Consider the following 57328-nt stretch of genomic DNA (forward strand, 5'->3'; position numbering starts at 1 on the left):
ACACCCATTTGTTGACTTGATTTTCGGTACCCACAACATTCACCGCCTGCCAGAGCTATTATCTGAATGCTACCTTTCAAAAGAAATGGTCATTGAGGTTTGGTCTAAAGAAGGCGATGTGATTGAAAATCTTCCGAGAGCCCGCCAAGGAAAAATTAAGGGCTGGGTGAATATTATGTACGGCTGTGATAAATTCTGTACATACTGTATCGTCCCGTACACGCGCGGTAAGGAAAGAAGCCGCCGTCCGGATGAAATTATTCAAGAGGTCAGACGCTTAGCAGCAGAAGGATATAAAGAAATTACCCTTCTTGGTCAAAACGTGAATGCGTATGGAAAAGATTTTGAAGACATGGAATATGGTCTTGGTCATCTAATGGATGAGCTGCGTAAAATCGATATTCCACGTATCCGTTTTACAACAAGCCACCCGCGTGACTTTGATGATCACTTAATTGAAGTGCTTGCCAAAGGCGGAAACCTTCTCGACCATATTCATTTGCCGGTTCAATCAGGAAGTTCTTCTGTGCTGAAACTCATGGCAAGAAAATACGATCGTGAACGTTACCTTGACCTAGTGCGCAAAATCAAAGAGGCAATGCCAAATGCTTCATTAACAACGGACATTATCGTTGGGTTCCCAAATGAAACAGATGAGCAGTTTGAAGAGACGCTTTCCCTCTATCGTGAGGTTGAGTTTGATGCGGCTTATACGTTCATTTACTCTCCAAGAGAAGGAACACCAGCAGCCAATATGAAAGACAACGTGCCAATGCGTGTAAAAAAAGAACGTCTGCAGCGCCTGAATGCACTCGTAAATGAAATTTCTGCGAAAAAAATGAAGGAATATGAAGGGCAGACTGTCGAAGTATTAGTAGAGGGTGAAAGTAAAAACAACCCTGAGATCCTAGCCGGATATACAAGTAAAAGCAAGCTTGTGAATTTTAAAGCACCAAAAGAAGCGATTGGCAACATCGTCAAAGTGAAAATCACACAAGCCAAAACTTGGTCTCTTGACGGAGAAATGGTTGGAGAAGCTATCGAGGTGAATTAAAATGACGCTTTATTCAAAGAAAGAGATTGTCGAGCGCGCAAGAGAGCTCGCGAAAATGATTTCTGAAACAGAAGAAGTTGATTTCTTCAAAAAAGCAGAAGCGCAAATCAATGAAAATACAAAAATTGCAGCGATCATTAATCAAATTAAGGCGCTTCAAAAGCAAGCTGTGAATTTAAAGCATTATGGCAAACATGAAGCCTTAAAACAAGTGGAAGAAAAAATTGATGCCCTGCAAGAAGAACTGGATGAGATCCCAGTGATTCAAGAATTCAAAGAATCACAAACAGAGGTTAATTCCCTGCTTCAGCTTGTAGCGCACACAATTTCTAATCAAGTAACGGATGAAATCATTCTTTCAACCGGTGGTGACCTCTTATTAGGAGAAACCGGTTCAAAAGTGAAAAACTCATCCCCAAGTTGCTCCATTAAATGAGAAAACCCCGCAGATGCGGGGTTTTTATATTATATAGAATATATGTAATTTGTATTTTGCTACTGCACCAACAACAAAATGTTGATGCAGTAGCCCCTGTATACCATAAAAATGTCTTAAACTAAAAATGAATTGATTTTACAGATTAGAAGATTTAAATTGAAACTCAATGCTTAATCCAAAAATATTTATTATAATATGAAACTCTTTCACAAAAATCCCTCCCTATATAAAGAAGGGCTACTAACTTTATTACATCAAATTACACCATTTCAGTCAACCCCAATCTCTCACTCTCCAACTTTTCCAATTTTCAAGGCAAGTTTATGGGCGACCATGCATACACTGAAACAGAAATGAATTTAATTGAACATGAGACTCAAAATCGTGACACACTAGACGAATGCCCAGCATAAGATAAAACGATCAAGAACAAGGAGGCATGCCGGAATGTCTGAATACAGAGAAATTATTACAAAAGCGGTGGTTGCAAAAGGGAGGAAATTTACCCAAAGCACACACACCATTTCTCCATCGCAAAAACCAACCAGCATCCTAGGCGGTTGGATCATTAATCATAAGTATGATGCTGAAAAGGTCGGTAAAACAGTTGAGATTGAAGGTACATTTGATATTAACGTGTGGTATTCTTACGCAGACAACACGAAAACCGAAGTGGTCACAGAACGTGTAAAATATGTAGATATCATCAAACTGAGATATAAAGATAAAAACTTTCTTGATGATGAGCACGAAGTGATTGCGAAAGTCTTACAGCAGCCCAATTGCTTAGAAGTCACCATTTCTCCAAATGGCAATAAAATTGTCGTTCAAGCAGAGCGTGAATTCATTGCTGAAGTAGTAGGGGAAACCAAAATTGTTGTAGAAGTCAATTCAAGCTGGAAAGAAAAAGATGATCACGAATGGGAAGAAGAAGTGGATGAGGAATTAGAAGATATTCATCCAGAATTCCTCGCGGGTGATCCAGAAGAGTAATTGATGACTAGGGCGCATATCCCCCTAGTTTTTTTGTGCCTTGATCTAGGGAAAAAAGGTGAATTTTTATGCTATAATGAAAGATGGTATGAATTCGAAAGTAATATAGTGAGGGATTAGAAATATGGCAAGTTATACGCCCATGATACAGCAATATTTAAAGATCAAGGCAGATTACCAAGATGCCTTTTTATTTTTTCGCTTAGGCGATTTTTATGAAATGTTTTTTGATGATGCAAAAGAAGCAGCACAAGAATTAGAAATTACGTTAACAAGCAGGGATGGCGGCACGATTCCAATGTGTGGTGTTCCATATCATTCTGCGTCTGCATACATAGAACAACTGATAGAAAAAGGCTATAAAGTCGCCATTTGTGAGCAGGTGGAAGACCCTAAAACGGCAAAAGGTGTGGTCAAAAGAGAGGTCGTTCAACTGATTACACCAGGTACGGTCATGGATGGCAAAGGACTGAATGAAAACGAAAATAACTTTATCGCGTCTGTTTCCAGCTTTCAAAATGGCTACGGTCTTGCGCTTTCCGATTTATCAACAGGTGAAAACATGGCGGCTTTCATTGAACGGTTAGATGAAGTTGTGTCTGAAATTTATTCTGTCGGTGCAAAAGAGATTGTGGTATCAAAGCAGCTCGATGAAGAAACAGTGAAAACCCTGAAGGAACGCTGCCAAGCGACCATCTCATACGAAGATAGCGATGAATTAATAGATGAAGCTGAACGACTCGTTTCTCATCTTGACGAGCATCTGAAAATAGCATTTTTAACACTCTATGCATACTTAAGAAGAACGCAAAAAAGGAGTCTTGATCATCTTCAGCAAGTTCAAGTATTTGAGCTTGAACAAACAATGAAAATTGATCTTTACTCAAAAAGAAATCTTGAATTAACAGAAACCATCCGTTCAAAAAGCAAGAAGGGTTCTTTATTATGGCTCTTAGATGAAACAAAAACGGCAATGGGCGGAAGATTGCTGAAGCAATGGATCGATCGTCCGCTCATCCGCCTTTCACAAATCAAAGAACGCCAGGAAATGGTGCAAATTCTGATGGAACATTTCTTTGAGCGAGAGGATCTGCGAGAACGTTTAAAGCAAGTGTATGATCTTGAACGTCTAGCAGGCCGTGTGGCATTTGGAAATGTGAATGCCCGAGATCTTATTCAATTGAAAGAATCTCTCAAACAAGTGCCGGCTATTAAAGAGCTTGTCCATTCTCTCCCGGAGGATATGGCGAAATCTAGAGCAAATGACATTGACCCATGCGGTGATTTACTTGATTTATTAGAAGATGCTCTTTATGAGAATCCGCCGATGACGTTAAAAGAAGGCAATTTGATTAAAGACGGCTACAATGCAAAATTAGATGAATATCGTGATGCGAGCCGAAACGGGAAAGATTGGATCGCTCGTCTTGAACAGCAAGAAAGAGAATATACAGGCATTCGATCGTTGAAAGTCGGCTTTAATAAAGTGTTTGGCTACTATATCGAAGTGACCCGTGCAAATACGCATTTATTAGAAGAAGGCCGTTACGAAAGAAAACAAACCCTTGCCAATGCAGAGCGGTATATTACACCTGAATTGAAAGAAAAAGAAGCCCTTATTCTTGAGGCGGAATCAAATATTAGTGAATTGGAATATGAACTATTTTCTGCGCTTCGGGAACAAGTAAAAGCCTATATTCCTAGATTACAGTTGCTCGCAAAACAAATGAGTGAGCTTGATGCGCTGCAATGCTTTGCGACTGTGAGTGAAAAGCGGCGTTATGTCCGCCCTGAATTTTCATCAGATGAAGTGGAAGTCATTGATGGTCGTCATCCTGTTGTTGAAAAAGTGATGGATCATCAAGAGTATGTGCCGAATGACTGCCAAATGGGCAAAGGGAGACAAACCTTGCTCATTACTGGTCCGAATATGTCAGGGAAAAGCACATATATGAGACAAATGGCATTGATCTCGATTCTTGCGCAAATTGGCTGTTTTGTGCCAGCATCAAAGGCAACCCTTCCGATTTTTGATCAAATCTTTACACGTATTGGGGCGGCAGATGATTTGATTTCTGGTCAAAGTACTTTTATGGTAGAGATGCTCGAAGCAAAAAATGCGATGGTACATGCGACAAAGAATAGCTTGATTTTATTTGATGAAATTGGACGCGGGACAAGCACTTATGATGGAATGGCTCTTGCACAGGCTATCATTGAATTTGTGCATGATCATATTGGAGCCAAAACGCTTTTCTCTACCCATTATCATGAACTGACGGTACTGGAATCCCAATTAAGCGAACTGAAAAATGTCCACGTACGAGCAGAAGAACATGAAGGGACAGTTGTTTTCTTACATCAAATCAAAGAAGGAGCAGCGGATAAAAGCTACGGCATCCATGTAGCGCAGCTTGCTGAACTGCCTGATGCGATCATTGATCGAGCCCAGACCATCTTAACAGAGCTTGAGAGCGGATCACATGAAGTGATTCCGCGCGTCTCTAAAGCCCCGAAAAAAGAAATGGCTGAGGAAAAACAGCAGCTTTCTTTCTTTGAAGTGGAAGAAAAACCGCAAACAAAACCTGTGCTGAAAAACAAAGATCAAGCAGTGATCGAAGAATTGAAGTCATTTAATTTAATGGATATGACACCGCTTGAAGCGATGACAAAGCTATATGAATTGCAAAAGAAATTATAATGTAAGGTGAGGTGAGCAAGAAATGGCAAAGATTATTCAGTTATCCGATGACCTATCAAATAAAATTGCAGCTGGTGAAGTGGTCGAACGCCCGGCTTCGGTCGTGAAGGAGCTCGTGGAAAATGCGATCGATGCTAGTAGTACTGTCATTGAAATCGATGTAGAAGAAGCAGGACTTTCTTCTATTAGAATTATTGATAATGGGGTGGGAATCGATGCTGAAGATTGTAAGCTCGCCTTTCAGCGTCATGCGACGAGTAAAATCAAAGATGAAAATGATCTGTTTCGTGTCAGGACGCTCGGTTTCAGGGGGGAGGCGCTGCCAAGTATTGCCTCCGTCTCTCACTTAGAAATGAAGACAAGTACCGGTGAAGGTGCTGGAACACACATAGCTCTCCAAGGCGGGAAGATCATTTCGGAGAAAAAAACCTCTGGCCGTCGCGGCACCGAAATTGTGGTCACCAATTTATTTTATAATACGCCAGCTCGTCTAAAATACATGAAAACTGTTCATACGGAGCTTGGCAACATTTCTGATGTTGTGAACCGAATTGCACTTGCTCATCCAGAAGTGTCGATTCGTTTGCGACATCAAGGAAAAGTGCTGCTTCAAACAAATGGAAACGGAGATGTGCGGCATGTGCTTGCGGCCATTTATGGAACGGCAGTGGCCAAAAAAATGCTGCCACTACATGTACAATCACTTGATTTTGAAGTGAAAGGCTATATTTCCTTACCAGAAGTGACAAGGGCATCACGTAATTATATGTCTTCTGTTGTCAACGGTAGATATGTCAAGCATTTCCCGCTGGTGAAAGCCATTCATGAAGGATACCATACACTGCTCCCGATTGGACGCCATCCGATTACATTTATTGAGATGAAGATGGACCCAATTTTAGTCGATGTGAACGTACATCCTTCTAAACTTGAAGTCAGACTAAGTAAAGAGCAGGAACTTCATGAGTTGATCAAACAAGGGATTAAAGACGTCTTTCAAAAGCAGCAGCTTATTCCAAGTGCTTCAGTGCCAAAAAAAGCACCAATGCCAGCAGCAGTGAAAAATGAGCAGCAGTCTTTATCTTTTGATTCTAAACAAACAATGAATAGCCGAATGGAAACACCTGTTTCCTATGAGCCGGACTCGCTCGCATCGGCTGTATACGAGACCAGTCAGAACGACACATACGGGGTGTGTGAACCGGAAAGTACGGAAGCGACTTTACCAGCGTCTGAAGAAACATTTGACCATGTATATGTAGAGGAATCTGCAGCTTCGCATGAACAACATGACGAAGTGATACTGGAAGACAGTGCAGCCCAGCATCAGGCTGAAAGTGAACGTGTCCCTGTGATGTATCCGATTGGACAAATGCACGGAACGTATATTTTGGCTCAAAATGAACGCGGTCTTTATATCATCGATCAGCACGCTGCCCAAGAGCGAATCAAGTATGAGTACTTTCGTGAAAAGGTAGGAGACATTGAACAGGAAGTGCAAGAAATGCTTGTTCCATTAACCTTTCACTACTCAAAAAACGATATGTTGATTATTGAAGAGCATATCGATATTTTAGCAAAAGTAGGGGTCTTCTTAGAGCCATTCGGATCAGGCAGCTATATCGTTCGATCGCATCCGCAGTGGTTTCCTAAAGGAGAAGAGGCTGAACTCATCGAAGAAATCATTCAGCAAGTACTTGATGAAAAGCGTGTGGATATCAAGAAACTGAGAGAAGAAGCGGCGATCATGATGAGCTGTAAAGGCTCGATTAAAGCAAATCGTCATTTGCGTCACGATGAAATCAAAGCCTTATTAGATGAACTCCGGCAAACACAAGACCCATTTACATGTCCGCATGGCCGGCCGATTATGATTCATCATTCCACATATGAAATGGAAAAAATGTTTAAACGGGTGATGTAGAAGGATTTTAGCTGGTGGGTGAATCGGTTTGCCCACCAATTAATTTTTCAATCCGATAGTCTGTTTCGTGTTTTTGTGATGTGAAGATAAACATCCGCTGTCATGTTGTAAGGATAACCCCTTTCCTCAAATGAATAGGGGTTTTTGTTATTTGGTTATACGATTAGGTGAAGCGTGATATGATTGTAAAAAGGAGGGAATATGATGACATTCAAAAAAGCGTTCAATATAGGTTACTTTGTTTTGCTTTTATCTTTTTTTGTCGTATATTTTTTGCTTCCAGTCGATCAACTATTTACCGCAATTATGATCCTAACCTTACTATTTGGCGTATATCAATTTGTGATTTTTAAAAAACTAAAAGAGCAAAAATAACAATAAAAAACGCCATATATGGATTTGCCAACTAAATGATGACAGACCATCATGAGATATGGTGTAACAATTATATAAAATGCAGTAAGCACAGCGGCAAGACATGTGATAAATGAGAAAAAGCGCTCTAAGAGCGCTTTTTTGTTTAGCATCCGCAAGGATTTGGCGGTGTGACGACAACTGGCCGTTTATTAATATCAATCGTATCCTCTGCATAAAATGTGGAACCGATGCTGATCGCACGATTTTCTGCGCGGAACGTATATGTACCTGCAGCAGGAAGTACTTTATGAGAAAGTTGTAATGTATATTGGGAACTTCCGAATAAATCGAAACGAGCTGGAATGCGAACAGTTTTTCCATTGTTCAAAATGTAACTGTCTTTTAAAGCTTTTCCATTGATAATATCCTTTGTTGTGGCTTGAAAACCTGCTGGTAAAGTAAATTCAACTGCACCAATACTTAGAACAGAATTTGGACGGTAAGTCAGGTCAATGTCAGAAAAAGACCATTCTTGTTTACTTGCTCCTGTGATTTTTGCATAAAGGGCAGCTGGCCTTGCATTCGTTGAAGCTTTGCTTTCCTCTGTTTTAGCCCCTTCAGCTGATGCGGCTAGCGGTACTGAGAGTGCCATGACCAATGTAAGCATCCCCATCATAATCATTGTCCATGTTTTCTTCATTTCTTCCTTCCCCCTTGTTGATTATAGGTAAATAATAGATGATTACATCCATTATTTACCTATAAGGTTACCATATTCCTATATGTCATTAAATGGTATTTTATACCCTTATTTTGCTTGTTTTTTAGTAATAACGAGGTAGGAATGCATTTGGTTGGTTCATTCCGTAAGCATTTCCTGTCATATGATGATTTGCAGGCATCATCATCTGCATATCATGATAGCCGTGTGGATGGTAGGGAGCCATACCATAACCGCCGTAGTGACCGAAGTGATGGTGATCGTTCATTTGTACGTTTGAATAGGATTCATACTGCTTCGTAAAAGGGGAATAGGCTGAATGATGATGCGGATGGTGTCCGCTATAAGCATCTTTTTTACCGGTATGATAATGATTTGGCATATTCATAGGGTCATGCATGTTTGGTGCGATCATATGCTCATGATTGGCTGTATACACATTTTCAAACGTGTGATAGGGATTTCCTTGATGGTAATGGTTGGTTTGGTTATTCATATTATTCATTTTGTATCTCATCCTTTTTTTCAGGTTGCCATATCTTATGAGCTGCACCTGTTTCATGAGCCTATCCATATGAAAGAAAAGAACGACATGTAACAAAAAAACCGGCTTTTCAGCCGGGAAAACAAAAAGCAGGTGCAGCGTCAAACGCTAAAATGAGAAGCTATGTCTTTTTCTGCGACGCTTCTTACATCTGCTGCAGACACTTTTAGGAAAATAATGGGGATCATAACTTCTTGACGTATCCCAAAAATCGCTCTCAAACCAATCATCTTTTTTATGATAAAACTTCTTTTTTTCACACGGATCAATATGATGATGATCGTCATGCTTTTTATAGCATTTTGAGTGGGAATGTTTGCTCTTGCATTTGCACATTGTCATCCCTCCTAAATGTGACTCAATGCTAGTATATGCAAGCAAGGTGTACGAGGACTGGATGGTGGCGCTCCTTTTGTAAAAAAAGGCTAATTCTTTAAAAACTCAAATAAAAAGAATTGACTAGTGCTAAATTAACATGATAAAATATAAATTTTTATCCTCTGCTGAAATGTGTTATAATGATATTGTGAATACTTTCGGAGGTGGCGGATTTGTTTCAAATAGGTGATAAAATTGTTTATCCAATGCATGGAGCCGGTGTGATTGAAGGAATGGAAGAAAAAGAGATTTTAGGTAAGACGCAGGAATATTTTCTGATTCAAATGCCGAATATGCAGATGATGGTCCCAAAAGGCAGAATCAATCAACTAGGTATACGTCCAGTAGCTGATCAAGCTACGCTGAAAGTTGTGATGAACAATTTTGCAGAAGAAACAAACGACGACACGCTTACTTGGAAGCAAAGATATGATGAAAATCTGAAAAAGTTAAAAACAGGTTCGATTGAAGATGGTGCAGACGTTGTCAAAGATCTGATGAGACGTAATCAGAAAAAAGCCTTAAATTCTAGTGAAAAGAAGATGCTTGAAGATGCACGGGGCATGTTAGTGAGCGAAATTTCACTTGCACAAGGCATGTCGCAAGATGAAGTGCTGACAGCATTAGAGAATGAATTAAGAGTTTAATGCTGGATATACAGAGACTGGCTGTAAACAGAAGGAGATATTCCTTTTGTTTACAGCTTTTTTATTTGAAAAAAGATGAAAATTCCCAATTTTGTAGGCGTTTTTGACTAAAACTAAAATGAGGTCATAGGATTTAGTTTTTACTTGCACATGAACCGTTTTAAAGAAGCCGAAAATACCTAGGGCAACATAAAAAAACAGGTAAGTTCTCCTGATTCATGAAAAGGAGCCGGACATTCTTTGAATTCTTTTAGCGATTGATAGTAAAATAATGCGATAAGATGACATCGAAGAGAATGAAAAGGAGCGGTGAAATGAAAAGACTACTCATATGTGGATTCATCTTTCTCATCCTGTGTGCTCTTTTAATGGTGAAATGCAGCCATTCTATCCAAGAAAATAAAGAGCAAAAACAACATCATGAAGAAGTAGAAAAGTATAAGAAAGAGCGAAAAAAAGGGGATCAATATGAAAGTTTTAAACAGCTTATACGGCATGAAAGAGACGGCTATGAGATAGAGTTTCATGAAAAAGGGGGAAGTGACTTACTTGTCTTTTCTCCTCATGGCGGCGAAATTGAACCAGGAACAAGTGAAATTGTAGAAGCATTTGAAAAGAAGTACTCTACGTATTTATTTGAAGGGACAAAACAAGACAACAATCGTGACTTGCATATCACTAGTACAAAATTCGATGAACCGATTTTGGTTCAAATGATTAAAACATATCCCTTTTCTATATCCATTCACGGCTATAAAAGTGATAGAAGACATACACTTGTGGGCGGGACAAACGAAAAAATGCAAGAAGCGGTTGTGCGAGAACTAAAAGACCGGGGCTTCTCCGCAGAGCTCGTGCAAAAAGGTGAGCGCCTCTCTGGAACGGATCCAAACAACATTAATAATCAAAATGCAAGTGGAGAAAGTGTCCAGTTAGAAATTAGTACGGCGCAGAGAAAAGCCTTTTTTGACAACTTTGATACGAGAAAAGGAAAGAAAAAAGCATTTAGTCGCTATGTCAGTGGTTTAAAAGAAGTGCTTAGAGAATTCGACCCTTCTTCGTAGAAAAAAGGTTTTGATGGGAAAAAGTACTCTCTTTAAACTTGGTAAAAAAGATAGAAATGTGCAAAACCAACGTAAAATATGAAATAAATAGCAATTTGCCTTAAAATCATAAATTATGTAAAATAATAGTTATCAGTTTGATATGATAGAATGGGGCTGAAGTGGATGGCACACAAAATACCATCTTCCGAAGTAGGTGTAAAAATCAATCAATGGTACACACATATTTGCAAATTTGAAGTTGATCAGGCAAACGATATGAAGCGCCTTGTTGAAGAAGACATTCATGAGATGGAAGAAGATCAAGATTTATTACTCTATTATTCTCTCATGGATTTTCGCCATCAAATGATGCTTCAGCACTTAACGCCAGTCCATGCAGGGAATGAATCGCTTCAAGCGGTTTCTTTTCCAAAAGAAATTGAAGAGGCAGAAGATGAGATGACGGGTTTATTGGGCTATTACTTTCATTTTTTCCATGGAATGTATGCATTTACCCAGCACCGGTATATCGAAGCCATTTCTTATTATAAGCATGCGGAACATCAGCTGATCTTAGTGACAGATGAGATCGAAAAAGCGGAATTTTATTATAAAATTGCTGAAGTATACTATCATATGAAACAAACCTATTTTTCTATGCATTATGCGAAAAAAGCGAGAGACATCTATAAGAAACATCAGCTTTATGGAAAAAGAAGCATTCAATGCGATTTTGTGATGGCAGGTAATTGGATTGATGTAAATCAGCATCAAAAAGCGCTCCCGTATTTAGAAAAAGCTTTAAAAGTGTGTGAAGCAATGGAAAGAAAAGAATGCACATCTTATTTTAAGGCGATGGCCCTCAATAACTTAGGAACTTGTCATTATAGTATGGGAACCTATCATACAGCGACTGTCTTCTTTGAACAAGCCATTTCACTTTATCAAAAAGATCAAGCTGCAACGATGATCAAATCATTGTTTTCACTGGCTCTTACTTGTTTTAAACTCGAAGATATGGAGCGAGCGAGTGAGACTATAAAGGAAGGCATGAATCAGGCCTCTATATTGGGAGATGAAATTTATCAATTGAAATTCCAATTTTTACAGGCACTCTATATAGAAACAGACAGCTCTAAACAATTGAGATCAGCCCTTTTGGGACTACGAAACAAAAAAATGTTTGCTGATTTAGAGGAATTGGCACTTGATGCGGCTAATTATTATAAGGAACGCGACATGTACAAGGAATCTTCCACTTTTTTTGAAATTGTGATCGAAGCGCGTACGCACATTCAAAAAGGAGATGAGATGTATGAGAACGAAGCATAACATGTCAGCTGCTCAAGTAGAAGAAAGACTTCACACATAAAAACAGACAAAACAACACCCTTTACGAAAAACGTAAAGGGCTTTTTTATTTATTCTTGGATTGCTTTTTCTGCGTCGATGGCACCTGCTCCGTAAATCATTGGGTCCTCTCCAGACCACTTGCTTGTATTTTCTTTTAATAAAGTTTTGACTGCATCAGGTGTTAAATCTGGTGAATGCTCTAATAATAGTGCGCAGATACCGGCACAAATGGGTGTCGCCATCGAAGTGCCAGATAACGTCGTATAATCATCATCGACTCTACTTGATTTATCTAGTTTATCTAGGAATGATCTTGGTGATCTAAGAGAGACGATATTGACTCCTGGTGCGAGGAGGTCGGGCTTTGTTTCACCGTAGACCGTTGGACCTCTGCTCGAAAATGGTGCCACGACATCGTCACTTGATTCTGGCGTATTTCGATCATCATAGGCTCCGACTGTAATGACTTTTTGACTCACGGCAGGGCTTGCGATCGTTTGACTGTTAGGACCGGAGTTCCCAGCAGCAACGCATACGACAATCCCTTGATCCCATGCTGCATTAACAGCGCGCACCATCGGATCGTCTTGTTCGTCATCATAACGCTGTGCATCGCCGCCTAGTGACATACTGATGATGTGAATTGGGTCATCAGGATGGTCTTCGTTGAACTGTATGCACCACTCAACACCTTCTATAATAGTAGAAAGTGATCCAGCGCCTTGTTTATTTAACACTTTTACCCCAATGATATTGGCTTTTGGAGCGGGTCCTTTGTATAAGCCGTCTGAGGCAGCTCCATCTCCAGCCACATCCCCAGCGCAATGCGTACCATGACCATTATCATCATAAGGTTTCGTTTTTTGTTTGACTAAATCTACAAAGTCGCGAATTCTTCCATCTAAGTCCTCATGTGGGTATACGCCTGTGTCAACGACCGCAACCGTAATGCCTTCACCGGTTAAGGTCGTGCCATTTCGGACGACTTCATCCGCATGACTTGATTGTGTTGCCACATCCAGCAGTGCATGTACCTGTCTGTCTAAATATATTTTGCGAATATGCTCCCCATTTGCTAAGAGTTCCTCTAAAGCAGCAGGGGTAAGATCAGCAGCGCAGCAGTTAATATGTGAAAAATGTTTTTTGATGTTTGTTTTTCTGCTTTTTTTCATTAGCTGCTTTGTGCTTTGAATACCTGCTTCAACTGCATCTTCTTTAAATTCAATGATGACCCGAAGCTTCTTGCTCTTCTTTAACCTTCCTTCAAAAAAACGATGAAGAAAACAAGGCGTCCACTTAAAAGGCTTATAGAGGTGAAGGACGGTTTCTCTTAAAGGCTGATCCAATTTACTAGCATGTGTTCTGACCATTTGTACCATGGAAAATCCAAACATGTGATGCCCTCCATTCTAGCTATCCATTCTCGTACACTCTTACGTTATGAACATGACAGCATCTTTGTTCGGATTCTTGTCCCTTCTTTTGTTCATATTGGCGGCTGACTCATTCCCTTTAAAAAGAAAAGCGCTTACATTTTGTAAAATAATAGAAAAAGGTGGAAATCATATCAAAACTGCCGATGATAGGTGGGAGAGTTCTTCTTAGAGAACCAGTAAAACAGAGGATTCTGCAGAAAAAAGGGGGTTCTAGACAGGGTCAATGCTCATACAAATGTGATTCATTCCAGATGAAAAAAATCAAATTCGCATAAAAAAAAGACGAATTAAAGAAAACAGACTGGGTAGGACTAGGTCATTTTAAACATAACTTCATTTGTTTGTCATACTATTCTATCTCTGTTTTCAATCAGGAGAGGCGTTTCTGTGTATATAAATGCAATTATCTTATTTTTGAGGAATCTCATGATCTAGAGTGTTATGATCAAATTTGAAGAGAAAATGTGGAAAAAATGAAAAGAAATGATGATTCAATATTAATCATAGAAACGGCTTAGAAATCTGTTAAAGGAGAACGGGAATGAAGAAGTTTTTTGCTTTGCTTCTCCTGCTTGTCATCGGATGGGGCGTCTATTATACCATGCAAGCACAGGAACATGATGAGCCAGTGTCATCAGGTGGAGAAGACGAAAGCGGTTCAAATGATATGTATCGCAATTTTAAAGAACTGGAAGAGAATGAATCAACAGATCATTATCAAATTACATCCAATCCAGTGCCCGGCAGCCGTCTTCTAGTGATGTCGCCTCATGGCGGGAGAATCGAAGGCGGCGTTAGTGAGATTGTCCATTTTTTTGATAACGATTTTTCTACGTACTTATTTGAAGGTTTTAGAGAAAATGCATCAGAACTTCATATTACAAGTACAAACTTCGATGAACCAATCGGAGTCGCACAGGCAAAAGCACATGATTATGTCTTAGCTGTTCATGGTTATAAAGGGGAGCCGGGAATTGATCACACCCTTGTTGGCGGAACAGACTATAACCGTGCTGAGAAAATTGTGAACTCATTAGAGCGCAACGGTTTTTCTGCTGAACTTGCAGTTGCACACGCAACCCTAAGCGGAACGAGCAATCATAATATTAATAATCTTACAAAAACAGGGCAAAGTGTACAGCTTGAGATTAGTAGAAGTCAACGGGAAGCGTTATTTGACAGTTTCGATTTTCGGCAGCGGTCGAGTACAAAAAACGAGACGTTCTACCGGTATGTCAGGGCGATTCGAACGGTGCTGGATGAAGAATATACGTAAGGATGGTGCACATCTTAAGACAGCAAGATGAATTCTTGTTACACTATAAAAAGTGATAACAAAAGGAGAGACAGATATGGTGCGTCATCATTTTCATCTTCAGGCAAGCTGGCCTGGTCTGCGTAACGATGTGGGGACAATCGAATGTGAACAGTTAAAGACGGAGATTTCCATTCCAAAAGAAATGGATGGACCGGGTATTGGAACAAATCCAGATGAGATGCTCCTAGGTGCAGCGGCCACATGTTATATCATTACACTTGCAGCCATGATGGAGCGGAGTCAATTAGAGAAAGAGGATTTATCGATGAGCTCTGAGGCAGTTGTCGATGTGACAAACGGTGTGTTTACATATGAGAAAATCATTCACCGTCCTGTCATCATTCTCAAAGAGTCGGCTACAGCACAGGACATAGAACGAGCTCGTAAGCTTGCACATAAAGCTGAAAGCTCATGTATGATCTCTAGAGCTGTGCAAGGGAATGTCCATATTTCCTTAGAAGAAACCATCAAAGCTGGTTATTAAGTAAAAAAGTCATTTTCTCTTGATTAATGGAGAAAATGACTTTTTTTATGACGTCCATTCGGTTTGATCGAATGGTTCTTTCTTTTCTTCCTTTTGTTTTTTGGATTGATTTAAGACAATGACGCCGCATATGACAAGTGCAAGACCAATGAATCCTTTCATATGAATGGTTTCGTTAAATAGCACGAGGCCCACAAGAGCAGTAAGTGCTGTACCGACCCCAGACCAAGTGGCATATGCAGATGACAGATCAATTGTTTTGAGTGCCAAACTGAGAAAGGTAAAGGCGCATCCAAATCCGATCATCACCCCCATACTCGGCAGCACCTGTGTAAAACCTTGCGAAAGCTTCAGCATCGTACTGCCAAAAACCTCTGTCAAAATGGCTCCTGTTAAATAAAGCATTCCTTTCATATCACTTCACATCCTTTAAGACATATTTAATAGTACGACCCCTGAAACAAGCATCGCCATTCCAATAAGTGCTTGACGGTTCAAGGTTTCTTTGAAAAAGAGCACGCCAAAAAAAGCCGTGAGGACGGTACCGACCCCAGACCAAGTGGCGTAAGACATGCTAAGTGGAATGATATTAAGGGTCAATGACAACATGTAAAAAGCAAGTGTGTAGCCAGCGACAACGACAGCGCTAGGTTTAAAGCGTGTGAAACCATTTGATAGTTTCAGCATCGCTGCCCCGATTGCTTCTGAAAAAATGGCGATAGCCAAAAAAAGATATCCGAGGATCATCATCATCCCTCCTCTAAAATGTGTAAAATCCGATGAAGTAAAAGGGTTTTTTCCTCTCGGTTCAATGGTTCAAGCTGAAACATTTCTGAAAACCATATGCCATCACAGGCAAGACGGATCAGCTGGCTAAGTGCAGGGTCATTGATTTCCTCGGTTGCTTTTTCTTTAAATTCCGCATAAAAATGACGCCAAGGATTTAATAATGCTTCATCAAATGACATAGTAGCCAGCATGCTTGTACATAGCTGTGTGGTGTTTTGTCTATCAAGGTCATTTAATGTGGCCAATATATAGGCACGTACATAAGGTGCCTTTTCGTTTTTGTATGTTTCCTGATACGTGTCAAGCTGCTGACGAAAAGAGGAAACCGCATGCTCATTCATTTGCTGGATCAGGTCTTCCTTGCTCGAAAAATGATACAGTAGCCCGGCTTTGGTCATATTTGCATGTTCTGCCACCTGCTGAAGGGTGAGCTGACTCAATCCTTCTTTTAGAATGGTGTGAGCTGCTGCCTCAAAAATTTGTTCTTTTTTCGTTTTAGACATAAAAAAAACACCTACTTTACTGAACGGTCGGTAAAGTAAATGTTAACCTATGAAAAACAAATGTGTCAATCGATTCATTTTATAAGAGGATGTTTTCACTAAATCGTCATATTTAATAATAAGGGTATGGTCCATATGGCGGGTATGGCGGTGGATAAGGATAACCATAGCCATATCCTGGAGCAAGAAGCGACCCAGCTAAAAGCCCTCCAGCAAAACCACCTAAAAATGGCGGTCCAAAAAATCCAGGTCTCCCATAGCCAAAACCAGGGCGCCCAAACCCAAACCCAGGTCTTCCAAAACCAAAACCAGGGCGTCCAAATCCAAAAGGTCTTCTCATCTCATCTTGAACAAACGGTGCGTCAAAATAATTCATAAAAAAAGACTCCTTTCACATAAAATCACTGTAACTGACATCAGTGTATTCGAGTGGCCCACTTGTGTTTGGGTGAATGCCTAAAATAAGGAGGAATGTAAAAAATGGGCCTGTATCCGTCTGATTGGGCTAAATGTCCACCTCATGCACATGCTTATAAAGCGCGAACGGATGTAACAGAAGAACATTATCATTTAATAGAGGGTATTTCTCAGCCTGTGAATGGAAGCAGTACCGACAGACATACTCATTATTACCGGGGGATCACGTCATTTGAAAGAGGGCATTTCCATAGATATTATGGCGTCACTGGACCTGCTATCCCAAGAGTGGACGGGACGCACTACCATGAAATTGAGGAAGTCACGTTTTCTGCCTATACCGACTCTGTCCCGATTCCATACGGGGGAGTCGTTTACAGTCCAGATGAAGAAAGGCCAACGCATAAGCACCGTTTAAAAGGAAAGACATATGAAGTGGTCGGGAATGAACCACTTGGCTGGTGACGGGAGGATATAGGAGAGAAAGAGAAGTTATGCTATACTGTAGGCAGTTTGTAAAAGAGAGTGATGTTATGAAAAAACAACCAGTGATTGTATTAGTAGGTCCGACGGCTGTCGGAAAAACAAAGCTGAGCATTGATATAGCGAAAGCATTTAATGGAGAAATTATCAGCGGGGATTCCATGCAGATCTATAAAGGGATGGATATTGGAACAGCGAAAATCACCCCTGAAGAAATGAATGGCGTACCGCACCATTTAATCGATATTAAACAACCGGATGAATCGTTTTCTACAGCTGAATTTCAGCAGCTTGTCCGCTTAAAAATCAAAGAGATTGCTGCGAGAGGGAAAACGCCCATGATTGTTGGTGGAACTGGGCTATATATTCAGTCTGTTTTATATGATTACACGTTTACTGATGAGAAAAGTGATCCTGCTTTTAGAGAAGAGATGACGCTGTTTAAGCAGCAGCATGGACCGATCAAGCTGTATGAAAAGCTAAAAGAGGCCGATCCTGACGCTGCAAAAGCGATTCATCCGAATAACGTCCGCCGCGTGATCAGGGCGCTTGAAATCATCCATACAACAGGTCAGAAAATGTCTGATATGCAAAACGGGCATCAAGAAGTTCCTCTTTATGACACTGCCTTCATTGGGCTGAAAATGGACCGAGAGCTTTTGTACGAGCGCATTCATCAAAGAATTGATATGATGTTAGATGAAGGCTTAATTGAAGAGGTGAGCGCACTTTATCAATCTGGTTTGAAAGATTGTCAGTCTGTTCAAGCGATTGGTTATAAAGAGCTGTATGCCTATTTTCAAGGCGATTGCTCACTTGATGAAGCCATCCAGCAATTAAAACAAAATTCCCGCAGATATGCGAAGCGTCAGTTTACGTGGTTCCGTAATAAAATGGATGTCACCTGGTTTGATATGACACCACCTTGCCACTTTTCGGACAAAAAAGAGGAAATTTTCGCATATATAGCAGGAAAGCTTGGACTTAAAGCGAAACTGTAGTTATCAGAATCAAGGAGGACGAAACATGAAACCGATTAATATTCAGGACCAATTTTTGAATCAGATCCGCAAAGACAATACATTTGTCACAGTATTTTTACTGAATGGCTTTCAGCTTCGCGGTCAAGTAAAGGGATTTGACAATTTCACGGTGCTGCTTGAGACAGAAGGGAAGCAGCAGCTTATTTATAAACATGCGATTTCAACATTTGCTCCTCAAAAAAATGTAAATCTTGAATTAGAATAAACACCCGTTTTCACCAATAGCCCCATGCAGCTGCGAATAAACCGGCCGAAACCCGCTACGTTTTTTGTCAGTGCAGAGGGGCTATTTTGTATGCCATGAAACTTTTCTGTCCAAGTTGCGTATAAATCCTTATTGGACATTTAAAAGGTGAGGGGATTTATATGGAAAATGCAGAGCTTGAATTGAGAAGGATTAGAGTGATCCTTCTTTTGATTGGAATCGTTGTCTTATTTGGATCATGCACCATCTCGAACATCGAAACGAGACAAGAAAGTTGGCATAACCATTCTGGTGAGCATGATGGGAGCCATGTTGATGGTCTTTTACCATCATCTGTTGCGCTAAAAAATAATCACATTGCTGTTGTGAAAGATGATGAAGTACATGTATACCGGTTTGATGAAAAAGAAGGAGAGCTGACGCTCATTACGACAAAGTACATAGATGAATGGGATGAAGATGATGGTGATAGTGAAGACTTTGATGAAGAGTAAGCACGTAAATTTACAAATGAATGTGAAGTCGCTACACTATAAACATGCATTAGACATCTAGACAGAAAAGGATGAGTTCATGACACACAAAATTAAAATTAATCATTGGGAACAAACTTGTGAAGATGACTCCTGTTTCGAATATGGAACAAGCGTTTCTGTAAACGGGAAAGAGTTAGTAAGAGAAGCCTCGATCGTTTCTGCGCTTGAAGCGGTGCTCAAAGAATTAGGTGTTGAAGTGGAAATAACAGAAGTGTCAGAAGATTTACAGTGCGATGCCTACAAAAAATAAAACAAAAAGTCTAGTCTACTAAGCGATTTTTTTTCGTGTTATGATAGATTTCGGTTTCAGTTGAATAGGGAGTAGGGCAGTCTATTTTTAGAACCTGCTCTGCTCTATTTATTTGAACGTACGAGTTCGGCTATGAATGTTCGGCCGGGTTGGTTGATTTTTTTCGTTTCGAGTATCTATATGTTGTGTTTTGAAAAAACATAGTATACTATATATAGTGAATAACGAAATGATCAACAATACTAAAAACTAGGTCGTGATGGAATTGATTCAAATCGTATTTGATTCAAAAACAGGAAATGTTCAACGCTTTTTGGACAAGACCCCTTTTACAGACAAACGAAAATTGACTGGAGAAGAGTTTTTGGATACGCCGTTTATTCTCGTCACCTTTACGACAGGATTTGGACAAGTCCCTGGTACCACTCAGTCATTTTTAGAAAAAAATGCGCACCTTTTACTAGGTGTAGCGGTGAGTGGGAACAAAGTGTGGGGAGATAACTTTGCCAAAAGCGCCGATACGATTTCTAAACAATATCAAGTTCCTATTTTGCACACCTTTGAACTAAGCGGAACAAAAAGGGATGTTGAATTGTTTACACAGGAGGTAGAAAGAATTGTCACAAAATCAGGTTCCAAAGTGGATACAATTAAATAACGAGATTATGATTCAAAAAGAAGGAAAGTTTCAGTTCGACAAGGACAAAGAAGCTGTACATAGTTATTTCGTAGATTATATTAATCAAAACACGGTCTTCTTTCATAATCTAGAAGAGAAGATTGATTACTTAATAGAAAACGACTACTATGAGGAAGAATTTTTAAGACAATATAGCATGTCAGATATTAAAGAAGTATTTGAAGCTGCATATGCCAAGAAATTTAGATTCCCATCATTTATGAGTGCGTTTAAGTTTTACAATGACTATGCACTGAAAACAAATGACAAAAAGAAAATCCTTGAACGCTATGAAGACCGCATTTCAGTTGTGGCTCTTTTCTTTGCGGGCGGAGACAAAAAGAAAGCACTTGAGTTTGTGGAACTGATGATCAACCAAGAGTATCAGCCAAGTACACCAACATTCTTAAACGCAGGCCGTAAAAGACGTGGTGAGCTGGTGAGCTGCTTCTTGCTTGAAGTGAATGACTCATTAAACGATATCTCAAGAGCCATTGATATTTCCATGCAGCTGTCTAAATTAGGCGGCGGCGTCAGCTTGAACCTTTCAAAGCTTCGTGCGAAAGGTGAAGCGATCAAAGATGTTGAAAATGCGACCAAAGGTGTCGTAGGCGTCATGAAACTTCTTGATAATGCATTCCGATATGCAGATCAAATGGGACAAAGACAAGGTTCCGGCAGTGCCTACCTGAATATTTTCCACAGAGATATTAATGATTTCTTAGATACGAAAAAAATCTCTGCGGATGAAGATGTTCGTGTGAAAACACTTTCGATCGGTGTCGTCATCCCAGATAAATTTATCGAGCTTGCTAGAGAAGATAAAACAGCTTACACATTCTATCCTCATACAGTTTATAAAGCTTATGGACAGCATCTTGATGAGATGGATATGGAAGAAATGTATGACGAGCTTGTAGAAAACCCGAAAGTCAAAAAAGAAAAAGTCAATCCGAGAAAACTTCTTGAAAAATTAGCTGTTCTGCGCTCAGAATCAGGCTATCCATATATCATGTTCCAAGATAATGTGAATAGAGAGCACGCTCTGAACCATATTTCACGTGTGAAATTCTCAAACCTTTGCTCAGAAGTACTTCAAGCTTCAGAAGTCTCTTCTTACACGGACTATGATCAAGATGATGAGATCGGACTTGATATTTCTTGTAACCTTGGTTCTTTAAATATCATGAACGTGATGAAAAACAAATCCATTGAAAAAACAGTCAAGCTTGCAACGGACTCACTTACACTTGTGTCTGAAACGACAGATATCCGCAATGCACCAGCTGTTAGAAAAGCGAACAAAGCGATGAAGTCAATTGGACTTGGTGCGATGAACCTTCACGGGTATTTAGCTCAAAACCAAATCGCTTATGAAAGTGAAGAAGCAAGAGATTTCGCTAATACGTTCTTTATGATGGTGAACTATTACTCCATTAAGCGTTCAAGTGAGCTTGCAAAAGAAAAAGGGGAAACATTCCACCGTTATGAGGGCTCTGGTTATGCAACAGGTGAGTACTTCAATAAATACGTAGAAAATGATTTCACTCCAAAAACAGAAAAAGCAGCTGCGCTATTTGAAGGCATGCACATTCCAACAAAAGAAGATTGGGCAGCACTCAAAGATTTTGTAGCGGAAAATGGCATGTACCATAGCTATCGATTATGTATTGCGCCAACAGGTTCTATTTCGTATGTTCAATCGGCAACAGCGTCTGTGATGCCAATTATGGAACGTATCGAAGAAAGAACATACGGAAACAGCAAAACGTATTATCCAATGCCAGGACTTTCAGCACAAAACTGGTTCTTCTATAAAGAAGCATACGATATGGACATGTTTAAAGTGGTCGATATGATCGCAACCATTCAGCAGCACGTCGATCAAGGAATCAGCTTTACATTATTCCTAAAAGATACGATGACAACGCGTGACTTAAATCGCATCGATCTTTATGCACACCATAAAGGCATTAAGACACTTTATTATGCAAGAACGAAGGATACAGGGCAGGAAGGCTGTCTTTCTTGTGTTGTTTGATTAAAGGAGAGTTTAACGTGACAAAAATTTATGATGCAGCCAACTGGTCAAAACACGAAGACGATTTTACACAAATGTTTTACAACCAAAACGTCAAGCAATTCTGGCTTCCAGAGGAGATTTCCTTAAACGGGGATCTCTTAACATGGAAATATTTAGGTGAAAAAGAGCAGGATACGTACATGAAGGTACTGGCTGGGCTGACGTTACTTGATACAGAACAAGGAAATACAGGAATGCCGATAGTGGCTGAACATGTGGACGGTCATCAGCGTAAAGCCGTGTTAAACTTTATGGCCATGATGGAAAATGCCGTGCATGCAAAATCATACTCAAATATCTTCATGACACTTGCACCGACTGAAACGATTAGTGAAGTATTTGAATGGGTCAAGAAAAATAAATTCTTGCAAAAAAAAGCAGATATGATTGTAGGTCTGTACCGTTCCATTCAAAAGGATGACCCGATTTCATTATTTAAAGCAATGGTTGCTTCAGTGTATTTAGAAAGCTTCCTATTCTATAGCGGCTTTTACTACCCGCTATATTTCTATGGTCAAGGAAAGCTCATGCAAAGTGGTGAAATCATTAACTTGATTTTGCGCGATGAAGCGATTCACGGTGTGTATGTTGGATTATTAGCACAAGAAATTTACAACAAACAAACACCAGACGTGCAAAAAGAGCTTTATGATTTCTCTATCGATCTGCTTAATGAGCTTTATGAAAATGAACTTCATTACACTGAGGATATTTATGACCAAGTCAATTTATCGCATGATGTGAAAAAGTTCATTCGTTACAATGCCAATAAAGCGTTAATGAACCTTGGATTTGCCCCTTACTTTGAAGAAGAAGAGATCAACCCAATTGTATTGAACGGACTCAATACAAAAACAAAGTCACATGACTTCTTCTCAATGAAAGGGAACGGCTACAAAAAGGCAACAGTTGAGCCGTTAAAAGATGACGATTTCTTCTTTGGAGATGAATCATAAGAAAGCGTAAAAGTCAAAACGCATCACTCGTTTTGGCTTTTTGCCATTTCTAACAATGTGTTACATACTGGAGGTTACCGAACATGGGAAAAATGGACGAAATGATTTTAGTTGCACCGCGCGCACGCGTGTTCCAAAACGAAACACTTGCGTTTAATGGTGTGAATAGTGAAGAGAAAACAATCAGCACCATTATGAAAGAAATCGAAGAGCACTTCGAGCAGATGCGAAGAGGCGATGCAGAAGAAAATCCTGACTTCAAACAGCCGATACCTTATGTCGTGATTAAGCGTGAGGACGAAGTGTATGTATATGAAAGACTTCAAGGCGGGGGAGAGACGCGCTTACATCATAAGTTATCTCTTGGCTTTGGGGGTCATATGAATTTCATTGAAGGAAAAAAATTTGCTGAGATTCTAAAAGAAAATACCGATCGTGAACTGGACGAGGAACTTTCGATTCAAGAGGAAGACAAACTTGAGATGAAAACCCTTGGACTCATTAATGATGATGACAACAGTGTCGGCCGTGTGCACATCGGACTGTTATCAGCCCTTGAATTATCGCCAGGTGCTCATGTAGAAGTAAAAGAAACAGATCAAATCTCAGGCAAATGGATGAAAGTAACAGATTTGAAAAAGCCTGAGTACTTCGATCGTCTTGAAACATGGTCTCAATTTGTCGTGAACATTTTAGCATAATTGGATAGACAACAAACCGGCTCTAAAGATGACTTGAGCCGGTTTGTTTTTTAGATTATTGAAAAACGAATGCGTCGTGACCGGCCTGCTTTAATCGAGCGACGAGGTCATCTGCATTTTGCTTTGAACGGAAAGCGCCAGCTTGGACTCGGTACATGCCGCTATCCAGTACGACCAGCGCTTCAAATCCTTTGGATCTGAGTGTAGCTGCTAGTTCATCCGCATTGGCTTTGACCTTGAAAGCCCCTGCTTGCACTTTATATAGGTTACTTGCTTTTTTTTTCAATTGAAGGGCTTTTTCTAATCCAGTGGCATGAGCACGAGCGATCCCTTGAAGGAAAGTAGCGTTACGGAGCTTATTTGCATCAGCTACCGTATCAATGAAACCGTTTTCAGTTAAAATGGCAGACATAGAAGTTTCCCGCAGAACGTGGAAGTTCGCCGTTTTCTTGCCGCGGTCGGCAAAATCAACGGAGCGGACAATCTCATCATGAAGGGCATTGCGATACGTGGTGGTTGGTGCTGAAACGCCAGGGTACACATAACTTTCAAAACCTGTGCCTCCGCCAGCATTAATATGAATAGACACGAAATAGTCAGCTCCCCAGCTGTTTGCCGCATTCGTACGCTGGGATAACGTGACGGATTGGTCAATTGAACGACTTAAGCGGACGGAAACCCCATCATATTCACTAATCAACATATCTCTCAGAAAAAGCGCAATTTGCAGTGTGATATTTTTCTCCAAAAGTCCATTAGCAGCAGCTCCAGAATCTGTTCCTCCGTGGCCAGGATCAATAAAAATTTTCACCATCTATTCATCACCTCGTCTTTATTTTATGAGGAAATAGAAAAATTGCCTGTACAAAATGCGGAAATCATTGAGACTCTTTTCTGCACAATTTGTGATGAAAAAGCGCCATTTTTCTAAGAAAAAACAAATTGTTGGTTTGTCCGCCCGAAATGGATGAATACAATGGAAATAGCACATCATTTCCTGGGAAACCGCACAATCCCCTACAATAACCGGTATCTCGGGTCATTTTGACAGTAAACAGATGCTAGTGCGGGCGATTGTCACGATTACAGCTCCACCCGAATAGATTAAAGAGAGAAGAGCGAGAGGTGAATACGTTGGAGCGAGCTGTCACATATAAAAATAACGGCCAAATCAACATTATACTTAATGGACAGAAGCAAGTATTGGTTGATGCAGATTCAGAGGCAGAATACTTAGAGACCTTGCAAAAAAATGAGGCCAAACACAGCATCTTACGAGAAATAGAACGAGAAATGAACAGCCTTGTCGGGATGGAAGAAATGAAACGAAACATAAAAGAAATTTATGCTTGGATTTTTGTCAATCAAAAAAGACAAGAACAAGGATTAAAGGTAGGAAAACAAGCGCTTCATATGATGTTTAAAGGAAATCCTGGCACAGGGAAAACAACGGTTGCACGGCTTGTCGGGAAGCTTTTCTTTGAAATGAATGTTCTTTCAAAGGGGCACTTAATTGAAGCAGAACGAGGAGATCTGGTTGGAGAATACATTGGACATACAGCTCAAAAAACAAGAGATTTGATTAAAAAATCACTAGGCGGCATTTTGTTCATCGATGAAGCCTATTCTCTTGCCCGCGGAGGAGAGAAGGATTTCGGGAAAGAAGCCATTGATACCCTTGTAAAACATATGGAGGATAAGCAGCATGAATTCATCCTCATCTTAGCTGGATACTCCAAGGAAATGGATCATTTTCTTTCTCTAAATCCTGGTCTGCAATCGAGATTTCCGATCAATATCAACTTCCCTGATTATACGGTCGATCAGCTGATGGATATTGCAAAACGAATGATGGCCGATCGGGAATATGTCTTTACCCAAGAGGCAGAATGGAAACTGCGAGACTATTTAATGCACATCAAGAGCACAACGAGTCCTGCCAAATTCAGCAACGGCCGTTTTGTGCGAAACACCATTGAAAAAGCGATTCGAACTCAGGCGATGAGGCTGCTTCTTGTGGATCATTATGATAAAAAAGACTTACTTACGATTAAAAGCCATGATCTGCAAATGAAAGAGGATACGCCTTCTTGAAATGGCGTATCCTTTTTGTAAAGAGACAAGAAATTAAACCTTCCGAATGGTGGTATACGTGTGGTGTGTTTGGTATGATGGTACTACTGAAACTTAAGTACAGAAAGGAAACAACTGACGTTGAATGAACATGAAATGATCGAAAAAGCGATCCTTGTCGGCTGTCAACTGCCGCATATAACGGATGAACGCTTTCAATATTCTATGGAAGAATTAGCTTCCTTAACCAAAACAGCTGGCGGTGAAGCTGTCAGCATCATGACGCAAAAAAGAAATAGACAAGACAGCGCGACTTACATCGGGAAAGGGAAAGTGGAAGAGCTTGAAGTGCTTTGCGACGAGTTAGACTGTGACGTTATTATTTTTAACGACGAGCTTTCGCCTAGCCAGTTAAAAGCTTTGGCGACTGCCTTAGATGTGAAAATTATTGACCGTACGCAATTGATTCTAGACATCTTTGCCAAAAGAGCCCGTACAAGAGAGGGGAAGCTGCAAATAGAGCTTGCCCAGCTTCAGTATGCCTTGCCGAGACTGAGCGGACAAGGGATCAGCCTTTCAAGACAAGGCGGCGGAATTGGCGCAAGAGGTCCAGGTGAAACAAAACTTGAAACAGACAGACGTCATATTCGAAACCGCATACACGAAATTCACGGACAACTGTCTGCAGTCAAAGAACATCGCACGAGATACCGGGAACGACGGAAGAAAAATGGCGTATTCCAAATCGCTATTGTCGGGTACACAAATGCCGGGAAATCAACATTGTTTAACCAGTTAACAGAAGCGGATAGCCATGAAGAAGATTTGCTGTTTGCCACACTTGACCCAATGACGCGTAAAATGACACTTGAATCTGGCTACAGTGTACTGATTTCCGATACAGTTGGTTTTATTCAAGACCTTCCAACCACACTGATTGCAGCATTTCGTTCCACTCTTGAAGAAGTAAAAGAAGCAGACTATTTGCTTCATGTGATCGATTCTTCAAATGAGGATTATGAAGGGCATGAACGAACGGTTCATAAGCTTTTAGAAGAATTAGAAGCTGACCGTATTCCGATGCTGACTGTCTATAACAAAAAAGACCAAATCCGGCCGGATTTTATCCCTTCCTCAAAGCAGCGCCACATTTTAATCAGTGCTAGGCGCGAGGAAGATGTGAAGCGGTTAAAAGCGGATATCATGGCTGAACTGAAAAAAGATTTTTTAAAGCCATATCATGTAAGAATTCCGGCATATGAAGGGAAACTCATATCTGCCTTGAAGTCAGAAACCTTGGTGGAATCACTGGAATTTCAAAAGGAAGCAGAGCTTTATGACATCACTGGATTTAGTGGTGAGGAGCAAACCATATTAGGACAAATCAAGAAGTATATGTTGTAGGAAAGGAATTAAATCACGATGTTTCACACTTTAAAACATGGCACCATTTTAGAAAAAATAGCAGCAGAAGCAGAACAAGACATTTCACAAATACATCAGCAAATTGATCGAAAGAGCGAACAAAATGAGTGGCGGGTTCTTGAAAGCTACCGGAAACATAAAGTCAGTGACTCTCATTTTAACCCGACAACTGGTTATGGCTACGATGATATGGGAAGAGACACGTTAGAAAAGATCTATGCGGATGTATTTGGAGGGGAAAGCGCTCTTGTACGCCCGCAGATCATTTCTGGAACACATGCCATTTCCATCGCCTTATTTGGTGTGCTAAGACCTGGTGATGAATTAATCTACATGACGGGGAAACCTTACGATACCCTAGAAGAGATTGTTGGGATTCGCGGCAAAGAAGGGACAGGCTCATTAAAAGATTTTCAGATCGATTACAAAGCCATTGATTTGCGTCAAGATGGATCTGTCGATTTCGACAAAGTCAAAGAATCTATTTCCCAAAAAACAAAAGTCATCGGGATTCAGCGTTCTAAAGGCTATGCGTCAAGACCATCCTTTACAATAGAAGAAATTGAACAAATGATTTCATTTGTGAAAGACATCAATGAGGACATCATTGTATTTGTTGACAACTGTTATGGTGAATTTACTGAATTACAAGAGCCGTGTCATGTGGGTGCAGACCTTATGGCAGGTTCGCTCATTAAAAACCCAGGCGGCGGCCTTGCCAAAACGGGCGGCTACATTATTGGAAAAGAAAAATGGGTAGAAGCTTGTTCTTATCGAATGACATCTCCAGGCATCGGCAGTGAAGCGGGTGCATCGCTGTATGCGCTCCAGGAAATGTATCAAGGATTTTTCTTAGCACCGCATGTTGTTGCACAAAGTTTAAAAGGTGCCGTGTTTACAGCGCGTTTTCTTGAAAAACTCGGGTTCCAAACAAACCCGTCGTGGAATGCGAAAAGAACCGACTTGATTCAATCTGTAGAATTTGGAGACCCTAAAAAAATGATTGCATTTTGTCAGGCCATTCAATATGCATCACCGATTAACAGTCATGTCACACCTCATGCGAGCTATATGCCTGGATACGAGGACGATGTTATTATGGCAGCGGGCACATTTGTCCAAGGAGCCAGCATTGAATTATCAGCTGATGGTCCAATTAGACCGCCTTACACAGCCTATGTTCAGGGTGGTCTCACGTACGCCCATGTGAAAAATGCCATTTGCAGTGCTGTAGATGCCTTACTAGAGCAAGGTTTTATTGAAGTGCCTGCTCGATAAAAAAATCCATGTTAATATTCCTAACATTTCGTTGACACATAATATAACATGACATATAATAAATTTAAGCAAAGAGGAGGAGACAGTTGAGATGAGTGATAACATTCGCCGCTCAATGCCTTTATTCCCAATTGGGATTGTCATGCAGCTAACAGAATTATCTGCAAGACAAATTCGCTATTATGAGGAAAATGGTTTAGTATTTCCAGCTAGAAGTGATGGGAATCGCCGATTATTTTCTTTCCATGATGTTGATAAATTACTAGAAATCAAAAACCTCATCGAACAAGGTGTAAACATGGCAGGAATCAAAAAACTTTTTGCCAAAGCTGAGGCAGAAAATCCATCGTCTGAAACAAAGACAGAGGAGAAAACCACAGCGAAGCACAACTTGACAGATGATGAACTCAGGAAGCTACTGAAGAAGGAACTCATTCAGGCTGGACGTTTCCAACAAGGAACGACCTTTAGGCAGGGGGATATGTCAAGGTTCTTCCGTTAACCAATTAGCAAAAGCATTGCTATACACATTTTACCTTTTGTAGGGGAGGAGTTTTACGAAATGGCAAAGTACACAAGAGAAGATATCGTAAAATTAGTAAATGAGGAAAACGTAAAGTACATCCGTCTGCAATTTACAGACATTCTCGGAACAATTAAAAATGTTGAGATTCCTGTGAGCCAGTTAGAAAAAGCTCTCGATAACAAATGTATGTTTGATGGTTCATCTATTGAAGGGTTTGTACGTATTGAAGAATCAGATATGTACCTATATCCAGATCTAAACACGTTTGTTATTTTCCCTTGGACAGCAGAAAAAGGTAAAGTTGCACGCTTTATTTGTGACATTTATAAGCCAGACGGAACACCATTTGATGGAGACCCTCGTAACAACTTAAAGCGTATCTTAAAGGAAATGGAAGAACTAGGATTTAGTGATTTCAACCTTGGACCTGAGCCAGAATTCTTCTTATTTAAATTAGACGAAAAAGGCGAGCCAACGCTCGAACTAAACGATAAAGGTGGATACTTTGACCTTGCACCAACAGATTTAGGTGAAAACTGCCGCCGTGACATCGTGCTTGAGCTTGAAGAAATGGGCTTTGAAATTGAAGCTTCTCACCATGAAGTAGCACCTGGTCAGCATGAAATTGATTTCAAATATGCAGGCGCCATCCGTTCTTGTGATGACATTCAAACGTTCAAGCTTGTTGTGAAAACAATCGCTAGAAAGCACGGACTTCATGCGACATTCATGCCAAAACCATTGTTCGGTGTAAACGGATCTGGTATGCACTGTAACCTATCATTATTTAAAAATGGTAAAAACGCATTCTTTGATGAGAAAGCAGACTTACAATTAAGCGAGACGGCTAGACACTTTATCGCAGGTATTGTGAAGCACGCAACAAGCTTCACAGCGGTCACAAACCCGACGGTGAACTCTTACAAACGTCTTGTTCCTGGCTATGAAGCACCTTGCTACGTAGCATGGAGTGCACAAAACCGCAGCCCATTGATTCGTATTCCAGCATCACGCGGCATTAGCACACGTGTAGAAGTACGCAGTGTAGACCCATCTGCAAACCCATACCTTGCACTAAGCGTATTACTTGCAGCAGGTCTAGACGGAATCAAAAACAAACTAGACGCACCAGCGCCAATCGACAGAAACATCTATGTCATGGACAAAGAAGAGCGCCTTGAAAACGGCATCGCTGACTTACCTGCAACACTTGCAGAAGCACTTGAGCTGCTCAAGTCAAACGAAGTCATGATCAACGCACTAGGCGATCACTTATTCGAGCACTTCATCGAATCAAAAGAAATCGAATGGGATATGTTTAGAACCCAAGTACACCCATGGGAACGCGATCAGTATATGTCTCAGTATTAATAAAGAAAACCCCTTGGAGCCATTGGCTTCAGGGGGTTTTTATTTAATTAGTTGGTCTTGTGATATTTTCATGCATATTTCACTTTTAATAATCGAAAGAGCCACTTCTTATGCAGAAGTGGCTCTATGTTATTTATGACTAAAATAACTCAAGGTACTATTAATAATTAAGGTGATCACAGATGCAATCAGTAAAGATATACTGATTGCACCCAGTCCTAAACCTTCCCACTTTCCTACGAAAAAACTTATTAATAATAAGATAATACTGATGAGAATGAGAATCGATGGTATTCCATACTGTAAAGGTGCATTCTTTCTTTTAAAGATCAAAGAAACACCCAATATAACAATCGTAAGGATAACTGTTAGCAGCCAAAATGATGACATTTATTGACCTTCCTTCTTTTAAAAATATATGAAATTATTTTATTTCCTCATCCATTACTTTCTTATACTTTTCAAATTCAGAATCTTTCATTTCACCGTTCATTTGTAATAAAAAGTTTCCTTTTGAATAGGTGTGAGAGAAGAACATAGATCCAGCATTGCCTAACTCATCATAATAAGATTTCGCCTGCTGTAAATCAGTTTCATTTCCGAATTTAAAAATCCTTCCACCAGCATTTTCACCTAAGGAAGGAATAAGAATTCTTTTTCCTTCTTCTCTTATATTTCCAAACTCTTTTTGTTTAAGATCAGATGGTTTTTCTGCTTCAAGCCCAGCACTTTTAAAAGCTTCAATAATATTGGCTGTCGTGAGCTGTTTTTCATTTGATGCTGCGCTACTGCAAGCTGTTAGCATCATTAAACAAATAAAAATGAATATAGATAATTTCTTCATATTGGATCCTCCTGATTTTTAGGTGCAAAGGAAATTTTACATGAAGTACCTTCTTTTTACTATCGTTTCGACAAAAATAGACATTGCGAATGACTAAGTAACAAATATTCTTCTTTTATTTTGACTAAATTGTCAAATATACTCATCAAGATGGTATACTTATGTGCATATTTTACTAGGAGGCATCACCTTGAAATTATTTTGGGAAATAGACGAGGAAGGTTACTATACGTTAAAAAAGATCAACGAAGCAGAAATAGCTAAAGCTGAAAAGAAACTTGGAATCACTTTGCCAGATACATATAAAAAGCTCATATTAGAACAGAATGGTGGTTATACCATTCATAATGCTTTTCCAACCACTCACTCTAATTCATGGGCTGAGGATCATATTCAATTTAATCACCTGCTGGGAATTGCTGAAGATGAAGGAATTATGGATAGTGCCTATTTGATAAAAGAGTGGGAGCTGCCAGAAGGGCTTGTTTTGATCAACGGGGATGGCCATACTTGGGTAGCGATGGATTATCGAAAAACGAAAGAGAATCCTGCAATTCATTATTTTGATGTTGAGATGGAAGAAGACTTTAAGTTAGCAGATTCCTTTGATGAATTCATTGAGGGGCTTTATACAGCTAAGTACAGTGTTGATGAGGAAGCAGCAGAGGGTGAATATGAGCTTCCTGAAGAGCATTTAAGTAAAGAAGAACTTAAAGCCATATTTGAATTGGACGTCCTTGATGAAGATAATCTGTATAAAATTCAATATTATCCGATGGTTGATTTAAACGAAATTGAATGGTTTTTTAAAAAGATGCAATATCACATTGAAAAAACAAAAGATGAAGATGATCTTTATGAAGTAGCTGATACGATTATTAACATTCTCTTATTGAATCCAAATATGCCAATCAATAATAATATTAAAGAACTGATGCAACAAATATCTAATTTCTTACAAAGTAATGAAGATCCACTTGTAGTAAATGTAGGCGAACTTATTCTTATTGAGGTTGAGAGTATTATTTAAGGTGAATTTTTTAAAAAAGAGGTTAAGCAATGAGAGCACCGTATCAAGTATTGATATTTCCTTATATAGAAACTGAAAATTCCATTCAATATGCTATTTTTCATCGAAGAGATTATGGTTATTGGCAAGGAATTGCTGGTGGTGGAGAAGATAGTGAGACTCCTATTGAAGCAGCAAAACGGGAAGCGTTTGAAGAGGCTGGTATTATAAGAGAATGTCCATATATAAAACTCGATTCTGTGTCTTCACTACCCGTAGAGGATGTAGTTGGTGAATTTCTTTGGGGAAAAGATGTTTATGTGATAAAAGAATTTTCTTTTGGCGTTAAAGTTTCTACAAAAAATATTAAATTATCTAAAGAACACGTTGATTATAAATGGGTGTGTTTTGAGGAAGCGGTAACTCTTTTAAAATGGGATAGTAACAAAACAGCTTTGTGGGAACTAAACAAAAGGCTATCAAAGTGTGAGCTGAAAAGCCAATAATTGAGCGGAAATTAATCGAAAAGCTTTGGACATTACCTCTATAGCAAAGCTTTTTCCTTAAACAATATCTCAAAGCGCAAAATTAAAACAGACCCTACATGGTCTGTTCTTTATGGGGACGGATTGGGGACGAACTCTTTCAGTTTTTTCTTCAGAAATTCACCTTTTTTATCAGAAAGGCTCATCATAGAACCTTATTAAATGAGTCTTTTCCAAAGTAATTTTGTTCTCTTCGGTAGATGTCATTCACCTTGACAGAGTAGAGGTTGCTGACTCGTGCTTAAAGCATAGCTTTGAGAGTATGTTCATTTCATGCTCCTTTAATACCCACAAAACACCTATGAATCACCCGTAATTTCATTTTATGATTTGTATTATTTTTTTAAGAGGAAAATCTCTATAAATCAAGGTTTATAATAGAATAGGTTATAATCCGCACCCATACACCCATGGGAACGCGATCAGTATATGTCTCAGTATTAATAAAAAAAGCCCTTGAAGCCATTTGCTTCAGTGTTTTAAAAAAGAGAATAAGTGTTCCTATAGAAAATGTTTTATAGTTGTTTCTACACCACTAAATTCAATATCACTTCTAAGCAATCATGTTTTGTAGAGGAAACGCTTCTTCTATGTAATAAATCTACCTTAGAAAACACTTGTTACTTCTTGTGTTACAGTATACCTATACTGCCATGTCATTCCTATTTTAATGCGTTCTACACAAAACATACCTTTTATAAATACACACTATTGTATTTTGCGGGATACCGAAAACTTTTATAATAAACATCTTGTCTTTACATATGTTGTAAATATCATGTTAAAATTATACAAAGGAAATGATAGCAAGGGGGTAATGGAATGTCGAATTTGATTTCTTCTGTCGATGTAGCAAACACTCTCAACAAATGGTATTTACATATTAAAAAGAGGGAAGTTTCACAAGCAGTAGAGTTGAGGGATGAGATTCAAGATATGTTAGGCGAAATGGAAGAAAATCAAGATGTTTTACTCTATTTCAATATTCTTGATTACAGGTTTAAGGTGCTTATGGAAGATTTAGTTGGGCAACCAACCATAACAGAAAGTGAAAGAGTCAAAACAGATGACATGCTAAGGTTTTACTTTTATCTTTTTAAAGGTATGTATGAGAGTGCAAAGAATAACTATTCAGAAGCTCTAGTCCTATTCAGAGTAGCTGAGAGACAACTGGACAAGGTACATGATGAAATTGAAAAGGCTGAGTTCCATTATAAAATTGGTACACTCTACTATTTCAATAAGGTCACGCTCCTTTCTCACCATCATCTACAAACAGCAAAGGACATCTACAAGGGTCATGAAGGCTACAGCATACAGACCATAAACTGTAATATGTTGTTGGCACTGAATTTGATTGATGATGGTAGACTAGACAAAGCTGAAAAAATGCTTTTGGATTGTGTTGAGAGACTGATTGAAAAGAACGATAAGAGATTGTTAGCGTTAGCTTATTATGATCTAGGCTTTCTAAAAATTCAGGATGACCACCATATAGAAGCAATTGAATATTTCAACAAAGCAATTTCCGCAGATGATCTAAAACAGTCAGCTCCCGTTTCATACTTACAATGTGCGTATGAATTTGCAAGATCAAGCTATAAATCAAATCAGTTGGATCAGGCAATAAGTTGGGTTGCTGAGGGGAAAACCTTTTCTAAAGAACAGCAGAACACAAACTTTATTTTAAAATTCAATATCCTTGAGAAATGTTATACAACACCACAGGAAAGCTATGAGGACATTAAGAAAGAACTAGGTCTTTTGGAAGGAAGAAAAGCATATGTTGATATAGAGTCTTTAGCTCCTGATGTTGCCTCCATTTATAAGAAGTTAAATCTTTATGAAGAAAGTAACTATTTCTTGGAATTGGCTTTAAAATCTTGTACGCTTATAGGAAAGGAGGTCATATGATCATGAAAAAAATAATGATGATGATTACTACTGCTTTGCTATTAGGTACAATTCTTGGAATGCCTGTTGTACAACAAACTCAGGCAGATGCTAAAAATGAGATAGTGTTACTTTCCTCAAGAGGTGCAGGATCATAAAAGGGATAGGGTTTTAATCCATCACTGTGGAGGATAATTGGTTAAAAAACGATAAAGTGGATTAAAGTGTCAGTCTCCTTATGGTATAAAAGAATATGCCATAAAGGAGTCTTTTTTATATGAAAATATTAGGTGCTCCATTTGCTTTGATGGCAGCGTATAGAGATACTAAAAAAACAAATGAATGTATTAAGCTTTTTGAAGAGGAAACTTTCAGTGTCAGTTAGAGGAACTCTGGGTATTACCCAATCTCACTGTATATATTTATGCGAGAGGTGTATAAAGCATGGGATTCTGAAAAAACGAAAAAAAATTTATGAAGAATTTCAGGATGTTTTTATGAAGAAAGAGAAGAAAACAATTTGAGATAAAAATAAATATAGAACATACTTTCAATTTTGTTACTTAAATCCTAAATATGGCACTGACTGTAGAATGTTAAGACTGATTGTTTTATAATTTCACGGTAACATAACTTTCTCTGGATTGTAATTAAAAGTATAAAACGTAAGTGAATGTATATCGGGGGATTTGGATGATAAAAAAAGAAGTTTTTCAAATAGTTTTGTTTACAGGCCTTTTGGCAATTTTTCTTTATCAAGGTGTACAAAGAGATTTTCCTTTTGAATATCTGATTACATTAGTTACATGCTATGTTGCAGTGATAGTTTATAGAATTATAAAAGTAATGAAATATAAAAAGGAGCAAAGTACCGTTAAGTAGTTTGAGCTATTTTTGTTTGCGGTGTCCGCAATCACTATTGGGATCAGACGTTTGAGGTCATGGCTCTTTGGCATGTTGACATTAAGAATTATATAATGAACTAAAATTTAACTTCAGAGGTGCTTTTGAATGTCTATTCAAGTGGATGATGATGATGTTTTAGAGATGTGTAATATATATGCTCAAGAAACTCATCACAGAGAAGCATTGATTTTAGGAAACAGGAAGGGTCTATTGGAATTAAAAAATGCGATAGATCAGGCTTTAAAAACTGGTAGTGCTGTTGCAAATTTATACCCATCTGATTTTGAAGGGTATGAAACTTGTATTGCTCTAGTGGATGATGAAAAGCAGTTTGAGAAATTAATTACTCCTTATGTAGAGGAATATACACAAGATGATGATGCGATTGATCCAATTGATATTATTAAAGACTACGATTCCAAAAAAGAAAAACCCTTATAATAGGGTTTTTCTTTTTTTAGTGGAGTATAGTTTAACCTTTTTTAGCTTTATGTTTACTTGGAGTAAGGGATGGAGAAAGTTCTTTCTTTACATGTAGGTGTGAAAATAAATGAATGGTAAACAGAATATAGCTTTGTATATGGAGATAGATAAGAGAAGAGTGAAGCCCTTCTCTTTATTAAGGATTCCTTATTAATTCCTATTGATAACAGCATCTCATTCAATGAGTATGTTCAAATCCTTCAAAATTGGTTAAAAAACGATAAAGTGGATTAAAGTGTCAGACTCCTTATGGTATTCTAGTAAAAGAATATGCCATAAAAGGAGTCTTTTTTATATGAAAATATTAGATGCTCCATCTTTACTATCAGCTGTAGAACAGAGATCAAAGGCCTATCATGAGCTTCAAGAAGAAGTGAAACTTGTGAAAAAAGCATTAAAAAGTGTGTCAGGGTTAGGTGATGAATTTACTGGAAAAGGTGCAGACAATATCAAATCTTTTTATGAGGATCTTGCGCTGTACACAGACGCTTATCTTGATTTTATCGATATGCAAAAGGCTTTTTTAGATGGAGTCAAAGGAAAGCTTGATGATGAATCATTAGGCGGGAGTACTTTTATTGATGAGCACTTTTTAGACACTCAATTGAAACAAGGGATTCAAAACAATAAAGATATGGTCAAAGAACAAAAAGAGGCTCTTTCCACTATTTTTGACGATATCAGTGATTTAATTGAATTACATATTTTTTCAAGTAAAGAGGTCAATGAACATTTAGATGATGCGAACAAAAAAAGAAAAGAGACCATTGAAGTTTTACATCAAATAGACAATGATTTAAAAACGGAATACGCAAAGTCAGAAGCGGTTGAGAACCACCTCAACACTTTTTATGCAAAGATGATGGCTGCTACTGGAAAAGGAAAGAATGCGCAGCCAATGTATTATGATGCAAAAGCATTTCATGAGACAGACGTGTACAAGAACCATGATCAGATTGATGCTCAAGTGAAAGCCTATTTAAAGGTGAAAAAAGATGAAAAAGAAAAACGAAGAATCAAAGAACTGAAAGAAAAGCTCAATGATCCTTCGTGTCTATCAGAAGCGAAGTACTTTGAGATTGTAGATGAGATCGGTTATGAGAATCTCACATATGATCAAAAAATGTATTACAGCCAGCTTCTCCAAATCAAAGCACAGGAAGAAGCATCGGAGGTATTTGTTGATAGTGTAAAAGGTGCTGCAGTGGGTCTATATGATGTGGCAAAAGATACAGTAGTTGGTATCTACGATCTTGTGACAGATCCTGGAGGTGCCGTTGAATCAGTCGTAACGGCTGTTTCTCATCCAATTGAAACGTCGAAAGCGATTGGAAAGTCGATTTCAGACTCATTCCAAAAAGAGGTCATAGATGGTGATGCGTATTCGCGGTCACACTGGTTCGCCTATGCGACTGGTTCTCTTGCAGAAATTGTCTTTGGTTCTAAAGGGGCAGGAGCCATCACAAAAACAGGGACAACAGCGGCCAAAACAACAGTGAAGAAAAGCCTTGAACAAGGAGCAAAATCATTAGATAGAGTCTCTATTCCGAATCTAATGCCATATTCACCAAAGTTTCAACTAGCAGGTGGAGGGAAACTCCCTTATAACGTGTTTGACGGAGAAAACCTCAAAAATAAACTCCTCTCCATGGCAAAGCGTCTAGACAACAACTCAGGATACGGTATCTCTCAGACAGGCAGAAGATTACCAGCACCCAAATCACCACCGACCGTTGTCAGTTACGGAGATCACTATGTGCGATGGAAACGCAAAAAGGTATTAAAACCGAATGTCGTTTATTCAACAAAGCAAGGTTACACCTACACAACAGATCACTATGGTCGCATTGTCAAAGTAGAAGCAAATAATTTAAAATATGGAGAGGTCAAAAGAAACCAATATGCTCAATCCAATTCAGGTAAGCCGGATCGATTATTAAAAGATGATGGAGGTCATTTAATTGCCTCTATTTTTAAAGGGTCTGGAGATATTGATAATCTTGTACCAATGAGTTCACAAATTAATCGAAGTGGCGGGAAATGGTATGAGATGGAGCAAAGATGGTTGAAGGCATTGAGGGCTGATCCACCTAAACATGTAGAAGTTAGCATTGAACCTATCTATAAAGATGATTCCTTAAGACCAGATAGTTTCGTCATCGAATATAACATTGGAAAACGATCCTATCTTGAAAAAATTAAGAATCAACCTGGAGGCTAAAGATAATGGAAGGATTAGAATTGAATTATAAAAAAATAGCAGAAGCAATTAATGAAATGATTCCATGTGATTGGGATAAAGTTTGGATGTATGCAGAAATATTGGATGATTCAGCAGGAATTACCTTTTATTTTACTGAACCTAATAATGAAGAAAGAGTCTATGGTCACGATATTCCAAAACGATATAGTGTAAGTAACTCTACATATAAACATTTATTTGTCGAGCTCAGTGAAATTCTTGAAGAGTTGAAGAAGGAATATATAAAAAATGGTCTAGGTGCTTGGACAACAGCTACTCTCGAGTTGGAGAAATCGGGTAAATTCTCAACTGATTTTGGATACGAAGATGTTTATTCTTTAGGTATTGACAATGTACAAAGAATAGCCGTTTGGGAATACGAAACGTTCGGATTTCTACCTGAAGATGAGGAAGATAAAGAAGCTGTGCTAAATTATTTGAAAAATAAAGAAGAAAATAACAAATAGTAAATGACCCTCCAAATAAATGAAGGAGGGTTTTTGTAATTCATTAGAATTTCTCATTTTACCTATTTAACCGATAAACCGTCACTTCACACTCACCAAGGACCTCTTCTATCATCTCTCGAACAACCGTCCAATCGCCACCTGCCAAGCCGCAGCCGATCCCATAAGGAATGGCGATAGAATGAAGGGGATTCTCTTCATTTAGATTTGTCACTGTCTGTTTTAGATGTTCAAAGCAGCTGCGTAATGCGTCGTCATCTGTTTGTTTTGTTTTTCTTCCGTATCCAACTTGGGCGAATAAGTTGGCAATGGTTTTTCCGTCGCTCGTTGTGATGAACTGGACGGAGCTTAATAAATCATCTCCTTGTTCTGCACATAAACGTTTATAGTCTTTATACACATTTGGGTATTTGCTTTTGATTTGCTTTGCTAATCCTGCTCCCATGACACCCTTACAGTTCACCTGATGACAGATGATGTCTTCTTTTGCCTCTAAGATGTTGCCTTCTACCGTTTTAATCATTTTAAGTCATCCCTTTTTGATAAAATAGAAACTTATGTTCTATTATAGCAGTTTTGATGACGTTATTTCATTGCAAAATGCACTTGGACTTTTAAAAATAAGTACGGTCAGAGTGTCAAAAACAGTGTATGCCATCTAAAAGAGTCAAAGATAAAGAACAAACAGTCAGGAGAGCCTTGTGGATAAAATAGAAACAAATCGGTTAATTCTTAGACGGTTTATTGGCCGCTATCACAAAAGGGCGTTAGCCTGCTTCTGTCAGGCTATGAATGGGTGGAGCAGAAATGGACAGGAGAGAGAACCAAATAATATGTAAGTCCACGAAAAAACACCCCAATCTGTTATGACATCAGATCGGGGTGTTTATTATTTTCGCCAAAATGTGGAACAATCTGCTTTGTCTTCAATGTTAAATTCGATGATTTTTTTTAACAGAGGATAGTCAATCGGTAAGCTTTCCTTCATCCGAAACATCTTTTTTCCATGGTCATAACCAGCTTGTACAATATCTGCTGAAAAGTGATCAATCCCTTTTCCTTCTGGAGCAACAGAAATGTGGTGTTTTGCGACGCTAAATCCAATAATAAATGTGCCATGATCTGTGAACATGGGCTGATTCCAAGCAATTTTTGGCTCTAATTGAGGGAATGTGTCTGAAATCCATTGTAAGATGTCTTGCATGCGCTGTTTCAGCTCTGGATGACCGATATTGCTTACATATTCTTCAAAAACCTGCATTGTTTTCATCCTCCATATTCATCAAGCCTCAGACGGGATTCGAACCCGCACTCCTTTCGTAAGCATAGGCTAGGGGGGCAACACGCTTCCCTACGGAATTTCACCGACAGGAGTTTCACCTGTCTCAGCTTATTTGCTTTTCGGTGCTTCTGAAACCCTTGCCTTGCGACCCGCCAGCTACAATTGTTTTACGGCGCTCTTCCCTTCTAGAGCTACTGAGGCACGGAAAGTTCTTGTTCATATTATATAGAGAAACTTGAAAAATGAAAAGCTATGCTCATCATCTAATCCAATCGCACAAAATAGTCAAAGGCACATATGATAAAAGACCATATAGTTATGTATACAGCATGGAATTGGGCTGATTGTAAGTGACAAACCTGTTGATGAGTAAACTAAAAGAGATAAACAATCAAACAAAATTAGAAGGCTTTACTCACAAACGTTCGATGAGTTCTCCCTTTTTGCTCACCATGGAAGATGGGGAACCTTTTTACTCATGGGTGTTTTTTGAAAGAAGTGTGTTTAAGACTTGCTATTTTTCTTTGAGTTCTATCAATGAAAAGCAGAATTGTGTGGTGTTGGAACTTCTTGTACCGTGCTGCAATAGATCAACATGCTCTCAAAAAGTTTTGTATCGATCCAGTTCGAAAATTCTTGTAGATCTTTCTTTTTTATGTGGAATCATTGAAGTAGAGCTTCCTGTATATGATGCGCTTATTTTAAAAAACATAGAATCTCACCACATCTTTCTTTGTTTTTCCACAACGCCCAGTTCGGTGGAAGTATGGCGGAATGGAACAAAATTTCTCAATACGGCAACTGTTGTGTTGCATCATCAAGATCATCAGGATGTACCAGTCGCAATTAGGATTCAAACTGGTACATTTTGTTATGATCTTCTTGTCCAAAAAGGAGAAAGTCGTGCGATTACTGTGAAAGATGTGAAATTTATCTTGAAATCTCCATCAACTGAAAATGTGCAAGCACGATTAGACATGCAAATCAACATGGTGCAAAGAAGAAAAATAAAGCTTTGAAGCTGTGATAATCGCACAATCATCCAATATCAATGGATCATAGTCTATCAAGACTAGGTTGAAGGAGGGTTAAAATGGCTATTTTAGGCGGATGTAGTAATGAACAAGCGGGCTTTGTAAATGATGCAGTATGCTTCACACTTGATTTAGCAGCAGCAGCTGATGCAGTTGTCGTCTGGACAGATGGAACACCTTATGTCATAAACGGAACCATCATGGTGGAAAACAATGGGATTGTGGCTGTAGCACCTACTGTGGCTTTAGAGGTAAACGGTACAGCAGTTCCTGATTTCACGGTACCGCCAGGAGAGAGTCGATCCATTACGCTCAGTGATCTGAACTCGATTGGGATTTTAGCTACTGGTGGAACCTCGACTGGAAGTATTGTCGTTTCGTTTTCTCTCAATTATCAGTATTAGTGTGTATGTCTTGAAGATTCCACAGTTTGAAAGTAGTGAGAGACATGTGCGCCCAACTTAATATGTGTGGAGGAATAACCGGCCCGACTGGAGCCACAGGTCCAACGGGAGTAACTGGCGCAACAGGGACAACAGGAGCCACGGGTTCAACAGGAGTAACCGGTGCAACGGGAGCCACGGGTTCAACCGGAGTAACTGGCGCAACGGGAGCCACAGGTTCAACAGGAGTAACTGGCTCAACGGGAGCCACGGGTTCAACCGGAGTAACCGGCGCAACCGGCTCGACGGGTCCAACAGGAGCCACAGGTTCAACAGGAGTAACCGGGGCAACAGGAGCCACGGGTTCAACCGGAGTAACTGGCCCAACGGGAGCCACAGGTCCAACCGGTGCAACGGGCACAACTGGAGCCACAGGTCCAACGGGAGTAACTGGCTCAACCGGAGCAACAGGTGACACAGGTCCAACCGGTACTAGTTTAACAACTAACTCGATGTACGCATCCAATACGTCGGGAAGTACGGTGCTGGTTGTTTTAGGCGGAACGGCAGTGACGCTGCCTAATAACCAAAGTTTAGATGGATTTACCGTTAGTGGTGGTAATACGGTGTTTACTGTACCTGTTTCAGGACGGTATTTCATCACGTATCAAGTAAATACAAACGCTGCACTTCTGGCAGGAACAAGGGTAATTAACAACGGAACCCCCATAGCAGGGTCTATTTTAACGCCCGCTTTATCTACATCTACCTACAATGTATCTCTCGTTACAACACTTGCAGCAGGGAATCAAATATCTCTTCAAATATTTGGTTTAGTCGCAACCGTAGTATTACTTGGCGGGGGATCTGTCGGAGCGGCATTAACCATTATCAGATTGGAATAATAACAAAAAGCCCAATAAGGGCTTTTTTTCAATTCAACCGTGCCTTTTGATAGAAAAAAGACGGAATTTTTAGTGTATACATCATTGACTAGGAGAAAGAAACGCAATAACAAAGGAATCGGTTATTGAAGATTCAAGTGATTCATATTAAAATGATGTCAAATGGACGAATTAGCAATTGCTAATAGAAGTTCCATATTTAGTGAAATCATGTGGTGTAGCTGAAGGCGATTGGGGGTGTAGAATGAGCAAAGTTCCTGTGGCGGAATTGGCATCACTATTAAATGACTGGAACATGGAAATCAAAAAAGATCATGCAGATGAGGCAGAACGGCTATTTGCTAAAGCGAAACAGGCAGTAGAGGAAATTGATGATAATGACATCCTCATGTATTATTCTCTTCTAGAGAAAAGGCATCATATTCTGATGTACAATTTAAGAGGGCAAAAAGGCAATGTTTCAACGAAAAGTATAGAAGGCCATTATGGAAAAAAAGATGATGATTTGTCTAATCGCCTTGCTTATTATTTTGATTTTTATGAGGGTGTGTATGAACAGCATCAGGGGAATTATGAGGTTGCATTACAGATGTATCAAAGTGCGGAAAAGCTCTTAGATAAAATTCCAAGTGAAATTGAACGCGCTGATTTCGATTTTAAGGTCGCGTGGCTTTACTATCGCCTGAGTCATATTATGCTTTCATTAAGTTATATTCGTAGGGCTCTACACGTCTATAAACGTCACAAGCACTATGAAAGAAGAACTGCACTTTCATATTCTCTTATTGCAGCCAACCTTACAGAGATTGGCAGGTACGAAGAAGCGCTTGAGAATTATCGTTTAGCGGAAGAGGTGTTGACTAGCGAACAGGATGATTTTATGCTGGCTCAGCACCACCATAATGTGGCCATTTTATATTCATTTTGGAATAAACCGAAAGAATCTATACGACATCTTGAAAAAGCATTGTCTCATCAAGAGTATTATGATTCAGATTTCTTTTTCCATTCTACGTATCTGATCAGCCGGGAACTCTGTGTGATTGGTGAAAAGCAGCGTGCAAGCCAGTATATAGAGGCTGCATATGCCCGAATGAAAGAAGCTTCTCATGAAGTGTTTCAGCTCAAAATAGGCATCGTACATGATCTTTACTTAACGAATGTGCCACAAAGATTTCAGCAAATTAATGAGAAATTAAGAAAGTTAGAAGAAAAGAATGAATATCATGAAGTGAAAGAGCTTTCTCACTTTGCTGCAAAGTATTGTGAAAATCAAGCACTATATGAGCAGTCTGTTTTTTACTTGAATAAAAGTTTAGAAGCGGATTTACATATGAAAAGAATGGGGTTGATATAAGATGAAAACAGGATTAAAAGTATTATTCGTTGTAGGTTTAGCGGTCGCTGCGGCTGTTTTAACTGAAAATGTAGCGGGTTCTTTCGAAGTAGCAGAAAAAATCATTGGTGGTTAATTACCCAATCATATCTCGCCCTTGTTGATGATGATCAGCAAGGGTTTTTTATATGGGTGAAAATAGGCTCTTCTTATTAAACGCTGCAAGAACGTTTAATAAGAAGAATTCGCAACAAAGGGGGTGTGCAAATTTGTTACCTGCTCCATTATTCTAAATAAACATAGGGCAGAGCAACAAGTTAAAAAGGTCACCTTTCTTTGCTTAATTTAATTTTTTGCAGGACTTTTCATTCAAATTTCATCAAATTGGTCTATTGTACATAGAAATTGTTACAAAAGAGGGAACACCGCTCCATTTGTCACGCATATGATGAGATGAGGTGAGGTGTAAGTTGAAGGCAGGTGATTGTATGGATTCACGGGTGTATGGAGGCTTTCATGGCGGCGGTTTTAGCGGCGGAGCAGTGGGACCTCATATTGGCTTTGGCGGGTATTATGTGAGCCCTGGCGTGTTCTCGGGCTTAGGAGGTTACCCTGGATATGGGGGGTTCGGGACGTTTTCTGGATATTCTCCATATGGCTCCACATTCATTTTGGGGCGTCCTCCTGGTTTTTATGTAAGAAGTTATTAATGTTTCATCACAGTGATTGAAATAGCCATCTAAGATTGGCTATTTCAATTGGTGAAAGTGCTTAAATGTAGCTGTGATCACAATAACCCCTAGGATGCAAATAGGCAGCCAAATGATGATAAACGGATCGTACGCATCTGTATACGCAGCTAAAGCAGCTCCTAGGCAGTAAAAGACAATAGAACCGATTCGCAGCAAGCTCACATGTTGAATAGGGGCTTTTCTTTTTTCCCGATTTGATAAGCGTTGCGCCAAATCTTCAAATAAGTTAGCAAGTGTACTCGTTAAAACTGTTGTAGAAATGCCAGCGACATTTAATTTGCGTGCGGCCGCCGTTTGCATGCCCATCGCCATACTTAAAAGGATAATCAGCATAAAATAAGCACCTTGCGTATAAGGAAAAATGGTCATAAGAGCAAATAGAAGCAAGATGATGACTTCTATGATAAAGATGCGTGTAACGGCTTTTGGCCAAAATGTTTTTTCTTGTTTTCCACCTATGACAACAGCTAGTAAAACACCTAGAACAAATCCGCTAAGTGCCGTGATGGAATGAAGAGCGGTTAACTGCAATGAACTGCCTGCTGCAATGCCAAGCAGTACTATATTTCCCGTCATATTTGCTGTAAACACGTGCCCTAGGCTTAAATAGCCAATAACATCCACTATTCCTGCGGTAAGACATAAGAACATCAGGGCAATGTTTCGTATTGAGTGTGCGGTCAAAATGGTCATCCCTTTCTTTCTCTCTAATGAATAAGTGTAACGCTTAATGACCGCGTATGTCCATTTTATGAGCTGGTAACATGTCCTGCAGCTGATATAAAACTTGTCGAAAAGAATCATCATTCACATGGTGCCTCATTTGCCGGAATGGGTCGCCTTTTTCCTTTAGACGTTTCATAACAGCCGGCATCGTAAATAAAGAAGGGTGACATTCTTCGCTGTTTAATTCTTCCCATTCAATCGGTGTTGCAACAAGTCCGAGCTCGTTTCCTCTCGGGGAATACGGGGCGATGATTGTTTTTCCAGCATCATGTTGAAGGTAGTCTAAATATAAACGGTTGCCGCGGTTTTTCTTTAGACGCTCTAGCGTAAACAGCTCGGGTGCTTGTTCACATAAAAATTGGCAGATGAACGCAGTGAATTGTCTAGTTTGTTCATATGTGAAGGCATTTTTCTTCAATGGGATATAAACTTGCAGCCCTTTCCCACCACTTGTTTTAATAAATGCGGTGAGAAAGAGTCCATCTAAAATGACCTTGATTCGTTTGGCTGCTTCTATTGCTAGGTGAAACGCTTTAACAGAAGGCGGATCTAAATCAAATACAATTTCTACAGGCCGATCCGTATCTCTCGTTTCAAAAGGAATATGAAATTCCATCGCCAGCTGGTTACCAAGCCAAAGCAACGTGTTAGGATCATTACAGATTGTGTAAGAAATATCGTGCGCTTGATCTGTCTCAACAAAATCAGGCGCATAATCGGGCGTTGCCTTTTGATAAAAAGATTCTCCACCAGTGCCATGAGGAAAGCGTATTAACGTAAGACGTCTTTCACGTAAAAAGGGTAATAAATAGGGAGCGGCTTGCCTCAAATAAAGTAAGTAATCTGCCTTTGTGATATGAAGGGCAGGTACAACCGGTTTCTCTTGGTGGGTGACGTCAATCATAGCTGGGAGCGGATAAAGCTGTTTGAGCATGTGTTGAAAGGTACACGTTGCTGGATCTGCATCGAATAAAAACGAAGAAAACCGGGGCTCTCGTAAGGCTGATCCATCAAAAGAGATACAGGCAATCTTTGCGACAATGGATGGTGGGATTTCATAATGTGATGCTCCAGTCATTTGACCTTTGGTTAGAAATAAGGTGCGCAGGGTTTGTTCTTCTTCTTTAGAAAAACCATGCTTAAATTGGACAACCTCTATGAGATTCGTTTCTTGATAAAGACATCCTTGAAAATAGCCATTGTCTTTATCAAAACAAGTCACGATGACAGATACATACCGCCAATTTTTGATTTTGAGCCATTCTTTCGAGCGGGTGTGCTCCTGCCATTTACTCATCTTCTTTTTAGCAACTAATCCTTCCGCTAAATAGGTCAGCATGATTTTTTTCATGTCATCAGGGCTGCTATCGGTTTGGATGATTTGAAGAAGAGAGGGGTGATTCAGCTGAACGGAGGGAGGAAGATTTGCTGCTTGGAACACCTCATGCAGCTCAGCTTTTCTTTCAATCAGCGGTAAATCAACGAGGGATTTCCCTTTAAATCTCAATAGATCAAATGCAATCAAATGACATGGAAACCGCTTAGCCTGGCGTTGAATGGTTTCTGTGTTTTTCAGGCGGCCTCTTTGCTGAACCTTTGTAAAGTCGCTTTCTTGTTCACTCAGTAAAAAGACCAATTCTCCATCTAGGGTCAGCGGTAAAAAAGGTGCAAGCTGCTTTGTTAGTTGCTGGCACTGATCAATGACTTCAGGAAATTGTTCATTTAATCGCTTTCCGGCTCTGCTCTCTAAATGGATGGTGTCTTTTTCCAAAATAAGAATGGCCCTGAAGCCGTCATATTTTAATTCATACAGCCAGTCTGCTCCAACAGGAATATCATGTGCAGACGTTAAACGCATCGGTTTCATTGTGTTTTTCACTTCCTTACATCATGTGTTCTTAGAGTGGGATGAAATTTTCATAAACATACATAACTCAGATGAAAACATTGCATAGTAAGGAGAAAAGAACGGAGGCGTTACGATGCATACAGTATGGAAGGGTGGCATTAGCTTCGGACTGGTGAATATTCCAGTCAAGCTGTTTACCGCTACAGAAAACAAAGATATTAAATTAAGACAGCTTCATAAAGAATGCCATACGCCGATTAATTACCAAAAGGTTTGTGCTAACTGCGGCGAGGAGGTAGCGCCAGAGCAAATTGTAAAAGCGTACGAGTATGCCAAAAATAAATTCATTGAATTGGATGAGGAAGAACTCGAAAGGCTGAGAAAAGAAAATGAAGAAAAAGCCGTCGAAATCATTGATTTTGTGAAGATAGAAGAGATCGACCCCATCTATTATGAAAGAAGTTATTTTCTATCTCCAGATACCGGCGGAGCAAAGGCTTATTCATTATTAAGAAAAGCGTTACAAGAATCAGGGAAAATCGGTGTAGCCAAGATCATGATTCGCTCAAAGGAGCAATTAGCGATTGTTAGGTGCTACGAACATATTTTACTAATGGAAACCATTCATTTCCCTGACGAAATTAGGCAAGTATCAGATGTCCCGAATATCCCGCAAGAGGAAAATATCGTGAAGAAAGAGTTGGATACAGCACTCCTTTTAATTGAGCAGCTGACCACCACATTCGATCCAGCCGCTTATCGCGATGAATACAGAGAGCAGCTGATGAATGTAATTGGAGACAAAATCTCTGGAGAACATACCGTTCAACCAGCAACGACAGGTAAAAAAGAGGCTTCATCCAATGTCACCGATTTGATGGCCGCTTTGCAGGCTTCTATCGATCGATCAAAACCTGAAAAAACGAAAAAAGCAGCACCTAAGAAAAGAAAAGCACCCGCTAAAAAAGAAAAGAATGCATAAAGAAAAGACCGCTCGCCAAAGGGCGGTCTTATTTTGGCTTCACCACATCCTGAATCGTCCCGTCTGTTCGGTGGATGACAACTGCTGTTCCTTTTTTAGATGAAATCTCTTTCGCGCGGTCGATGGCTTCCTGTTTCGTTTCTTTTACCTCACTTGCACGCTTCGCTTTTTCAGTTTGAACCGCCCAGCCTTCATCATGTTTCACGACATGCTGAGCATGATCCATGAGCTCAGGTCGTGCAGAGCCGCTTTTCTTAGAAGGAGTCACAGAACCATGAGAGTGAAAGTCCTCCATTTCTTTTTCCGTCGCATTCTTTTTCCACTCTTTCGCTTGATTGATCGCAATTGGAATCGCTCTACCTTCTTCATAGCCTTCCTGCACCATTTTGTTGGCCATCTCAAGTGCTTTTTTTCGAATGACTTTGTCTAATGATTGGAATGAAGCTGGATAATCTTCCATTGTCCAAGGCATATTGAACACTCCTTTCTTTTATTTGAACACCTTCCCCCATATGCAATGGATCAAACATTTAACCATCTCAATCCAATGGCTTGGTTGAAATACATCGTTTTGCTGAGGAAGAATGTTTTCAATTCCTGCACAATAGAAGATAGTAAAGGAGTGATTGAAATGATGTTGAAAGGTTTGTATGAAGCGCATTTGCCTGTGAGTGATATCAAGGCATCCATTTCATTTTTTGAAAAGTTGGAATTAACACTTGCTTATGAAAATGAAAGAGTGGCCTTTTTATGGATTGAGAAAGGAAAGAGCTGGCTTGGCATATGGAAAGCGGATATGTCCACTATTCCATATCATCCAGCGACTCGGCATGTTGCCTTCCAAATGGGAACATCCAGCATTGCACAGATCAAAGAATGGCTGATAGAAAAAGGGATCAGCATACATCCGATGTTTGGCTTTTCGGAAGAGCAACAGCCTTTAGTACTTGATAATCCACCACAATTTCATGCCGCCATTTATTTTCTTGATCCCGATGGGAATCTGCTTGAATGTATTGCACCGCTAGAAATTGATGCAGCAGAACATCATGAGATGATGACATTTGAAGATTGGGAAAGAAAGAAAAATCCGTTTATTGATTGACAAAACCGCTCATTGTAACTATATTGATTACAACGGTGGTGAAGGAATGTGAAACAAATTAGCAGCAGGTATACCATTGCTGTTCATATCTTATCTTTTATTGCGGGTGTTTCAAAAGAGTGCACAGGGGATTTTATTGCAGAAAGTGTCAATTCAAATCCAGTCATTATCAGAAAAATGATGGCTATGCTCAAAAAGGCGGATCTCATTGAGATTCGCCGAGGAGTTGGCGGTGCTTCTTTAAAAAGACCGGCAGAGGACATCACACTGCTAGATGTGTACCGGGCTGTGGATGTAATCGATGATGAAGAGTTGTTTAATTTTCATCAACCAGTCATTGCGTGTCGAATTGGTCAAGCCATGGATACGAGACTGCGGAAAGAACTCAAAGAAGCACAGTCTGCACTTGAGTATCGCCTAAAACAAGTGACAATCAAGCAGTTATTGATGGAGGCAGAAGAGTAGAAAAAGCTCATACACAGAGCTTTTTTTATCCCTTCGTTGTAATCATTTTGATTATAACGAATGCTCTGATGTAAGAAACAAGCTGTTTCATTCAGGAACATCACCGTTGAACGAAAAATGAGGAGGTCAAATTAATGAAATTATTAGTGACAGGTGCAACAGGACAACTTGGATCGCTCGTCGTCAAACATTTGCTCGCGAAAGTGCCAGCTGAACAAATTGCGGTCAGTGTTCGAGATCCGCAAAAAGCAGTACATCTAAAGGAAGCTGGGGTGGATGTGCGCAAAGGAGACTTCACACAGCCGGATACACTTCAATCAGCGTTTCAAGGGATTGACCGTCTTTTGATCATTTCGTCTGGGGATGGAGAACGAGTGAAGCAGCATCTAAATGCCATCGAAGCAGCGAAAGCAGCGAATGTATCATTTATTGCTTATACAAGTGTAGTCAATGCAAGAGAAAGTCAGCTTAACCTAGCACATGACCATGCAAAAACAGAAGAAGCGATTTTGGCCTCTGGCATCCCTCATGTTTTTTTAAGAAACAATTGGTATGTGGAAAATGAAAAAGATACGATTCTGGCATCAGTCAACGGAGCGCCGTTTATCAGCCCAATTGGTGAAGGTAAAGTCGGCTGGGCAACAAGAAATGACTATGCAGAAGCAGCAGCAAATGCGTTAATACAGCCGGCACATGACCAAGAAATCTATGAATTGTCAGGACCAATACGCACACACACGGAACTTGCACAAATGGTCAGCAACGTGAGCGGGAAAGAAATCAAAGTAGAGCACATGGATGTAGAAACATTTGGAGAATTTTTAGCGTCAAATGGTGTACCGAAAGAAGCTGTTCCGTTTGTCAAAGCGATGCAAAGCGGAATTCGCGATGGGGCATTAGCAGTCGAAAGCCATGATTTCGAAACCTTATTAGGCAGATCCTTAACACCTATCAAAGAAAAAATTCGTGAAATGATTTCAAAATAAATCTTCTCAATCGCCCTTAAAGGGCGATTTTTTTCATGGAGACTACATGTTTATATAAAAAATGATACATTGAAAGGGCTATTAATTATGTTGAAGAGACATTTAATGACGCATGACGTAACCTATACCCGTAAGAGTTAACAATCTTTTAACATTGAAAATAGTTAAATAGTATCTATTTTTTTACATGATAATGTTGAACTCTAATTTTATTTATTGTAATATTAGATAATAATAGGAGGAGGTGGTAATTATGGGAAAAATTAATAGTAAACATTCTAAAATCCTAGCCGCTTTTGGGATGGTCTTTTTATCTATTTTAGTGATGTTTGGAACTATTGGGTCACCAGTGAAGTATAATCAAAACGAATTTAGTAATTCTAATATCCAAAATTTAGAAAAATCATCATTAGAAGTGAACCTTGCCAAAATCATTAATAAACATAGTAAAAAGACTACTTGGAACCAGGCTCAAAAAAAGGCATCCAAAATTGTCAACATGGTGATGACGGGGTCTGACGTTGCTACGGCAATATCTACAGTGTTAGGTCTCTTTTCATTTGGAACCATAACGGCTATCGCTTGGGCAGCAAGGATGTCATTAAAGTGGTATATCAAACGAAAAGGTAAAAAAGCAGCTGTTACATGGTAAGTAATGAAGAGTAGTTATGATTCTCATAACTACTTCTTCTTTACTAATTACGTATAAGGGGAGCCGTGTGGTGAAAGGAATTGTAGAGGGCGTCAAATCATTCGTATCTGTATTATTTGAACCAGTAGCTTTATTTAATAAAATAATTGAAAGACCCAAGAATTTTTATCCGTTCATTTTAATTATGCTAATCGGAATATTTTTAGTGCTATCCACTTCACAATTTTTAATACAGGAAATTTCTCACCTGTTTGAACTAGAAGACAAGTTGTCTAATTCAGCTATCATTATTGGTATTTTCACTTTTATTATAAGTGGAGGATTACTTATAGAGTGGCTGATTCAATCAATTGTCATCTATTTTATGGTATCACTGTTTTCTACTGAAACCCGGGAATTCAGAGCGGTATCCAGTATTATCGGTTATAGTTGGGTTCCTATAGCCATTAAGGTGTTTTCTTTCTCGTTATTAGTTATGTTTTCTGGAGAATTGTACGAGATTAAAGGATTTTCTGGAATATTAAAAGATACCGATAATTCTCTTTTAAGCAGCTTTTTAAAAAATATAGATTTTTTTGTAATTTGGCAGTACATAATCATGTATTTAGGTGTGAAAATTTTGTTAAGGGGTTCTAGTAAGTGGATGTCCATAATGATTATCGCTTTCACCTTCTTACTAAACACAATTTTAAAAATAATTCCAGAGATTTTCACTTCATTTATGTAATTGTTTTAACCCTATAATCAGTTAGTAGGATGTGATGAAATGTTACGAAAAGCCTCACTTTCTTATTTTATTGCAAGCATTATTACAATAATAGTCATTTTGATTGAAGTTGGTATCCGTTCAGCAGTTGTTTCTCCATTTGTTCTACTTGATTCGAACAAAGATAACAATCCAAAAGTGTTAATCTCCCATTCCCTTTATCAAGGTGATTTTTTATTAACCTATCAAGAAGATCCCTTCAAAGATCGATCAGAAGCAGCCTTTCAATTGGGGGGAAAGCAAATACATTTCACGGAGATTCCATCTAGGGGTGGAATTAGCACAATTGAAACTGAAAAATTAATAAAAGATAAGGCAACAGTTTTTCTAAGAAGAGGTTTTGAACCTATTCATGATGATAAAATCAAGATGGAACAGGTATCGCAAAATCCTTTTTTCTCTAAATACAATCTAATGAATTTAACAGAAACTACTAAGGTCAAAACAGGTTTTAAGCATAATACCATATATATTATATTAATTACGTTAATGGGAATTCTTTTTCCAGCTATGTTATTTTTATTTTTTAATCTTCATGAATCTATGAAAAACCTATTCACATTATTTATTCCCTTTGTTTTAGCCGTTTTTCTTCCCTTGGGATTAAATTATTATTTCTTAATGGGATATGTGCTATCAATAACAGGCTCTTATGTATTAAGCATTATTCTCTCTATACTTGTACCTAGTTTCCTGTCAATTTTATTGACAGCTTATTCATTTGAGTATACTACAAAAGATACGCCTGAAGATTTAGAAGAAAATGAAGGCGCGTCAGGAAATTCGTTCTTAATGAATGTTAGGGAGCAAGTTGTTTTGTTTGGTGCTGCCACCTTATCTTTGTTATATTTCGGATCATATTTATTACTTCCTTTGTCATTTCAAGCGAAGATCATGAATAACCTTTTTCTATTTTGTGGCTGGTACTTCGCCCTAATCATATTATTTATTTTTGGTTACTCAATCATTCAAAAAATAATAAACAAATATGAACTTTTAAATACGGAAGCATTCATGAATATTCGCAAGGATATTGAGAATAAGACAAACCAAAAGGTAAATATTTGGGTCAAAAAAGACTCTAAACAGGATGTGAATGCCTGGATATATTCTTTTAAACTTCCATTTAAAAGAAGAGTCGATGTGTATGTGACAGAAGGGTTGTTAGATAAGTTTGAAAAAGATGAAATTCGCGCCATCTTATACCATGAAATGGGGCATGCGAAGTTAAAACATGCGCATTATACCATGTTTCTAACTTTGATCGTAACATTATTTATGGGCATCAGTATGTATTATGCCAGACAGGTGATGCTTGCTAACGGATGGTGGCAATATGTTCTTATTTTCCCAGTAGGAGTAATTCTCATGATCTTTATTACGGAATGGTTGCCAAAGAAAATCAGCCGGTTATTTGAGATTCAGGCTGATAACTTTGCTGTTTCCCATCTTGAGAATAAAACACTGTATCTCAATACTTTGATTAAATTAAGCAGTCTTATTGAAGAAGAAGATGGAGATTATGGAAGAAAGTCTGAATGGCGTGAAAGTCACCCCTCTTTTGAAAAACGAATTGAGAACATAAAGAAAACCAATTGAGTCAACAAGGTGATTATATGAAGATTAAACTGTACCATTCCAATTATAATTGGCTAAAACTATTTATAAAGAGAAATTTCTGGGTGTTGAAGCTAGCTTTATTAGTTGTTTTTATTAGCTTTTTCGGTACTGTATTATTTTTATCGATTAACAATGATATGAACGTGACTACCATTCCCCTTAGTTATTTGGAGGAAGGGATTAGTGATAGTGAGAATGATGTTTTTGCTGTTTGCTTCTCAATTTTTTCGCATAATTTCATTATCTTGCTGCCAGCGTTAATTGGGGTTTTTTCACTCGGTTTTTTATCAATAATATATGTTTCCTTACAAGGATATTTACTTGGAGTATCCATCTATAGCATCTCTCAAACAATGTCAATTTCAACTGTAATTAAATTCACAATATTTCATGGGATTTTTGAGATGATTGCTATAGCTCTAGTCACTGCATTTGCTATAAAACCTGCTGAAATAACGATTGAATCCATTCGTGGAAATCGGAAATTTATACAGAAGCAGGACTTAATAGATATGGTTGTCCTACTTACTATGTATATTATTTTTTTATTCGCAGCGTCATTGATTGAAGGATTAATACTCCTAAATATATGAAGTTAGTTTTAAATATCATTTTGATGTTTAGAGGTAGATGGATATGAGAGAAATTTATTTGATTAACAAATATAAATTTAGAAGTATCTTAAACAGATTTTTGTATAACCATAAAAATGGGGGAATGCATAGTGTTTATCTCCCATTTCTTGTAGGAAGTATCATCATCACTGTTACTTTGACTATTGTTAATTTTTTTACTTCTTATACAGTTGAATTTATGCTTGAGAATTTAGAACCATTAACTAGAAAAGAGCAAAGTGAATGGGCCTATAGACTATTTTCATTAATAATATTGTTCATTCTGACTAGCAATGTTTATTCTAATGTGTACCGTATGCTAGATCTTAAAGACTTTAAGTTACTATCTTCTATTGTTCCATCTGTTAATAAAATAATACTCAGTAAGTTAATTGGGCGTGAATTATTTAAACGTTTACTACTCTTTGTAATATTCGTGCTCTTTTTCATTCATATAGCCACAAAGCTGAACCTTAGTTTAGCAACTGGGATGTTTTTATTTCTTTTTATAACTCCTATAATATTAATTGTAGCAACGTTAAAAATCTATATAGTGATGAAAATAATTTCTGCTAAAGTAAGTAAAAGAATTGGATTGAATTATAGCCTGTTTCTTTTATTCACAAAAATAATAATAATTATACTCTTTTTTTCTGTTCTTTTTCCTTTTGTTGAATATATACCTAGTAGCTTGGTGAGGGAAAAATACTTATTAATTTACAACCATTATATTATCCAGTCTTTACTAGTATTCTTTAACCCATTTCATTTTATAAGTGATAAATGGACAATTCTCTCTATCTCCCTTTTTATAGGGATTTGTATTTGTTTGTTAATGGGTAAATCTTTAAAACATTTAGAAGTCTATACATATATTGTTTTTTTTCAGCGGAATAATTCCAATGTCTCTGGAACAGAGATAAGAAACAGCTTATTTAACTTGTATTTGTCCAGATTGCCTATGGTTCTAAAATATCTTAAATTTATTTCATTTTTAACAAGGAAAATTGTTGAAAAAGATTATAAACATTTTCAAAGAATCCAGATGTATAGATTTAATCAAACATTTTTATTAATTACCTTTCAATACATATTGATATTTATACCTTATTATCTTTTAGCCTCCAAAAATATTTCTTTTATAGAGGGAAATCATTTATCGATCTTTGCTATTCTCCATCTTTCAGGAGCCGTCATGGTAATCCATAGACTCTTTAATAGATTTTCGCCCGACTTTGAAGGAAAAAGTTTCGTTTACCTTTTACTTACTCCTGTGAGAGTAGAAGAAATTTGCTTAGCGAAGGTGCTTAGTTTGTTAGGAGTTGCACTGCCTTTTTCAATTATTGTTAGTTCAGCAACCTGTTTAGTATTTCACGTCAATTTCTTATTAATTCTTCCTTTAAATCTATTAACTACGGTTGTTACAATACTGATTGCTCTAGTCTCCAGTATTACCTTCCCGAATTATGAAAGAGAAACCTATCTGGATTTGCCTAGTACAAGGTCCAGTATCATGAGTAAATTTTTGTCGAGTTTATTTATTATCATTGGGAGTTTAATCATCATGCTCTCCAAAAATTCTTTGTTAACCGTAATATTATTTTCATGCATGGCATTTATGATTAGCTCAATACTCTTCCATTTATGCTGTAAAAAATTAACTAATTCGGAATTTAAAAACTTCGCATCTTTAAGTGAATTTAGTGAGTAAGGATGATTATATGTTAAATGTAGTGAATATTTCAAAGTCATATGACAATATACCTGCGATTAAAAAAATAAGTTTCCACATAAGTTCCGGTGAAATTTTAGGCTTATTGGGTTCAAATGGTGCGGGTAAAACGACAACTTTATCTATATTATCAGGATTAATGAAACCTGACAGCGGATTTGTAAGTTTATATGAAGTTGAGGATCCCAAAGAATATAAGTCTCAGATTGGCTGTGTATTTGATGATTTAAGTCCCTATGATTATTTAACAGGTAGGGAATACGTAACCTTCATGGGTGAATTAAGAGGAGTTCCTTCTAATCAAATTGATCTTTTTATTTCCGAACTGTCCCAACTACTCTTTCTTGAAAGAAAAATTGATTTCTTAATCAAAACCTATTCAAAAGGTATGCGTCAAAAAATTATATTAATGGGTGCCTTAGTTCATAATCCGGTTCTTTTAATTATGGATGAACCATTTACAGGATTAGATCCAGAAAGCATAAAGGCGATTAAAGATTATTTAAAAGCCTTTACTAATAAAGGAAACTCCATCATCTTCAGTACTCATATACTTGAAGTAGCAGAAAAGTTATGTGACAGACTAGTAATAATTGAAAAAGGAAATTGTATTGCCACCGGTAGCTTGGAGGAAATAAGATTACAAGACAGTCAAATGAATGAAAATACTCATAGTTTAGAAGAAGTTTTTCATATGTTGACACATTCTTATAGTAATTTTAAAGAGTGATTGGTTTGAGAAATCACATAATAACATTGAATAAACACTAGTAAACGTAGTAAGTACCTTAGATACATTCTTCATAAATAGTAATATAATCCTTTGGGAGCCTTTTTTCATTAACATCTATAATTAATACCAAAAAATAAACATCAAAACGCCCTTTTCATAGGGTGTTTTTTTCATTTAGTCACACGAGCCATAATTCCAAATTTTAAACAAATCCGTTCGTTGAAATTTCAGAAATTTGGGATTAAAATGAAATGAAGGGTCATTATTTAGTCATCAGATGACCAGACATAAATCAAGGTGCAGC

General features: G+C 38.6%; 63 protein-coding genes (1 of these 63 cut by a window edge). 47 read left to right on the forward strand and 16 right to left on the reverse strand.

Translation table 11 applies throughout. The features are described from left to right. The 6 genes from miaB to NSQ70_RS08370 all read left to right on the forward strand — a co-directional run. Positions 1 to 1054: the 3' portion of a tRNA (N6-isopentenyl adenosine(37)-C2)-methylthiotransferase MiaB gene (gene miaB, locus NSQ70_RS08345; protein ID WP_007499471.1), read on the forward strand. It extends 473 nt beyond the left edge of the window; 1054 of the gene's 1527 nt are visible here — the last part of the coding sequence; its start codon lies beyond the left edge, outside the window; its stop codon occupies positions 1052 to 1054. 1 nt (position 1055) lies between these two features. Beyond that, positions 1056 to 1490 carry a RicAFT regulatory complex protein RicA family protein gene (locus NSQ70_RS08350; RefSeq protein ID WP_008344661.1) on the forward strand — a complete coding sequence of 145 codons (435 nt, stop codon included), beginning with the start codon at positions 1056 to 1058 and terminating at the stop codon, positions 1488 to 1490. Positions 1491 to 1940: 450 nt separating this feature from the next. Beyond that, on the forward strand, positions 1941 to 2486 hold the full coding sequence (gene cotE, locus NSQ70_RS08355) for an outer spore coat protein CotE (protein ID WP_007499466.1): 546 nt from the start codon (positions 1941 to 1943) through the stop codon (positions 2484 to 2486). A 124-nt stretch (positions 2487 to 2610) separates the two neighbouring features. Further along, positions 2611 to 5187 carry a DNA mismatch repair protein MutS gene (mutS, locus tag NSQ70_RS08360; RefSeq protein WP_138278538.1) on the forward strand — a complete coding sequence of 859 codons (2577 nt, stop codon included), beginning with the start codon at positions 2611 to 2613 and terminating at the stop codon, positions 5185 to 5187. A 22-nt stretch (positions 5188 to 5209) separates the two neighbouring features. Beyond that, positions 5210 to 7111, forward strand: coding sequence for a DNA mismatch repair endonuclease MutL (gene mutL / locus NSQ70_RS08365; protein ID WP_342502546.1), 1902 nt, complete (start codon positions 5210 to 5212; stop codon positions 7109 to 7111). A 201-nt stretch (positions 7112 to 7312) separates the two neighbouring features. Beyond that, positions 7313 to 7486: a hypothetical protein gene (locus tag NSQ70_RS08370; protein ID WP_217968002.1), complete on the forward strand. Its 174-nt coding sequence runs from the start codon at positions 7313 to 7315 to the stop codon at positions 7484 to 7486. A 145-nt stretch (positions 7487 to 7631) separates the two neighbouring features. Here NSQ70_RS08370 and bslA read toward each other — a convergent pair whose 3' ends face one another. Both bslA and NSQ70_RS08380 read right to left on the reverse strand, forming a co-directional pair. Next, on the reverse strand, positions 7632 to 8168 hold the full coding sequence (gene bslA / locus NSQ70_RS08375; protein ID WP_024720390.1) for a biofilm surface layer hydrophobin BslA: 537 nt from the start codon (positions 8166 to 8168) through the stop codon (positions 7632 to 7634). 124 nt (positions 8169 to 8292) lie between these two features. Continuing rightward, positions 8293 to 8694, reverse strand: coding sequence for a hypothetical protein (locus NSQ70_RS08380; RefSeq protein ID WP_170861578.1), 402 nt, complete (start codon positions 8692 to 8694; stop codon positions 8293 to 8295). A gap of 590 nt (positions 8695 to 9284) precedes the next feature. Between NSQ70_RS08380 and NSQ70_RS08385 the strand changes: the two genes are divergently transcribed. The 3 genes from NSQ70_RS08385 (at position 9285) to NSQ70_RS08395 (ending at position 12136) form a co-directional block, all read left to right on the forward strand. After that, the gene (locus tag NSQ70_RS08385; RefSeq protein WP_007499456.1) at positions 9285 to 9758 is read left to right on the forward strand and encodes a CarD family transcriptional regulator; all 474 of its coding nucleotides are present in this window, start codon (positions 9285 to 9287) and stop codon (positions 9756 to 9758) included. 314 nt (positions 9759 to 10072) lie between these two features. Next, positions 10073 to 10822 carry a poly-gamma-glutamate hydrolase family protein gene (locus tag NSQ70_RS08390; RefSeq protein WP_056704764.1) on the forward strand — a complete coding sequence of 250 codons (750 nt, stop codon included), beginning with the start codon at positions 10073 to 10075 and terminating at the stop codon, positions 10820 to 10822. A 165-nt stretch (positions 10823 to 10987) separates the two neighbouring features. Further along, entirely contained in the window at positions 10988 to 12136 is a 1149-nt protein-coding gene (locus NSQ70_RS08395) for a Rap family tetratricopeptide repeat protein (RefSeq protein WP_024720395.1), read from the forward strand. An 89-nt stretch (positions 12137 to 12225) separates the two neighbouring features. Here the strand turns inward: NSQ70_RS08395 and NSQ70_RS08400 are convergent, their stop codons facing one another. Beyond that, positions 12226 to 13551: a S8 family peptidase gene (locus NSQ70_RS08400; RefSeq protein WP_024720396.1), complete on the reverse strand. Its 1326-nt coding sequence runs from the start codon at positions 13549 to 13551 to the stop codon at positions 12226 to 12228. A 583-nt stretch (positions 13552 to 14134) separates the two neighbouring features. Here NSQ70_RS08400 and NSQ70_RS08405 point away from each other — a divergent pair. Both NSQ70_RS08405 and NSQ70_RS08410 read left to right on the forward strand, forming a co-directional pair. After that, positions 14135 to 14869 carry a poly-gamma-glutamate hydrolase family protein gene (locus NSQ70_RS08405; protein WP_024720397.1) on the forward strand — a complete coding sequence of 245 codons (735 nt, stop codon included), beginning with the start codon at positions 14135 to 14137 and terminating at the stop codon, positions 14867 to 14869. A gap of 76 nt (positions 14870 to 14945) precedes the next feature. Further along, on the forward strand, positions 14946 to 15395 hold the full coding sequence (locus tag NSQ70_RS08410) for an OsmC family protein (protein WP_024720398.1): 450 nt from the start codon (positions 14946 to 14948) through the stop codon (positions 15393 to 15395). A gap of 45 nt (positions 15396 to 15440) precedes the next feature. Here NSQ70_RS08410 and NSQ70_RS08415 read toward each other — a convergent pair whose 3' ends face one another. The 4 genes from NSQ70_RS08415 to NSQ70_RS08430 all read right to left on the reverse strand — a co-directional run bounded on the left by NSQ70_RS08415 (position 15441) and on the right by NSQ70_RS08430 (position 17063). Further along, complete coding sequence (locus NSQ70_RS08415; RefSeq protein ID WP_024720399.1) at positions 15441 to 15809, reverse strand: multidrug efflux SMR transporter; 369 nt, start codon at positions 15807 to 15809, stop codon at positions 15441 to 15443. A 15-nt stretch (positions 15810 to 15824) separates the two neighbouring features. After that, positions 15825 to 16142 carry a multidrug efflux SMR transporter gene (locus NSQ70_RS08420; RefSeq protein ID WP_017367286.1) on the reverse strand — a complete coding sequence of 106 codons (318 nt, stop codon included), beginning with the start codon at positions 16140 to 16142 and terminating at the stop codon, positions 15825 to 15827. A 2-nt stretch (positions 16143 to 16144) separates the two neighbouring features. Continuing rightward, positions 16145 to 16687: a TetR/AcrR family transcriptional regulator gene (locus NSQ70_RS08425; protein WP_024720400.1), complete on the reverse strand. Its 543-nt coding sequence runs from the start codon at positions 16685 to 16687 to the stop codon at positions 16145 to 16147. A 112-nt stretch (positions 16688 to 16799) separates the two neighbouring features. Next, positions 16800 to 17063: a hypothetical protein gene (locus NSQ70_RS08430; RefSeq protein ID WP_017359036.1), complete on the reverse strand. Its 264-nt coding sequence runs from the start codon at positions 17061 to 17063 to the stop codon at positions 16800 to 16802. 104 nt (positions 17064 to 17167) lie between these two features. Between NSQ70_RS08430 and NSQ70_RS08435 the strand changes: the two genes are divergently transcribed. The 9 genes from NSQ70_RS08435 to NSQ70_RS08475 all read left to right on the forward strand — a co-directional run bounded on the left by NSQ70_RS08435 (position 17168) and on the right by NSQ70_RS08475 (position 24040). Beyond that, the gene (locus NSQ70_RS08435; RefSeq protein ID WP_007499437.1) at positions 17168 to 17569 is read left to right on the forward strand and encodes a YmaF family protein; all 402 of its coding nucleotides are present in this window, start codon (positions 17168 to 17170) and stop codon (positions 17567 to 17569) included. Between the two features lie 68 nt (positions 17570 to 17637). Beyond that, on the forward strand, positions 17638 to 18588 hold the full coding sequence (miaA, locus tag NSQ70_RS08440) for a tRNA (adenosine(37)-N6)-dimethylallyltransferase MiaA (protein ID WP_039166571.1): 951 nt from the start codon (positions 17638 to 17640) through the stop codon (positions 18586 to 18588). Between the two features lie 25 nt (positions 18589 to 18613). Further along, positions 18614 to 18835 carry an RNA chaperone Hfq gene (gene hfq / locus NSQ70_RS08445; protein WP_003211269.1) on the forward strand — a complete coding sequence of 74 codons (222 nt, stop codon included), beginning with the start codon at positions 18614 to 18616 and terminating at the stop codon, positions 18833 to 18835. Between the two features lie 161 nt (positions 18836 to 18996). After that, the gene (locus NSQ70_RS08450) at positions 18997 to 19329 is read left to right on the forward strand and encodes a YmzC family protein (RefSeq protein ID WP_217967182.1); all 333 of its coding nucleotides are present in this window, start codon (positions 18997 to 18999) and stop codon (positions 19327 to 19329) included. Positions 19330 to 19408: 79 nt separating this feature from the next. Next, positions 19409 to 19621, forward strand: coding sequence for a hypothetical protein (locus NSQ70_RS08455; RefSeq protein ID WP_003212415.1), 213 nt, complete (start codon positions 19409 to 19411; stop codon positions 19619 to 19621). A gap of 265 nt (positions 19622 to 19886) precedes the next feature. Continuing rightward, a complete protein-coding gene (nrdI, locus tag NSQ70_RS08460) occupies positions 19887 to 20279 on the forward strand; it encodes a class Ib ribonucleoside-diphosphate reductase assembly flavoprotein NrdI (RefSeq protein WP_017359034.1) in 393 nt (130 codons plus the stop codon). Continuing rightward, on the forward strand, positions 20239 to 22341 hold the full coding sequence (nrdE, locus tag NSQ70_RS08465) for a class 1b ribonucleoside-diphosphate reductase subunit alpha (protein WP_017359033.1): 2103 nt from the start codon (positions 20239 to 20241) through the stop codon (positions 22339 to 22341). The genes nrdI and nrdE overlap by 41 nt, the downstream gene beginning before the upstream one ends. Before the next feature lie 17 nt (positions 22342 to 22358). Continuing rightward, the gene (gene nrdF, locus NSQ70_RS08470) at positions 22359 to 23339 is read left to right on the forward strand and encodes a class 1b ribonucleoside-diphosphate reductase subunit beta (protein WP_024720404.1); all 981 of its coding nucleotides are present in this window, start codon (positions 22359 to 22361) and stop codon (positions 23337 to 23339) included. Between the two features lie 83 nt (positions 23340 to 23422). Next, entirely contained in the window at positions 23423 to 24040 is a 618-nt protein-coding gene (locus NSQ70_RS08475; RefSeq protein WP_007499431.1) for a hypothetical protein, read from the forward strand. 55 nt (positions 24041 to 24095) lie between these two features. Here the strand turns inward: NSQ70_RS08475 and NSQ70_RS08480 are convergent, their stop codons facing one another. Further along, positions 24096 to 24854: an N-acetylmuramoyl-L-alanine amidase gene (locus NSQ70_RS08480; protein ID WP_008344009.1), complete on the reverse strand. Its 759-nt coding sequence runs from the start codon at positions 24852 to 24854 to the stop codon at positions 24096 to 24098. A 320-nt stretch (positions 24855 to 25174) separates the two neighbouring features. On the opposite strand from NSQ70_RS08480, the gene spoVK reads away from it, so the two are divergent. The 5 genes from spoVK to glnA all read left to right on the forward strand — a co-directional run bounded on the left by spoVK (position 25175) and on the right by glnA (position 30713). Next, positions 25175 to 26134, forward strand: coding sequence for a stage V sporulation protein K (spoVK, locus tag NSQ70_RS08485; protein WP_255835979.1), 960 nt, complete (start codon positions 25175 to 25177; stop codon positions 26132 to 26134). 120 nt (positions 26135 to 26254) lie between these two features. Continuing rightward, positions 26255 to 27517 (forward strand): GTPase HflX, encoded by a 1263-nt coding sequence (gene hflX, locus NSQ70_RS08490; protein WP_017359031.1) that lies wholly within the window; start codon positions 26255 to 26257, stop codon positions 27515 to 27517. An 18-nt stretch (positions 27518 to 27535) separates the two neighbouring features. Further along, positions 27536 to 28816 (forward strand): aminotransferase class I/II-fold pyridoxal phosphate-dependent enzyme, encoded by a 1281-nt coding sequence (locus tag NSQ70_RS08495; protein ID WP_282901009.1) that lies wholly within the window; start codon positions 27536 to 27538, stop codon positions 28814 to 28816. A 91-nt stretch (positions 28817 to 28907) separates the two neighbouring features. Next, entirely contained in the window at positions 28908 to 29318 is a 411-nt protein-coding gene (locus NSQ70_RS08500) for a MerR family transcriptional regulator (protein WP_007499423.1), read from the forward strand. A gap of 60 nt (positions 29319 to 29378) precedes the next feature. Then, complete coding sequence (gene glnA, locus NSQ70_RS08505) at positions 29379 to 30713, forward strand: type I glutamate--ammonia ligase (RefSeq protein ID WP_007499421.1); 1335 nt, start codon at positions 29379 to 29381, stop codon at positions 30711 to 30713. Between the two features lie 129 nt (positions 30714 to 30842). Here glnA and NSQ70_RS08510 read toward each other — a convergent pair whose 3' ends face one another. Together NSQ70_RS08510 and NSQ70_RS08515 are read right to left on the reverse strand one after the other, a co-directional pair. Further along, positions 30843 to 31103 (reverse strand): YesK family protein, encoded by a 261-nt coding sequence (locus tag NSQ70_RS08510; RefSeq protein ID WP_024720407.1) that lies wholly within the window; start codon positions 31101 to 31103, stop codon positions 30843 to 30845. A gap of 34 nt (positions 31104 to 31137) precedes the next feature. Then, entirely contained in the window at positions 31138 to 31557 is a 420-nt protein-coding gene (locus tag NSQ70_RS08515; RefSeq protein WP_056704781.1) for a hypothetical protein, read from the reverse strand. A gap of 190 nt (positions 31558 to 31747) precedes the next feature. Here NSQ70_RS08515 and NSQ70_RS08520 point away from each other — a divergent pair, with 190 nt between their 5' ends. The 7 genes from NSQ70_RS08520 to NSQ70_RS08550 all read left to right on the forward strand — a co-directional run bounded on the left by NSQ70_RS08520 (position 31748) and on the right by NSQ70_RS08550 (position 39102). Continuing rightward, on the forward strand, positions 31748 to 32587 hold the full coding sequence (locus NSQ70_RS08520) for an SMI1/KNR4 family protein (protein WP_047946257.1): 840 nt from the start codon (positions 31748 to 31750) through the stop codon (positions 32585 to 32587). Between the two features lie 29 nt (positions 32588 to 32616). Continuing rightward, complete coding sequence (locus NSQ70_RS08525; protein ID WP_047946255.1) at positions 32617 to 33072, forward strand: NUDIX pyrophosphatase; 456 nt, start codon at positions 32617 to 32619, stop codon at positions 33070 to 33072. An 861-nt stretch (positions 33073 to 33933) separates the two neighbouring features. Continuing rightward, positions 33934 to 35025, forward strand: coding sequence for a Rap family tetratricopeptide repeat protein (locus NSQ70_RS08530; protein WP_041507240.1), 1092 nt, complete (start codon positions 33934 to 33936; stop codon positions 35023 to 35025). A gap of 2 nt (positions 35026 to 35027) precedes the next feature. Then, positions 35028 to 35162: a hypothetical protein gene (locus NSQ70_RS08535; RefSeq protein WP_255817035.1), complete on the forward strand. Its 135-nt coding sequence runs from the start codon at positions 35028 to 35030 to the stop codon at positions 35160 to 35162. An 853-nt stretch (positions 35163 to 36015) separates the two neighbouring features. Next, complete coding sequence (locus tag NSQ70_RS08540; RefSeq protein ID WP_056704783.1) at positions 36016 to 36351, forward strand: hypothetical protein; 336 nt, start codon at positions 36016 to 36018, stop codon at positions 36349 to 36351. A 337-nt stretch (positions 36352 to 36688) separates the two neighbouring features. Further along, positions 36689 to 38614, forward strand: coding sequence for a T7SS effector LXG polymorphic toxin (locus tag NSQ70_RS08545; protein ID WP_327872161.1), 1926 nt, complete (start codon positions 36689 to 36691; stop codon positions 38612 to 38614). Positions 38615 to 38619: 5 nt separating this feature from the next. After that, entirely contained in the window at positions 38620 to 39102 is a 483-nt protein-coding gene (locus tag NSQ70_RS08550; protein WP_110487542.1) for a TIGR01741 family protein, read from the forward strand. Between the two features lie 58 nt (positions 39103 to 39160). Here NSQ70_RS08550 and NSQ70_RS08555 read toward each other — a convergent pair whose 3' ends face one another. Then, on the reverse strand, positions 39161 to 39625 hold the full coding sequence (locus NSQ70_RS08555; RefSeq protein WP_327872160.1) for a macro domain-containing protein: 465 nt from the start codon (positions 39623 to 39625) through the stop codon (positions 39161 to 39163). 366 nt (positions 39626 to 39991) lie between these two features. Next, complete coding sequence (locus NSQ70_RS08560; RefSeq protein ID WP_327872159.1) at positions 39992 to 40363, reverse strand: iron chaperone; 372 nt, start codon at positions 40361 to 40363, stop codon at positions 39992 to 39994. A 386-nt stretch (positions 40364 to 40749) separates the two neighbouring features. On the opposite strand from NSQ70_RS08560, the gene NSQ70_RS08565 reads away from it, so the two are divergent. Further along, positions 40750 to 41403: a CotZ-related putative spore coat protein gene (locus NSQ70_RS08565; RefSeq protein WP_110487540.1), complete on the forward strand. Its 654-nt coding sequence runs from the start codon at positions 40750 to 40752 to the stop codon at positions 41401 to 41403. A 74-nt stretch (positions 41404 to 41477) separates the two neighbouring features. Beyond that, on the forward strand, positions 41478 to 41822 hold the full coding sequence (locus tag NSQ70_RS08570; protein ID WP_008343952.1) for an S-Ena type endospore appendage: 345 nt from the start codon (positions 41478 to 41480) through the stop codon (positions 41820 to 41822). Here NSQ70_RS08570 and NSQ70_RS08575 read toward each other — a convergent pair. Further along, positions 41806 to 42462, reverse strand: a complete 657-nt coding sequence (locus NSQ70_RS08575) for a DUF4573 domain-containing protein (RefSeq protein WP_342502586.1) — start codon at positions 42460 to 42462, stop codon at positions 41806 to 41808. The two genes, NSQ70_RS08570 and NSQ70_RS08575, sit on opposite strands and share 17 nt — an antisense overlap. On the opposite strand from NSQ70_RS08575, the gene NSQ70_RS08580 reads away from it, so the two are divergent. The 3 genes from NSQ70_RS08580 to NSQ70_RS08590 all read left to right on the forward strand — a co-directional run bounded on the left by NSQ70_RS08580 (position 42371) and on the right by NSQ70_RS08590 (position 44752). After that, entirely contained in the window at positions 42371 to 42706 is a 336-nt protein-coding gene (locus NSQ70_RS08580) for a hypothetical protein (protein ID WP_342502587.1), read from the forward strand. The genes NSQ70_RS08575 and NSQ70_RS08580 overlap by 92 nt on opposite strands. Positions 42707 to 42950: 244 nt before the next feature. Next, positions 42951 to 44063 (forward strand): tetratricopeptide repeat protein, encoded by a 1113-nt coding sequence (locus NSQ70_RS08585; protein ID WP_096881452.1) that lies wholly within the window; start codon positions 42951 to 42953, stop codon positions 44061 to 44063. 449 nt (positions 44064 to 44512) lie between these two features. Further along, a complete protein-coding gene (locus tag NSQ70_RS08590; protein WP_342502547.1) occupies positions 44513 to 44752 on the forward strand; it encodes a hypothetical protein in 240 nt (79 codons plus the stop codon). Between the two features lie 39 nt (positions 44753 to 44791). On the opposite strand, the gene NSQ70_RS08595 is transcribed toward NSQ70_RS08590, so the two are convergent. Further along, positions 44792 to 45487 carry a YoaK family protein gene (locus NSQ70_RS08595; protein ID WP_008343947.1) on the reverse strand — a complete coding sequence of 232 codons (696 nt, stop codon included), beginning with the start codon at positions 45485 to 45487 and terminating at the stop codon, positions 44792 to 44794. Positions 45488 to 45521: 34 nt separating this feature from the next. Further along, positions 45522 to 47387 carry a DNA ligase D gene (locus NSQ70_RS08600; RefSeq protein ID WP_342502548.1) on the reverse strand — a complete coding sequence of 622 codons (1866 nt, stop codon included), beginning with the start codon at positions 47385 to 47387 and terminating at the stop codon, positions 45522 to 45524. 115 nt (positions 47388 to 47502) lie between these two features. Here NSQ70_RS08600 and NSQ70_RS08605 point away from each other — a divergent pair, with 115 nt between their 5' ends. Next, the gene (locus tag NSQ70_RS08605) at positions 47503 to 48351 is read left to right on the forward strand and encodes a Ku protein (protein ID WP_342502549.1); all 849 of its coding nucleotides are present in this window, start codon (positions 47503 to 47505) and stop codon (positions 48349 to 48351) included. Between the two features lie 28 nt (positions 48352 to 48379). On the opposite strand, the gene NSQ70_RS08610 is transcribed toward NSQ70_RS08605, so the two are convergent. Next, positions 48380 to 48823, reverse strand: coding sequence for a DUF2188 domain-containing protein (locus NSQ70_RS08610; RefSeq protein WP_178930203.1), 444 nt, complete (start codon positions 48821 to 48823; stop codon positions 48380 to 48382). Between the two features lie 159 nt (positions 48824 to 48982). Between NSQ70_RS08610 and NSQ70_RS08615 the strand changes: the two genes are divergently transcribed. From NSQ70_RS08615 to NSQ70_RS08655, 9 genes are all read left to right on the forward strand, one after another. Further along, positions 48983 to 49456: a VOC family protein gene (locus NSQ70_RS08615; protein WP_342502550.1), complete on the forward strand. Its 474-nt coding sequence runs from the start codon at positions 48983 to 48985 to the stop codon at positions 49454 to 49456. Positions 49457 to 49504: 48 nt separating this feature from the next. Beyond that, complete coding sequence (locus tag NSQ70_RS08620; protein WP_342502551.1) at positions 49505 to 49921, forward strand: Rrf2 family transcriptional regulator; 417 nt, start codon at positions 49505 to 49507, stop codon at positions 49919 to 49921. A gap of 134 nt (positions 49922 to 50055) precedes the next feature. Then, positions 50056 to 50907 (forward strand): SDR family oxidoreductase, encoded by an 852-nt coding sequence (locus tag NSQ70_RS08625; RefSeq protein ID WP_342502552.1) that lies wholly within the window; start codon positions 50056 to 50058, stop codon positions 50905 to 50907. Between the two features lie 253 nt (positions 50908 to 51160). After that, positions 51161 to 51559 (forward strand): uberolysin/carnocyclin family circular bacteriocin, encoded by a 399-nt coding sequence (locus NSQ70_RS08630; protein WP_173408022.1) that lies wholly within the window; start codon positions 51161 to 51163, stop codon positions 51557 to 51559. Positions 51560 to 51629: 70 nt separating this feature from the next. Continuing rightward, positions 51630 to 52286: a YIP1 family protein gene (locus NSQ70_RS08635; RefSeq protein ID WP_173408023.1), complete on the forward strand. Its 657-nt coding sequence runs from the start codon at positions 51630 to 51632 to the stop codon at positions 52284 to 52286. A gap of 39 nt (positions 52287 to 52325) precedes the next feature. Beyond that, positions 52326 to 53924, forward strand: a complete 1599-nt coding sequence (locus NSQ70_RS08640) for a M48 family metallopeptidase (RefSeq protein WP_342502553.1) — start codon at positions 52326 to 52328, stop codon at positions 53922 to 53924. 17 nt (positions 53925 to 53941) lie between these two features. Further along, positions 53942 to 54538 carry a stage II sporulation protein M gene (locus NSQ70_RS08645; RefSeq protein WP_342502554.1) on the forward strand — a complete coding sequence of 199 codons (597 nt, stop codon included), beginning with the start codon at positions 53942 to 53944 and terminating at the stop codon, positions 54536 to 54538. Positions 54539 to 54581: 43 nt separating this feature from the next. Beyond that, complete coding sequence (locus NSQ70_RS08650) at positions 54582 to 56270, forward strand: hypothetical protein (RefSeq protein WP_342502555.1); 1689 nt, start codon at positions 54582 to 54584, stop codon at positions 56268 to 56270. A 10-nt stretch (positions 56271 to 56280) separates the two neighbouring features. After that, positions 56281 to 57021 carry an ABC transporter ATP-binding protein gene (locus NSQ70_RS08655; protein WP_342502556.1) on the forward strand — a complete coding sequence of 247 codons (741 nt, stop codon included), beginning with the start codon at positions 56281 to 56283 and terminating at the stop codon, positions 57019 to 57021. Positions 57022 to 57328: the final 307 nt, after the last annotated feature.

Source organism: Bacillus sp. FSL R5-0397 (assembly GCF_038593395.1).
GTDB classification, from domain to species: Bacteria; Bacillota; Bacilli; order Bacillales; family Bacillaceae; genus Bacillus; species Bacillus altitudinis.

Bases quoted from the DNA above. Each gene is read 5' to 3' on its own strand.
- NSQ70_RS08350 (WP_008344661.1), top strand. From the start codon at position 1,056: ATGACGCTTTATTCAAAGAAAGAGATTGTCGAGCGCGCAAGAGAGCTC.
- cotE (WP_007499466.1), top strand. From the start codon at position 1,941: ATGTCTGAATACAGAGAAATTATTACAAAAGCGGTGGTTGCAAAAGGG.
- mutS (WP_138278538.1), top strand. From the start codon at position 2,611: ATGGCAAGTTATACGCCCATGATACAGCAATATTTAAAGATCAAGGCA.
- mutL (WP_342502546.1), top strand. From the start codon at position 5,210: ATGGCAAAGATTATTCAGTTATCCGATGACCTATCAAATAAAATTGCA.
- NSQ70_RS08370 (WP_217968002.1), top strand. From the start codon at position 7,313: ATGATGACATTCAAAAAAGCGTTCAATATAGGTTACTTTGTTTTGCTT.
- bslA (WP_024720390.1), bottom strand. From the start codon at position 8,168: ATGAAGAAAACATGGACAATGATTATGATGGGGATGCTTACATTGGTC.
- NSQ70_RS08380 (WP_170861578.1), bottom strand. From the start codon at position 8,694: ATGAATAATATGAATAACCAAACCAACCATTACCATCAAGGAAATCCC.
- NSQ70_RS08390 (WP_056704764.1), top strand. From the start codon at position 10,073: ATGAAAAGACTACTCATATGTGGATTCATCTTTCTCATCCTGTGTGCT.
- NSQ70_RS08395 (WP_024720395.1), top strand. From the start codon at position 10,988: ATGGCACACAAAATACCATCTTCCGAAGTAGGTGTAAAAATCAATCAA.
- NSQ70_RS08400 (WP_024720396.1), bottom strand. From the start codon at position 13,551: ATGTTTGGATTTTCCATGGTACAAATGGTCAGAACACATGCTAGTAAA.
- NSQ70_RS08405 (WP_024720397.1), top strand. From the start codon at position 14,135: ATGAAGAAGTTTTTTGCTTTGCTTCTCCTGCTTGTCATCGGATGGGGC.
- NSQ70_RS08410 (WP_024720398.1), top strand. From the start codon at position 14,946: ATGGTGCGTCATCATTTTCATCTTCAGGCAAGCTGGCCTGGTCTGCGT.
- NSQ70_RS08415 (WP_024720399.1), bottom strand. From the start codon at position 15,809: ATGAAAGGAATGCTTTATTTAACAGGAGCCATTTTGACAGAGGTTTTT.
- NSQ70_RS08420 (WP_017367286.1), bottom strand. From the start codon at position 16,142: ATGATCCTCGGATATCTTTTTTTGGCTATCGCCATTTTTTCAGAAGCA.
- NSQ70_RS08425 (WP_024720400.1), bottom strand. From the start codon at position 16,687: ATGTCTAAAACGAAAAAAGAACAAATTTTTGAGGCAGCAGCTCACACC.
- NSQ70_RS08430 (WP_017359036.1), bottom strand. From the start codon at position 17,063: ATGAATTATTTTGACGCACCGTTTGTTCAAGATGAGATGAGAAGACCT.
- NSQ70_RS08435 (WP_007499437.1), top strand. From the start codon at position 17,168: ATGGGCCTGTATCCGTCTGATTGGGCTAAATGTCCACCTCATGCACAT.
- miaA (WP_039166571.1), top strand. From the start codon at position 17,638: ATGAAAAAACAACCAGTGATTGTATTAGTAGGTCCGACGGCTGTCGGA.
- hfq (WP_003211269.1), top strand. From the start codon at position 18,614: ATGAAACCGATTAATATTCAGGACCAATTTTTGAATCAGATCCGCAAA.
- NSQ70_RS08450 (WP_217967182.1), top strand. From the start codon at position 18,997: ATGGAAAATGCAGAGCTTGAATTGAGAAGGATTAGAGTGATCCTTCTT.
- NSQ70_RS08455 (WP_003212415.1), top strand. From the start codon at position 19,409: ATGACACACAAAATTAAAATTAATCATTGGGAACAAACTTGTGAAGAT.
- NSQ70_RS08475 (WP_007499431.1), top strand. From the start codon at position 23,423: ATGGGAAAAATGGACGAAATGATTTTAGTTGCACCGCGCGCACGCGTG.
- NSQ70_RS08480 (WP_008344009.1), bottom strand. From the start codon at position 24,854: ATGGTGAAAATTTTTATTGATCCTGGCCACGGAGGAACAGATTCTGGA.
- NSQ70_RS08495 (WP_282901009.1), top strand. From the start codon at position 27,536: ATGTTTCACACTTTAAAACATGGCACCATTTTAGAAAAAATAGCAGCA.
- NSQ70_RS08500 (WP_007499423.1), top strand. From the start codon at position 28,908: ATGAGTGATAACATTCGCCGCTCAATGCCTTTATTCCCAATTGGGATT.
- glnA (WP_007499421.1), top strand. From the start codon at position 29,379: ATGGCAAAGTACACAAGAGAAGATATCGTAAAATTAGTAAATGAGGAA.
- NSQ70_RS08510 (WP_024720407.1), bottom strand. From the start codon at position 31,103: ATGTCATCATTTTGGCTGCTAACAGTTATCCTTACGATTGTTATATTG.
- NSQ70_RS08515 (WP_056704781.1), bottom strand. From the start codon at position 31,557: ATGAAGAAATTATCTATATTCATTTTTATTTGTTTAATGATGCTAACA.
- NSQ70_RS08525 (WP_047946255.1), top strand. From the start codon at position 32,617: ATGAGAGCACCGTATCAAGTATTGATATTTCCTTATATAGAAACTGAA.
- NSQ70_RS08530 (WP_041507240.1), top strand. From the start codon at position 33,934: ATGTCGAATTTGATTTCTTCTGTCGATGTAGCAAACACTCTCAACAAA.
- NSQ70_RS08535 (WP_255817035.1), top strand. From the start codon at position 35,028: ATGAAAAAAATAATGATGATGATTACTACTGCTTTGCTATTAGGTACA.
- NSQ70_RS08540 (WP_056704783.1), top strand. From the start codon at position 36,016: ATGTCTATTCAAGTGGATGATGATGATGTTTTAGAGATGTGTAATATA.
- NSQ70_RS08545 (WP_327872161.1), top strand. From the start codon at position 36,689: ATGAAAATATTAGATGCTCCATCTTTACTATCAGCTGTAGAACAGAGA.
- NSQ70_RS08550 (WP_110487542.1), top strand. From the start codon at position 38,620: ATGGAAGGATTAGAATTGAATTATAAAAAAATAGCAGAAGCAATTAAT.
- NSQ70_RS08555 (WP_327872160.1), bottom strand. From the start codon at position 39,625: ATGATTAAAACGGTAGAAGGCAACATCTTAGAGGCAAAAGAAGACATC.
- NSQ70_RS08560 (WP_327872159.1), bottom strand. From the start codon at position 40,363: ATGCAGGTTTTTGAAGAATATGTAAGCAATATCGGTCATCCAGAGCTG.
- NSQ70_RS08565 (WP_110487540.1), top strand. From the start codon at position 40,750: ATGAGTAAACTAAAAGAGATAAACAATCAAACAAAATTAGAAGGCTTT.
- NSQ70_RS08570 (WP_008343952.1), top strand. From the start codon at position 41,478: ATGGCTATTTTAGGCGGATGTAGTAATGAACAAGCGGGCTTTGTAAAT.
- NSQ70_RS08575 (WP_342502586.1), bottom strand. From the start codon at position 42,462: ATGAAATACCGTCCTGAAACAGGTACAGTAAACACCGTATTACCACCA.
- NSQ70_RS08585 (WP_096881452.1), top strand. From the start codon at position 42,951: ATGAGCAAAGTTCCTGTGGCGGAATTGGCATCACTATTAAATGACTGG.
- NSQ70_RS08595 (WP_008343947.1), bottom strand. From the start codon at position 45,487: ATGACCATTTTGACCGCACACTCAATACGAAACATTGCCCTGATGTTC.
- NSQ70_RS08600 (WP_342502548.1), bottom strand. From the start codon at position 47,387: ATGAAACCGATGCGTTTAACGTCTGCACATGATATTCCTGTTGGAGCA.
- NSQ70_RS08605 (WP_342502549.1), top strand. From the start codon at position 47,503: ATGCATACAGTATGGAAGGGTGGCATTAGCTTCGGACTGGTGAATATT.
- NSQ70_RS08610 (WP_178930203.1), bottom strand. From the start codon at position 48,823: ATGCCTTGGACAATGGAAGATTATCCAGCTTCATTCCAATCATTAGAC.
- NSQ70_RS08615 (WP_342502550.1), top strand. From the start codon at position 48,983: ATGATGTTGAAAGGTTTGTATGAAGCGCATTTGCCTGTGAGTGATATC.
- NSQ70_RS08625 (WP_342502552.1), top strand. From the start codon at position 50,056: ATGAAATTATTAGTGACAGGTGCAACAGGACAACTTGGATCGCTCGTC.
- NSQ70_RS08630 (WP_173408022.1), top strand. From the start codon at position 51,161: ATGGGAAAAATTAATAGTAAACATTCTAAAATCCTAGCCGCTTTTGGG.
- NSQ70_RS08640 (WP_342502553.1), top strand. From the start codon at position 52,326: ATGTTACGAAAAGCCTCACTTTCTTATTTTATTGCAAGCATTATTACA.
- NSQ70_RS08645 (WP_342502554.1), top strand. From the start codon at position 53,942: ATGAAGATTAAACTGTACCATTCCAATTATAATTGGCTAAAACTATTT.
- NSQ70_RS08650 (WP_342502555.1), top strand. From the start codon at position 54,582: ATGAGAGAAATTTATTTGATTAACAAATATAAATTTAGAAGTATCTTA.
- NSQ70_RS08655 (WP_342502556.1), top strand. From the start codon at position 56,281: ATGTTAAATGTAGTGAATATTTCAAAGTCATATGACAATATACCTGCG.